This window comes from Anaerotaenia torta, assembly GCF_050433395.1.
Taxonomy (GTDB): Bacteria; Bacillota; Clostridia; order Lachnospirales; family Lachnospiraceae; genus Mobilitalea; species Mobilitalea torta.
The window spans coordinates 1-45,201 of the sequence record NZ_JBNPXH010000020.1 but is presented as its reverse complement, the minus strand read 5'-3'; the positions used below and the strand labels follow the sequence as shown (position 1 = coordinate 45,201).

Sequence of the window (45,201 nt, the reverse complement as noted above, 5' to 3'; positions counted from 1 at the left end):
CAGCCATTTATACCCCGGAAAATATGAAGTTTTCAACGTTTTTTAAAGGGCGGTGGAATTTAGTCCTGCGCTGGAATTTACTTTTTCAAGTCAGCTTAAGATAAAGAAATCAAGGGATAATAAAATCAAATATTTTTCGTAATGTTTGTCGAATGATAAGAAAAAATATGGACTGTAATAATTTGACAAGCCTTGAGAGCCATGCTAATATGTAAGCATAAAAGCATACATAATAAGAAAAAGGTGGATTAAATACATGATGGATCATTTTTTACCAAGCGAATGTTACGGATCGTTTGGAGAATATGTAAAAGCACGCAGAGAGGCGCTGGGTAAGTCGATACGTGGGCTTGCTCAGGAACTGGATATGACCCCGGCATATCTGAGCGATATTGAAAAGGGAAATCGCTATGCACCGGAAAAATATCTGAGCAGAATGATTGAGATGTTGTGTATTACAGGAGAGGATATCAATCTCTTCTATGAGCTTGCAGGAATAAGCAGAAATGGTGATTTTCCAGACTTAGCAGAGTATATAGAAAAAATGGAGATAGTTCGCATTGCGCTACGCAGAGCTCGTGACCTAAATATCTCCAAGGCACAGTGGCAGGATTTCATCGATGAAATTAGTGGTACAAATAAAATAAAGGAATAGGACACCAATGATCTAACAACTTATGACGGTATTATATCAACTAAATTTCATACAGAGAAAAGGGGTGAGCGTCTTAGCAGGTAATCGTTCATTTACAGACTATGTTGCAGATAGATTTGAAAATGACTTATTCAATGCCATTCAAAGCTATGTTGAAGAAGAATATAATAATTTAGATTTAAGGCTTTATAGAGTCCGAAATATCGGTAGCATAGAGCTATCAGATTTAGAGGTCAAGTCGGTATCTATTAATGACTTGCCGGGTATGAGAATAGAGTGTGATGTTGTTGTAGCAACAGAATTAGAAGTCCGTGAATCAGATTACCATTATGATGAGACTGAAAATTGTACTCAATGGTTTATACTGAAGTGCTCTGGAGATTTGGATTCCAATTTGGATGATTTCTCGATCTCTAGTGTAGCTGAATATATTAGTAAAAATAAGCAATCAAAACCTCTGTCGGATTCACTTGTTCCTATCATTACTAAGGATGAACTTGAAACCGTTGCTACAGACTTCCTGCGGAGGTATTACCCTGAGGCACTGAAAACCCCTATAGCAGTGGAACCACATATTTTAGCAGAAAAAATGGGGCTTTCTATAATTGTGAGAGACATTACGAAAGACTTCTCAGTATTTGGACAAATATACTTTCATGGATGTGATGCAGAGTTTTATGATAAAAGTAATGATAAAATGGTACAAGCCCAGGTAGAAGCACGTACTATCTTAGTTGATCCGAAGGCATATTTCCTTCGCAATCTTGGTTCCGTTAATAACACCATAGTACATGAATGCGTACATTGGGATTTACATAGAAAAGCATTTGAACTAGAACGGTTATATAATAGCAGTGCTACACAGATTAAATGCCAGGTAGTTGGTGGCATAAAAGACAATGATAGAGATGCAACCGGATGGATGGAATGGCAGGCAAATTCACTAGCCCCAAGAATTCAAATGCCACTTGCTCCATTTAAAATGAAGGTACATGAATTAATTCGTAAACATCGAGATGAAATAGGAAATATTCACTTGATTGATATGATGGAATGCATCATTGATGAGATAGCGCTGTTTTATGGTGTATCACGATGTGCGGCAAAAATAAGAATGGTTGATGTGGGTTATGATGAAGCAATTGGCGTTTTTACCTATGTTGACGGCCGTTATGTCAGACCCCATTGTTTTAAGAACGGTTTTATTCGAAAAGATCAGACATTTTCCATCAGTATAAAAGATGCATTAATTGAAAGTGCATTTAATCCAGAACTAAAGAAGAAGATAGAAAGTGGGAATTATTTATTTGTGGATTCTCATTTTTGCTTTAATCATCCTAAATACATTACTGTAAATGAACAAGGAGAAACTGTATTAACTGACTATGCTAGATTCCATATGGATGAATGTTGCCTAGTCTTTGATTTGAGGATTAAGTCGCTCAACAAATATGGAGAGGAGTTTTTTACAGAATGCGTTCTCTATAGGGATGCAGCTTCAAATATAGTTTTTGAAGCCCATTACTCATCAGACAATAAGGATAATCCAAACCAAGCAAACATGATAAAACAATATAATACAGAGTTACTGAATGTTGCTAGAATGTTACCAGCAACGTTTTCGGGAACACTGAATGCTTTAATCGATTGGTCTGGGATGACAGAAGAGAAGTTGGCGGAGGCAGCAAGCATTAGTGAGAAAACGATTCAAAGATTAAGAAATGACGAGCCAGATAATGTTACAATAGAAACAGTGGTTCAGTTATCAATTGGTATGCAATTACCACCCGTATTAAGCAGTTGTTTATTAAAGGCCTCAGGAAAATCTTTTATGATGACGGAGCAGCACATCATGTATCAGTTCCTGTTGAATGCCTGTTATACAAAATCTATTCATGAGTGCAATGTTATGCTGGAAGAACAGAAATTAAAGATGCTTGGTAGACAGAACAGAACTTCATCATAATTTTATTTATTCTAGTTGGGACATGCCATGTCCGTCTATATTCATTATTCAAGAACAAAATAAATCTTATAAATATATAAAGGGTCATGAAAATAAGCAAAAATACTTGTTTTCAGGGCTCTTTTTTTATTGCTGCGACAGCAAAAATAGGACATCCCATGTCCGAGTAATTTTGGCTGTCAAACTTTAAAATTAGAGCGTAAATAAAAAATTCATATAGACCTGACAGAGCGCTGGGAAGGTGGATATGACCATATTGCTTTGAAGTAGCTGTCATTATGACAGTTATGGAAAAGCAGATGGAAGTACCCTAAATTTCCTGCGCTCTTTCTCTTATGCCTGGTCCTGGGATGCTTCTGTCCGTGGTCAAATTGTACCAGCCTTACTCGGTCTTTCGGTCGGAAAGAGAGACAATCTATGAAAAATGAAACACAGGAAATCAGAGTAAATGAGGAAAAGGTATTAATCCCAATGATTATCGACAGGGCTTCTATCGAAGAGTATGGGATGATTGCGGGTGTTAAGAGATCTCAGATCAGAAAATGGAGAATCGGTAACAGATTAGTGGATGTGGTGTTGGTTCCAGGAACTAAGGTACAGTACGATGCCGTGATGAGCTCCTATTCAGCGGAGTTTAAATCAGAGGACCGTGACAAACGCTGCGAGATAAGCAATGGAAAAGGGAAACTGATCCGTTGCCCGGAAAGTAAAAAATGCAGTCAGTGTTCATATGCCAATTCATTGGACAAGAAAAAATTTGGTACATTAACCTTCAGTTGCCTGGCAGCAGAAAATGATGAGGAAGAAGAGACAGATTTCGAAGCGGCAGCACCAGCTACCTATGGCTCGGCAGATATCTATCTGAGAATGCTGAATGAACTAATCAATCGTGTACAGGAAATTGATCCGAATTATGGTCGAATTCTTCAGATGTTATCGGATGGATTCAGCCATAGGGAAATTGCAGATCAAATTGGCGTTGGAAAGAGTACGGTTACGGATAAAGTAGCAAAGATGAAAGCAATCATAATGGATTACTGGATAATATGATTTCATAGAGAAATAACTGGGGTTAAAACTCTGTAAATAACTTTCAATGATTATATTAAAGGACTGATGTTCTGCATTAGAACAATTTATCCTAGCGAACAATATAACAGAAAATTGATGGTATGTCCAAAGGCTTGGAAAATATGACTTTCTGAGGTGTCATTATGATTTATTGATTTACAGCCGTAACCTTTAATATTCTTTTTAAATAATGATTTTTAATATTAAGAGAATTCAATTATTTCAAGTCAACTTCATATAATAGTCTTAAGAGCAAAGAAATAAGGAATTATTATGAAAATACATGTTGTACAAGAAGGTGAAACTATTCAATCAATAGCTGCTTTATATGGCGTATCGGTTGATTTAATAATTTTAGTTAATGGAACAGTAGCAACAGGAAACTTAGTTCCAGGGCAGGCTATTGTTATAACATTTCCAGAGAAAACCTACATTGTTCAAAATGGTGATACATTGCTGGATATTGCGGATAGCAACGGTGTCACGGTATTAGAATTGCTGAGAAATAATCCTTTTCTTGCAGACAGACAATATATTTATCCTGGTGAAACACTAATTATAAGTTACGGTAAAAAAATCCGTAATGTCACGACAAACGGCTATGCTAGTGCATATATAAACAGGGATACTCTTAGAAAAACATTACCATATCTAACCTATCTCTCCGTGCTCGGATACAATGTAACAGGCAATGGAGAAGTTACTGATGTTGATGATACGGATATACTGCAATTAACAAAAGCTTATGATGTAACACCGTTATTGATTATTAATACTTTATCAACTCTGGGTCAGACAAATGTAGAGAATGCATTCAAAATACTAAATAATGAAGCTAATATGGATAGACTGATTGATAATATGGTAGCTATTCTTAAAAAGAAAGGTTATTTCGGAATAAACATAACATACGAATTATTATCAAATTTGACACTGTCTGCATATGAAAATTTTAATACAAAAGCTTACAGTCGTTTTAAAAAAGAAGGGTTGTATTATTTAGTTACAATATCGCCTAATATTATTTTTACTGCCACCGAGATTACATTTGAAAAGATCAATTATGCAAATATTGCATCACAATCAGATGGATTAGTTGTATTAAATTATCTTTGGGGTTCCTTTCTGGGACCGCCTGCTCCAGTTGTATCAATTACAAAGATTAATGAATTCCTTGATTATTTGTCTACCATGGTGCTTCCGGGAAGATTAGCGTTAGGTTTGCCTTTGATAGGCTATGATTGGGAACTCCCTTATACGGTCGGGCTGTCAAAAACATCTTCATTATCTTTAGATTCTGCCATAACTCTTGCCAAACAATACAATGTGAATATTCAATATGACATAATGTCCCAAACACCGTTCTATATTTATAATACACAATCAAACGAAATACCGGTAGAACATATTGTATGGTTTGTTGACGCCAGAAGTATGGATGAGAGCATGAAAATCGTAACAGAAAGAGGCTTAAGTGGAAGTGGTTTATGGAATATTATGCAATTCGTTCCGCAGCTTTGGACAGTTATTAACACCCAATATGAAATTGAACATATACCAATAAGTTAATTATTTACTGTTATCGCTCATAAGGAGGAAGTCATATTCCTCCTTATGGATCTTTATTGTGTAATCCTTCTTATCTTTGCTTCCATTTTTTATTAATCTTTTCTATAAAACATCGTCTCATAACCATCGGCTCTTAACAGCAGACCTTTTATCCATGGAGGTGTTCTTCCCATCTGCTCACAGATATTATCCAATGATTCGTTCATTGGACATTCTATGATTAATTCGTCATGGACATGACCACAGATATGTCGCTTGCTAAGTGTTTGCATAGCATAACTAAGGATATCCCTTGAGATGGCCTGCACTACATTTTCCACAAACTTGGCACCAAACGATTCGATGCGTTCCCATTTTTTTGCTGTACCGACACCTTCGTAGGTTACAGCTTCTCCTCCGAACCGATTTGTGCCAATCTTGGGTTTTACATAAGTCAGTTTTCTGCCAGATGGAAGTTTGATGAAGAGCATACCGCTTTGATAAATAAAATAAATACCATGAGTTTCTGTAATCGTTTTTTGTACAATAGCAGTTTTGACTGCAGTATCGACATCCCACCAAAGCTTAACAATATTGGGGTTTGAATATCTCCATGCATCAACCAGGGGTTGTAATTCCTCTTCAGTAATTCCCATATCTAAGGCTCCCATGGATTTAAGAGCACCACACGCACCACCATACCCTAATGCAAGTTCAGCTATCTTGCCTTTCTGGCGAAGATGACTGTTCTGACCATGCTTTTCAACCGGGACACCAAACATCGCAGATGCACTGGCACAATAAATATCCTCATTCTTAGCAAAGACTTTATTTCTCCAGGACTCCTGTGCCAGGTGTGAGAGAACCCTTGCCTCGATGGCGCTAAAGTCTACTACAACAAGCTTATATCCGGGTCTGGGCACAAAAGCGGTACGGATAAGTTCCGACAAAACTTCCGGTACAGAATCATAAAGCATTTCTAAAGCTTCAAAGTTGCCGCTTTTAACGAGACCTCGGGCTTGCTCCAAATCAGGTATATGGTTTTGTGGTAGGTTTTGTAATTGAATAATACGACCTGCCCATCGGCCACTACGATTTGCTCCGTAGAACTGGAACATTCCTCTTGCCCGACTGTCAGCGCATACGGCATTTTGCATCGCCTGATATTTCTTAATACTTGACTTGGCAAGCTGCTGACGGAGTGTGAGAACATCGGCTAATTCCTGTGGAGCATCCTTTAACATATCCGCTACAGCCTTTTTGCCAAGAGTGTCCATTTCCATTCCATTGTCCGATAACCATTGTTTCATCTGCAACACAGAATTAGGATTATCAAGATTTGTGAGTTTCTTCATTTTTTCCGAGAGTTCTTCTTTTGACCGTTGATCCATCTTTATTGCCTGTTCAACAATATCGGTATCGATGAAAATTCCACGGTCATTGATTTTCTGGTCAAGATGATATTCCACCCATATAAAATCCGGTACAGGGTACTTTGCCAGCTTATTCTGTATCGACAGTTCAACTTCAACATCCCTTCGATTATACGAGAGAAAGGTATTCCATTTAGTCAGATCATGCATAGGAAGATTTCGAGTGCGGGCACCATTGGATTTCGTGGGTTTGCATGGAACACAAAAATAGCGAATGAGGTCTTTTCCTTCTTTCATTTTCTGTTCTTCCAATCCAAGCACTGCTCCCACACCTTCAAGAGATAATGGTAATCCAAGATATGCCGACCATACCATAGAGCATCTCCACGAGGATGGATCTAAATAGTTACCGACCGTGTCATCACTGGTACTGTAGCTACTGAAATATTCAGGATAATTTCTTCTAAGCCATTCAGACAAACAGATACGTTCAAAAGCAGCATTATATGCCCACTTTATAACTTCTTTGTCTGATAGAGCAATGATTACCTCTGTAGGAACTTTCTCATTATTTGCTAGATCGATAACGACAACCTCGCCACCATTGATGGAGTACGCAAAGAGAAGGATTTCGAAGTTGGGCGATTCTGCATATTTGTACATACCGCATTTCTTTAGATCCACATCAGAATATGTTTCGATATCGCAACTCATATATTTTATTTCAGCCATCCAAAACTCCTCCCTAATTTGATGCGAGATATTGTTGATGAAGAAACACCATACATACTAGCAAGCTCAACTCCTGTAATTCCACAGGATAAGCCAAAACGAATATTTTCAACATCGTCAGTCGATAATTTTCTCCATCGCCCCCCATCTTTATATACATCAAGAATATTTTCTGTACGTGTACCATATCGGAGATTGCAGACACGATTATCGGTAGGAATACCATTTTCGTGGAGAACTTCACAACCGTTAGGACAAGGACCTAAGAAGGTTAATGCAATTAATTGATGTACTGGTTTCCCAATGCCACCACGTCCTAATACTACAGAAACATGACCACTTTTACAGAATCGTCCTGGCTTTAAGATTCTGCCGTGAATCATTTTGTAAAAATCATGTCCTGTGAAATGACATTTACCCCTAACTAACCGATCTAGACTTTTAATACGTCCCATTGTGCTTGCCTGATATTTTCCTTCAAACCCAGGTATGTCTTTCCATATTTCTTCTATCATATTCACCATCCTTAATGTAAAAGGGCGGCAGCATAGCCACCGCCCCAGTCAGAGATTAACGGGATACATCTATGAAAGAAAATCATCATCGTCATCTGTAGAAAAATCATCCTCTGCACGAGACTTACCACCCAAAGGTTCTCCGTCTGAAATTTTCTGTAGATTATTTAAACCACACGCAATTCCACGATTTCCATTTGAATTGAAGGCGTATAAGTTGATGGAGGCTCTGCCATATACTCCTGAATAAACTTCAGAACGGTCAAGGATTGGATTGCAATTTGCATCAACAATACCCGGTGCAGTAGCACTATTGGCATTGATGAAATATGCATTTGCATAAGTAGGGTCATCTGGTCTTTCTACATCGCCATCACGAAGAGGAGTTTTAAGAACGGAAAGAGCAGGTACTGTTTTACCATTACCCTTTAACTTTGACTCACCTTCCTTATACGCTGCTTCAATGGCTGTCTTTATTAGCGCAACTGTCTTGGTATCAGACTTTGGAATTATAAGGCTAACGCTATACTTCGGTGTACCTCCATTGATTGACTTTGGATCCCATGCATTGCAGTAGCTCCATCTTGTCTGCGGGCCTGTAATTACTTTCGTTGGATTTGCTAATTTTGACATAGTATTGTCCTCCTTATTTAAAATCAATTTGTGCTGTATTAAATTCCGGACGCTTATCATTCTCTGGAACGAGAGTTGGTTTACCTGGCGCCTTCATTACAAGGCTTCCTAGAACTTCTTCGAATCTCTTTTTACCAAGTATGGAAGTCATGGCAGTAATACCTAAGAGCTTATTTTCATATGGATCAAAACCTGCTGATGTGACTGCATCTGCAACTGCCTGTTCATCGGTGTATTTTCTGGTGGAACGTCCCTCAACAACTTTAAAGCCATCATACTTTGTGCCACTAAGTGCTTGTTGTAATGCATATTCCTTTATGTCATTGACCCAGGAGACAAGGTTATCTACCTTGGTGAGAATAACACTTATTTCTGTGTCATCTAAATTGGGAGGCATCTCAAAGTCGTACTTTGCTAGTTCAAGGTTGTACTCGGCACGCTTACGACAGGTAGCCTTAATCTTACAGAACTGGCAGTGGTCACCGGCCTTAAATTCACCCTCACCCGCATAGGCCAGTTTTGCGATAGGAGAGAGTACCTCATTACCCCAAGTTATTAGTTCTTCCTTTGACAAGGTGTAGGTGCTGATATTGTCCCTTCGTGGTTGGAAGATTGTCATCTTAACGGTATCGATATCGTAGATACCATCGAAGAGTTCTATAGCTCCAAGAGCATAACACATCATCTGTGGGTTCTCTTCAGCTGACACCAGTATTCCAAGTCCGTGTTTGTAATCGATGACTTGAAGAATACCATCAGCAACGATTACACTGTCACCGGTACCGAACCCGCCCTCTACATATCTAGAGAAATCTAGACGCTGTTCAATTAATACCACAGGGTCAGAGCAATTGTGCTTTGCCTCTTCTAGTTGCTCCATGACAAAAGTAGCATATTCTTCAGCACAGTTTTCCATCTCCCCATTGTAGTAATCCAAATTCTCCGTAGGGTCTTTTGTGTTTATGCCAAGGGCCTGTTCTAATTTAAACTGACAGAGGCTATGTGCATCCGTACCTTCTTGTGCGTAAGGACTGGATTTGTTATCCTCTTCAGCACATAACTTTGCTGAAGGTGGGCATTGAAGCCATCGGTGACTGGATGAAGCGGAGAGTAATGCATGCTTAGGCATTTCCAAACACCTCCGCATCTGCGAGTAAAGCTTCATAATCAGTCGGATTAATGTCGGACAGTTTATCAGCTCCATACTTTAAAAGTAGTGCTTTGACATCGGCTGTGTATCCACTGCGGGACTTCTCCGCAAGGATTGCTCGGACATCCGTAAGAGAGATTGATTTCTTTGCAGGTGCTGGTGGTACTTTTGTCGTAGCCTTCTGATTCTTAGGCTTACTTGTAGCTTTTTCTTCTACATCCGTAGAAAAAAGTTCTCTTAGAGTATCTGAAATTCCAATTAAGATTTCACCACATCTTTTTAACTCATCAAGTTCCGCGGATAGTTCGTTCATCTTACTCATGTTTGTTTTCTCCTTCCTTGTTTGCTTGTTTTTGCTCGGTTAATTTCCTTGCAAGTCGCCTTGAAATAACACTGATTGCGATTAGTACATCAGCAAGCTCTTCATCTAAACCGATGTCTTGTCTGCTATCAGCACCTGCAGTGGTTTCAGACTGCATAAGTAGCACCGCCTTTCCGAGGGTCTATTAACTCTCTAATCTCCTAAGGACAGAAGTCTGAGCTTTGGACGGATTTTCTTAGAACTTTTTGAAAATCTTTTCTGACTCATAGCCCTCTTACTTCCTAAGGACAGAAAAAGTAAGGTTGGACGGAAATTTATCTAAAAAAATATAAAAATATCCGTCCAAAAGCAAGGGTTCTGTCCTTAGGAAGTTAGGGGGATATTTTGTCCTCGAATATTTTTGAAGGAGGTGAGACCTTGGGTATTAGCTTGTATAACGCAGAAGGCTACAAAGACCCTGTTCCTTTTGAAGCGATCAATGGCATAGAGCGTGAAGAAAGAAGGAGGAATTACAGACCACTTGTTTATATTTGCTCTCCATATGCCGGAAATGAAGAATGGAACACCATGAAAGCTAGAGAGTATAGCAGATTTGCAGTAAACAAGGGAGTAATACCAATTGCCCCACATCTGTTGTTTCCGCAATTTATGGATGAAGCCACCGAGAGGGAATTAGCCATGTTCATGAACATGGTACTGCTGGGAAGATGTGCAGAGTTGTGGGTGTTTGGAGGAAGGATATCGGAAGGTATGGCAGCTGAAATTCTAAGAGCCAAACGAAAACGCATGAGAATCCGTTATTTTACGGAGGACTTTAAGGAGGTAGCGAAATGACTGATTTAAAAGTAATACAGACATATTATAACGGTTATTTATTTCGTTCGAGGTTAGAAGCTCGCTGGGCAGTATTCTTTGATGCCTGTGGAGTGGAATATGAATATGAACCAGAAGGATATGACCTTGGAAATGGAATGATGTATCTTCCTGATTTTCTGCTTCATGGTGTTGATGGTAGAAGTAGCGGAGACCTCTATGTTGAAGTTAAGGGTCGGATGAATGATAACGATGCAAGGAAGATAAATCGTTTTGCAGAGTTGGGAATGGAGAGCGAATATTGTGAAAAATCAAAAACAGCAATCCTAGTAGTAGGTAAAATACCGGATGGGGATTGCATCAGAGATATCATATATTACATTGAGGATAGAGCATACAGTGACCATAAACATTGGCCAAATGAGTTTAACTTCCGTACGATTGATGGGGATTATTTCGCTGCACATCCAGGTATCAATCATAATGGAAAGTTTGAATTGTTTGGTGATGATTCCAGTTACCTTGCGGCAATGGATCCTATCAGAACTGAGAAGGCTTATCGCCTGGCTCGTTGTACAAGGTTTGAACGTGGGGAAAAACCACATTTGACAGGGGGAATCTAATTGCGAAATTTAGCGATTGCATATGGAAACAGTCGACAGACAAAGAAATGGGTAAATAAAACAATTACATTTGATGAGTTGAAGGAGAGACTGAAGGTTACAATTCGAACAATGGAATCAGTAGAAGAATATACACTCTTTAGTAAGGCTCAAAAGGATAGTGTAAAAGACCATGGTGGTTTCGTCGCTGGAGCGTTAAAAGATGGCCAAAGAAGAATTGATACTGTGGAATTGCGATCAATGATTACTTTGGATGGTGACAGGATAGATAGAGATTTTCTTGATAGCTATGAGTCTATGGCTCCATATTCCTCTATTCTTTATTCCACCCATAGTAGTACTGAGGATAATCCGAGAGTGCGACTTATCTATCCACTGAAAAGGGATGTGACACCAGAAGAATTTGTGGCAGTATCGAGGTACTTAGCACAAATGCTTGGTATTGATTATTTTGACGAATGCTCCTATAAACCGAATCAGCTGATGTACTGGCCAAGTACACCTTCAAATGGTGTGTTTGTCTATAAAGAAGTAAATAAGAATTGGTTGGACCCCGAAGATATTCTAAAAGCTCATCCGGAATGGAAAGATCCTACGAGATTACCGACATCCTCAAGGGAAAGTAAGGCGAATACAGTTCATATTCAAAAAGTGCAAGATCCACTTGAAAAAGAGGGTATAGTAGGTCTGTTCAACCGTGTGTACTATCCAATCGACCTTGCCATTAACGAATTTTTGCAAGATATATATGAGCCTACGGATAAAGAAGACAGATACCACTTTATTGAGTCAAGCAGTATGGCAGGTGTTGAGATTAAGGAAGATGGTAAATTTGTGTATAGCCATCATGCCAAAGACCCGGCATATCTGAAACTTTGCAACGCTTTTGATATTGTCCGCATCCATAGATTTGGGGATGATGATGAGAAAAAATCCTACCAACAGATGTGTGAGTTTGTCATGTCTTTGGAAAAGGTAAAGCTGTTTGATCTTGAAGAAAAAAGAAAACAGGTGGGAGAAGATTTTGTGAACGATATAGACTGGCGGACACTACTTCGTTATCAACCAAGAAGTAAGGTGCTGGAAAACAGCGTATGGAATGCAATGCTGATACTTAACAACGATGAGGACTTCGCTAATTTCGCCTTCAATGAGATGGCAAATCGTATCCAGATTACTGGTCCTGTACCATGGGAGCGTCCAAGTGGCAACGAATTCTGGAGAGATGCGGATACAGCACAGTTAAAAGCTTTGACTGATGTAAGATACGTTCCATTTTCAAGCAGAAATCATGATGTCAGTTTTATGAAAGTTGCGGATGATAGGCATTTTCACCCGATTCGAGATTATCTTAATCAGCTTCCAGAGTGGGACGGAATCAAGAGGCTGGAAAATCTACTAATCAAGTATTTCAATGCGGATGATACACCATATGTTCATGCTGTTACTAGAAAGACTTTTGTAGGAGCGGTAGCAAGAATCTATAAACCTGGAACTAAATTTGATAGTGTTTTGGTGCTAGACGGAGAGCAAGGTATTGGAAAGAGTACCTTTTTCAAAGATTTAGTTGGAGATCAATATTACTCCGATACACTTTCTCTTACTGATATGAATGATAAATCTGGAGCTGAAAAGTTACAGGGCTTTTGGTTTGTTGAGATTGCAGAACTTGCTGGAATGAAGAAAGCGGACATTGAGAAGGTAAAAGCCTTTGTATCCACCACCGATGATAAGTACAGACCAAGCTACGGTAAGACTGTGGAAAGCCATCCAAGGCAGTGTATTATCATTGCCTCTGTTAATGGTGAGAGGGGATATCTTCGTGATATTACAGGTAACCGCCGTTTTTGGGTTGTGAAATGCCATCGACGGGAACAGATAAAGACCTGGAATTTCTCTGAACAAGATCGTGCACAGATATGGGCAGAAGCAAAGTATTATTATGAAGCAAATGAAAAATTGTATCTGGAAGGTGACATGCTTCATGCAGCAGAGGCTGCACAGCGAGAGGCAATGGAAGTGGATGAGCGGCAGGGCATGGTTGAAGAATATCTTGATATTCTTTTACCAGAGAACTGGGATGAGATGGACATTTATGAAAGGCGAAATTACATTACGGAGAGAAATGCACCGACTACTGTAAAAGGTACCGTAGAACGTAAGATTGTAAGTAACGCTGAAATCTGGTGCGAATGTTTCGGTCGAAGCCTATCTGATTTAAAACCATCAGACTCTTATGCGATAGCTGCACTAATGACCAAAATTGACGGTTGGGAACGAACGACAAAAGTGAGAAAGCGTTCTGCCTATGGTAAGCAACGACTTTATATGAGAAGTTGTTGCCAGACAGAAAACACAGATAACTAAAGGCTTTAGGGGCTATAAGCAACAACTGTAACAACTAATACTTATATATACAAAATGGTTTTTAACTAAAGGGAATAGAGCCTTAACGCCCGCGTAGTAATTATAGGAAATACTGTTGCCAGTTGTTGCTTGTTTCCCGATTGGAGGAAAAATGAGAGAAAAAACGATAGAACAGAAGCTGGTAAAAGCAGTAAAACATATGGGAGGCATTGCACCAAAACTTGTAAGTCCAGGTTTTGATGGTATGCCAGACCGTATTGTACTTCTACCTTATGGAAAACTCGGTTTTGTAGAGGTAAAAGCAGTGGGAGGTAAACCAAGACCACTGCAGCTTGCTAGACACAGAATATTAAGGGAGTTAGGTTTTAGAGTGTATGTACTTGATGAGGAAAAGCAAATCGAGTCGATATTACGAAAGATTGGAGGTGATGCCTTATGAAGTTCATACCACACAATTATCAGAAATATGCCATTGATTATGTAAAAGAGCATGATGTTTCAGCATTGTTATTGGATATGGGCCTCGGTTGACAAAACAGTGATAACATTAACTGCTGCAAATGATTTGTTATTTGACAGTTTTGATGTACACAAGATCCTTGTTATCGCACCATTAAGAGTAGCACGTTTTTCTTGGAGTAGCGAAATAAATAAATGGTCGCATTTAAGTCATCTGATTTATAGCGTAGTAGTGGGTACAGAATCTGAACGATTGTCATCACTGAAAGCAAAGGCAGACATTTATATCATTAACCGTGAAAACGTACCGTGGCTTGTTGAATCAAGCGGTGTGCCCTTCGATTTTGATATGGTGGTTGTAGACGAGTTATCTTCTTTTAAGAACCATCAGACAAAACGCTTTAGAGCTTTAATGAAGGTAAGACCAAAGGTCAAAAGAATTGTGGGACTGACCGGAACACCAAGTACGAATGGATACATGGATTTATTTGCAGAGTTTCGTCTCCTTGATATGGGAGAGAGACTTGGTCGTTTTATAGGTCAGTATCGTAATGCATACTTTAAGCCAGATAAGATGAATGGACCGATTGTTTATAGCTATAAATTACTTCCAGGAGCAGAAGAACAGATTTATAAGAAAATATCCGATATCACGATTTCTATGAAATCTAAGGATTATTTGAAAATGCCCGAGCTTGTAAGTAGTAATTATGAAGTGTATTTGGATGAGAAGGAGAAGGCGAGATATGAAGAGCTAAAAAAGGATTTAGTGTTACAACTAGGTGATGGAGAGGTCACTGCTGCAAATGCAGCTGCTCTTTCAGGAAAGCTGTGTCAAATGGCAAATGGTGCGATTTATACGGATGATGGCACAGTCCTTGAAATTCATGATAAGAAACTGGATGCATTAGAGGATATTGTTGAAGCTACCAATGGCAAACCGATATTACTAATTTACTGGTTCCGACATGACCTGGATAGAGTAACAAAGAAGCTAGTAGATCTTAAGGTTCTATTTGCAAAACTGGATACCGATGCAAGTATTCGGAAATGGAATAATGGAGAATTACCCGTCGCATTACTTCATCCAATGAGTGGAGGACATGGCCTTAACCTCCAAAATGGTGGTTCTACGATTATATGGTTTGGTATGACGTGGTCCTTGGAACTGTATCAACAAACGATAGCAAGGTTATGGAGACAGGGGCAGACTGAAAATACCGTAGTGGTGCAGCACATAGTAGCCAAAGGAACGATTGATGAGAGAATTTTAAAAGCATTGTCAGAAAAGAACAATACACAATCCGCATTAATCGATGCTGTAAAGGCTAATCTGCAAATCTGAGACAATCTGAGTAAATCCGAGTGGAATAAAAAATTCTAAAATCGGAGGTACTATTTATGTACAAAAATAGGCAAGTTAAACCTTTTATAGTTGAAGATGGATTTTCCAATCTAGCAAATGCCATTATCATACAGGCAGTTAAGGACTACCGAGAAGCAATCCATTTCCTAAAACACCATCCACATACTCCTGATCTAGATACTGAGGAAGCGAAAAAGGATATTCGAAAGGTTACTCTGCTAAATAATATCATTAAAAATGAAGGAGAGCGGGATGATGTAGAACGCTTTTTCCGTTCCGGTTGGTTTGGGGAGCTCACTGCTCTGGATGGTGATGTGCTATTAAAGCAGATTCGTGAAATGGAGGTGGGCTGATATGACTACATTAGATTTCCTTAGCCAAGCCTACCGACTTGACCTTCGCATTGACAGTAAGCTTGAACAGCTTGCTTCCTTAAATGAACTAGCAACAAAATGCACCTCTACCATCAGTGGTATGCCTCGCAATCCCAACCATAGCATTTCTTCTATGGCAAATGTCGTTACAAAGATTGTGGACCTTCAAAGAGAAATTGATCGTGACATACATCAGTTAATGGACATTAAGCGGCAGATTGCTGCTAGTATCAAAGCAGTAGAAAATAAGGAATACCAGACTTTGCTTGAGCTTCGTTTTCTTTGTGGCTGTACATGGGAGGAAGTTGCTATCAAGATGGGCTATAGCATTCAGCATACTTATCGAATGCGTGATAGAGCATTGAAGAAGGTTGTTGTTAATGCAAGTGGAGAGTAAAGGAGAGTTGATGTTATTACAGAATATAGTATAATGGTATTATAGAAAGTAATGACACAGGCCACCGCAGGAGAGATCTTTGGTGGCTTTTGTTATGCCCAAAAGTGAGGTGAAGCAGATGCCAATGAAGCCTAAGCGACCCTGTTCATATCCTAGTTGCCCTGAGTTAACAGACGGACGGTTCTGTGAGCACCATCAGAAAAAGGAGAACCAACGATACGAGAAGTACGACAGAGACCCTGCTGTACGCCGTAGGTACGGAAGAGCTTGGAAGCGCATTCGAGATAGTTATATTGCAGCACAGCCCCTTTGCGAGGAATGTAAGAAGCAAGGAAGGTTGACACCAGCAAATGAGGTGCATCATATCTTACCACTTTCAAAAGGTGGAACTCACGATAAAAGAAACCTGATGGCTCTTTGTACACCTTGTCATTCGGCCATCACTGCCAGAGATGGAGATCGTTGGGGAACCAGGTAGGGGGATATGAATCTCTACAACTTAACATTTGTGCAACGGGCGTGGGGCATCACGCAAAAAAAGTCCAGTTCAAACGGGGGATTAACCCCTGCAAGTCAAGAAAGGAGCAAAAATGTGGCGAAAGACGGAACGAATAGAGGAGGTAGACGAGTTCGTGCAGGTGATAAGCCACTACCACTTTCTGATAAAATAGCAAGCGGCAAAGCAGCAAAGATATTAGAGGTACCAGACCTACAGCCTGAAACCGTATTTAAGATTGATGAACCAGAGGGAGTCGTAGAATTGTACGGAGAAGATATGCCCGCTCCGAGTGATTACCTTAGTGTAAAGCAAAGGGATGGTAAACCGTTAGGGGCAGATTTATTATACACCGAAACTTGGAAATGGCTGAAAGAACGTGGGTGTGAGAAGTTTGTTAACCCTCGATTGATTGAAGCTTATGCGCAAGCATTTACCCGTTATATCCAATGCGAGGAGGCGATTAGTACATACGGACTTTTAGGAAAACATCCAACAACAGGTGGTGCTATAACAAGTCCATTTGTACAGATGAGCCAATCGTTTCAAAAGCAAGCAAATCTTATTTGGTATGAGATTTTTGATATCGTAAAGCAGAATTGCACGACATCATTTATTGGAAATCCTCAGGATGATATTATGGAGGCTCTTTTATCAGGAAGAAAGAGGTAGGTAGCATATGACTCTAATTATATTCTTAAAGCATTTAAAAAAGCAAAGAGTAAGGTTAACCACGCAACAGTATAAAACAATACGTGGGCAAGCATTAGCTGGCGATGTTGTTGGTGCAAATAAAGGACTGTATAAACTTTTGGAGAGGAGATGCGAATAATGCAGATAGAAAAAAAGAAAACAGCAGAATTGCTCCCTGCAGAATATAACCCTCGTAAGGACCTAAAGCCGGGGGATCCAGAGTATGAGAAATTAAAACGCTCTTTAGAAGAGTTTGGATATGTTGAACCCATTATATGGAACAAAAATACAGGTAGAATTGTTGGTGGTCATCAGCGTTTGAAAGTGCTGATAAATATGGGGATTACCGAAGTAGAATGCGTAATCATTGAAATGGATGAAGAAAAGGAAAAGGCTCTTAATATTGCACTTAATAAAATAAGTGGAGATTGGGATAAAGATAAACTAGCTCTTCTAATCACAGATCTGCAAGGTGCAGACTTTGATGTATCGCTTACAGGTTTTGACATAGGAGAGTTAGATGATCTGTTTAGTGGTATTAATAAGAGTGAAGCTGTTGAGGATAACTTTGATTTAACAAAGGCTCTTGAGGAAGCAGCGTTCGTTGAAAAAGGTGATGTATGGACTGTTGGCAGACACAGGCTTGTGTGTGGTGATGCAACTGAAGCCGAGACAGTAAAAAATCTGATGAATGATAGAAAAGCAAATCTTATTCTTACTGATCCCCCGTATGCCGTGTCCTTTAAGAGTTCAAGTGGGCTAACTATCATGAACGACAGTATGAAGTCGGAGGAGTTTTACAATTTTCTGCTGATGTCCTTTACCAATATGGCAAATAGCCTTGAAGACGGAGGCTCTGCATATATATTCCATGCTGACACCGAGGGTTTGAATTTCAGAAAAGCATTTGTTGATGCGGGGTTTCACCTAAGTGGTGTATGTATTTGGGCGAAAAATAGCTTTGTTATGGGCAGAAGTCCATATCAGTGGAAACATGAACCTATTCTCTATGGCTGGCTGAAAAGCGGTAAACACCGCTGGTATGCCGGACGTTCAGAAAGTACGATATGGTCCTTTGATAAGCCGAAGAAAAATGAGAACCATCCAACTTCAAAACCAATTGATTTATTGTCTTACCCCATCAAAAATTCATGCCAGGTAAACGGTTTGGTTCTTGATTTATTTGGTGGGTCGGGAAGTACACTGATTGCTTGCGAACAAACAGATAGAATTTGCTACATGATGGAGCTTGACGAAAAGTATGCATCTGTCATACTTAGACGCTATGTTGAGTTTAAGAAGAATAGTGATGATGTAACGGTTGAGCGCAATGGTAAGGTTCTGTGTTATGCAGATGTAGCAAAGGATATTAAAGGAAAGGATAGGGATTAGGGTGGGAGCAAAAACAAATCGCTATTGGTTTTCTTCTGATGGAAAGACAGGTTTCGGTATTGTAAGCACAGGTGAAATATTTATTTTTGATACTGAGGATTTTAATATAATCAAAGATATTCCTTGGTATCGTTGTAATAAGAGCGGTGATTCAATAAACTATATTGGAAATAAGCAAGGAATATGCATACACAGATTTATTTTAAATTCTCCAAAGGGATATGAAATTGACCATATCAATCATAATCCACTTGATAACCGTAAAAGCAATTTGCGAATTTGTACTCATCAGCAAAACCAATTTAACCAAGGGCTACAGAAGAATAATACATCTGGGGTGTCTGGAGTCAGCTATTATTCACCAAGAAATAAATATCGTGCAAGGATTAAATACTGTCAAACGGATATTCATCTTGGCTATTATAAGACTTTTATGGAAGCTGTACAGGCGAGAAATGAAGGAATAAAAATCTTATTTGAGGAATACGGCATTTACAACGATGTTCCAGAGGCACCGCCAAGAATTAAAGAGTTAGTGAAAGATAAATGCAGTCGCTTTGTTGATAAAGCGGCTGTTTTTATTTGAGGTGAATGCAGAATGAATAAACTAACCCTCGGCTCACTCTTTGATGGTAGTGGGGGATTTCCCTTGGGAGGTATTCTATGTGGTATTAAACCTTTATGGGCATCTGAAATTGAACCATTTCCAATCAGGGTTACAACCAAACGTATCCCACAGATGAAACATTATGGAGATATCAGCAAACTAAACGGCGGGGAGCTTCCGCCTGTAGATATAATTACTTTCGGTTCTCCTTGCACGGATATGAGTGTAGCAGGGAAAAGAGCAGGTCTGGACGGAGAACAATCCGTCCTTTTTTATGAAGCAATCCGAATTGTTAAGGAAATGAGGTGCAAAACGAATGGGCAATATCCAAGATTTATCGTGTGGGAAAATGTCCCCGGAGCATTCTCTTCAAACAAAGGAGAGGATTTTAGGGCAGTCCTCGAAAGCATCACAGGGATTAAAGATGAAACCATATCTATTCCTAAGCCTAACAAATGGCTTAGTGCAGGAGAAATCGTGGGAGAAGATTACTCCATCGCCTGGAGAACAATTGATGCGCAATACTGGGGAGTACCCCAAAGAAGAAAACGTATCTACCTTGTCGCAGATTTTACAGGTAGGAGTGCCGGAAAAATATTATTTGAGTCCGAAGGCTTGTCAAGGTATTCTTCGCAGAGCATCAAGCCTTGGAAAGGAATTACCACCTATGTTAAAGATGGCACTGGAGAAACAGGCACAATCTGCTTAAATGACCAGGGTGGGAATCGTATGGATGTGACGGAGGATATGACTTGCACCCTTCGAGCTAAATCAAACCACCCTCCACTGGTATTTGAAAATCACTCCCAGGACAGTCGCTATGTGGGACCGCTTAAAACAGTACAGACAGTTCTTGCCACGTTTGGTACGGGTGGTAATAACCAACCTTTTGTGATGGAAACACCAAAGACATTAAAAATACGGTGTGGCTGTGAAGGTGGAGGTAAAGGAGCCTTAATACAAGATAATAAATCTGCTACGATTTCTTGTAATAACGATCAAACCTTATTTGTTCCTACTGCTTATGGAATTTGTTCTAAGGATAGCAACTCAATGAAATCTGATAATCCTCACAGTGGTATCTATAAGGCAGAGACTTCACGTACGGTGGATTGCAACGGTGGAAATCCATCCTGTAATCAAGGTGGTATTGCTGTGGTTGCTTTGCAAGGATCGATGATTGGGAGAAAAGATTGTAATGGACCACGTGGGGAAGGTATGAGCGAGGACATTTCTTTCACATTAAATACCGTGGATAAGCATGCTGTAGTCTATGCCATTGATAGAGAAACCTTTAATTGTGGTCAGAACTTTGCAAGAAACTTAGGTATAAACAATGAAGGAATCGCTTCAACACTAAATGCGCAGGGACCGAGTGCAATAGCAACTCCAACCTATTCATCCAGTAAGGCATCCTTCTTTACCAGTGTAGAAACAGAGCTTGCAAATACACTTGTGGCTACAGATTATAAGGACCCACCTTTGATTAATGTTGTAAAGACAGCATCTGGAAAAGAAGTGTTTGGAACACTTGCTGCCAGTATGAGTTCCAAGCAGTGGCTTGGTAATCAGGAAGCCTTTAGTGGTGATTATCATATTGTAGAGCCTGAGTATATTGTAAGAAGGCTGACACCTACAGAATGTGCGAGACTTCAAGGATTCCCTGATTGGTGGTGTAGTGATCTTGAAACAAAAGACCCTACGGAAGAAGAAATTGCTTTCTGGATGGATGTCTTTGAAACACATAGAAGAATAATAGGGAAAGCTAAGAAACCAAAAAGTAGAAAGCAAATTATCAAATGGTTGCAACGTCCTCACTCGGATTCAGCGGAATATAAAATGTGGGGCAATGGTGTTGCTCTTCCTAATGTAGTATTTGTGCTTTCAGGTATTGATTATTACACACAAAATAATAATGACTAATTCCACATTATTAACTTGCAATTATGTGCCTTTAGAGTGATATATGTAAGTGCAAAAAACAAGGAGGATTACATGATGGAAGTTAAATACAACGCCATAGGTAAAGAAAGAAAATCATTAGTCACGGCTATTTGTGATATCACAGGATTAAAATCAAAATACAAAGGAATGCCAACCTACGCATATGAAATTGATTATTTCACAGTAGACAAGGAAGGTACACTTATTTTTGATGATAGGGCAGATAGTAATGAGATTGAAATATTGCTTGAGAAACTTGGTGAAAAAGGCTTTGTGGCGGAAATAACCGAAGAATCAAACAATGCTACCAATACTACAGAAGAAGCGCCACAAAGCGAAACTGTGGGGCTTACAGTGGCAATGCCTGCAACCTACTTTGATGAAGGCACCATGGAAAACCTACAGCACATCATCGAGGCAAAAGGAAACCTTATCAAAAAGGCACTTGGAATAGATAGCATTCCGATTCACAAGGATGATGAGAAGGTTTCTTTCCCTTGGTTCTCATTCATGCCTAATGATAGTGATATGGTTGCAGCCTACACACACTTCATTTACAGCATTTGTGAAATGGCAAGAACCCAAAAACGCATCAGTGCAAAAGGGAAGGCGGTAGACAATGAGAAATATGCATTCCGCTGTTTCCTGCTTCGCTTAGGCTTTATTGGTGACGAATACAAAAAAGAACGCAAAATTCTACTACAGAACCTTTCGGGTTCATCCGCTTTCAAAGGAGGTGTCAAGAATGAGATTTCCAAGTAGAGAAGAAGTTGAAAGAATTCGAAAACAGTATCCTATCGGTATTATGGTAGAGCTAGTGCAGATGGATGATCCACAAGCACCTCCAATCGGAACAAAAGGGATTGTTCATGCGGTTGATGATATTGGAAACTTAATTATGAAATGGGAGAATGGATCAAGACTGAATGTAATAATAGGTGAGGATATTGTGACAATTATTCCTGCCGTAACAACTATCTGTTATGGCAGAAAGGACACTTGGAAGACAAGAACCGAGGCAGAAGAGTTCTTCCTTAAAGCTATGATGCTGAGCGAAGGCAGTGAACGGGAACGATACACCAAGATTTATACAGAATTGAAAATGGGAATGATAATCTGCACCGACGAGGAGGAGTCATGATGGAAAAGACAATAAAAAAGCAAATTCTAGCTATAAGGGATACAGGTGAAACCAATATGTTTGACATTCCTGTTGTTATCGATATTGCAGAACGTGATGGGTACTATGAATTGATTGATTACCTATCTGAACGTAGGGATGACTATATTCGCTTTATTCTTACTGGTGAAGTCAGAGAATAACAAATGACATGAATGGGAAGGAACTCTGCACAAGGGTTCCTTTTTCAATATTGAGGGAGGTGGTGGCAATACGAAAACTCAAAACATACAAGCCAACCATCTTCAAGGCAGATGGTTCAGTATATAACAAGGATACTGCCAATAAAGCGGTGTCCTTTATTAATTGCTTAAAGCATACGAAGGGTGAATGGTATGGTCAGGCTTTTGAATTAATTGATTGGCAGGAACAAATCATTAGAGATGTCTTTGGTATTATGAAGCCGAATGGTTACCGTCAATTCAATACCGCTTATATTGAAATTGCTAAAAAGCAAGGTAAGTCTGAACTTGCAGCGGCAGTAGCACTACTCCTTACATGTGGTGATTTTGAGCATGGAGGAGAGGTGTATGGCTGTGCTTCTGACCGTCAGCAAGCCTCTATAGTTTTTGATGTGGCGGTTGAGATGGTAGAGCAATGTCCAGCCCTAAAAGCCAGAATAAAGCCAGTTCTTTCTCAGAAGAGGCTAGTATATAAACCGCTTGGTAGCTTCTACCAGGTTCTTTCTGCTGAAGCATATACAAAGCATGGTTTAAATGTACATGGAGTTGTATTTGATGAGCTACATGCACAGCCAAATCGCCAACTTTTTGATGTTATGACTCACGGTTCTGGGGATGCAAGAAAGCAACCACTGTACTTTCTGATTACGACTGCAGGAAATGACACGCATTCAATATGCTATGAGGTACACCAGAAGGCTAAGGACATCCTAGAAGGGCGAAAGGTTGACCCTACTTTTTACCCAGTCATTTATGGTGCAGATGAAGATGATGATTGGACAGATCCCAAGGTATGGGCGAAAGCCAACCCCTCGATGGGCATTACTGTTGATATTGAAAAAATACAAATCGCTTGTGAGAGTGCAAAGCAAAACCCTGCAGAAGAAAACTTGTTTAGGCAACTACGACTAAACCAATGGGTGAAACAATCTGTACGATGGATGCCTATGGAAAAGTGGGATAAATGCTCATTTGTAACAGACCCTAAAAGCCTTGTAGGTAGACAATGCTATGGTGGATTGGACTTATCATCTACTACGGATATAACAGCGTTTGTTCTTGTCTTTCCACCAGAGTATGATGATGACAAGTATATTATTTTACCTTACTTTTGGATACCGGAAGATAATCTTGACCTAAGGGTGAGAAGGGACCATGTTCCCTATGATATCTGGGAGAAGCAAGGGTTCTTACACACCACCGAAGGGAACGTGGTTCACTACGGATTCATTGAAAACTTCATTGAAGAATTAGGATTACAGTATAACATTAGAGAGATTGCCTTTGACCGTTGGGGAGCAGTTCAAATGACACAGAACCTTGGGAATCTTGGTTTCACGGTGGTTCCTTTTGGTCAAGGCTTTAAAGATATGAGTCCTCCTACAAAAGAGTTAATGAAGCTTACCTTGGAGGAAAAACTGGCACATGGTGGGCATCCGGTACTTCGTTGGATGATGGATAACATTTTTATTCGAACCGACCCAGCAGGAAATATTAAGCCGGACAAGGAGAAATCAACGGAGAAAATAGATGGTGCAGTAGCAACCATTATGGCACTTGACCGAGCAATTCGAGGTGGTGGAACAAGTAATTCAGTTTATGATGGAAGAGGTTTATTAATTCTTTAATATCCATGGGCTCTGTGGTATAATTTGCTTATTATCTATAAGCACTACTAAACGTAGAACAAAGTACAGCTAATTCATGGAGGTAACCTATGTATAAAGAAAGAATTATTGAAGAAATGAAAGAGGTTTTTAAAGTTATCCCTTTCGGAATAGAGCATACACTTAAAGTATTAAAAAATGCAGAAGACATAATGAAAGGCGAAAATATCGATGATGAAGAAAAAGAATTAATTTCTATAGTTGCTATATTGCATGATATCGGTGCAGTAGAAGCACAAAACAAGTACGGCTCTATAGAAGGGCATTATCAAGAAAAAGAAGGACCCGCAGTAGCTCGGGAGATATTAGAAAAACTTGGTTACAACAAGCATATTGATAGGATTTGTTTTATAATTGGTAACCATCATACGCCATTTAAAATTGATGGAATAGATTTTCAGATACAATGGGAAGCAGATTTATTAGAAAACTTATCGGTTATGGATATTAAAAAAGAACAGCAAGAAATAAAGAAATGCATTCAGCAAAATTTTAAAACTGAGACAGGTAAAAGAATAGCATATGAGCGTTATGTTTTAGAGTAATTTATTATCTTGTATGTGACTCAACAACTATATAAATAATTGTTTTTGGAGCATCTGGCAATCAGCAGGTGCTTTTTTTCATACCTATTTTTAAGGAGAGTGATGCAGATGGGATTATTGACAAGTATATTTAAGGCTCGTGACAAGCCACAAGATCGAACCTATGGAAGTAACTATAGCTTCCTTTTTGGAGGTACAACAAGTGGAAAACCTGTTAATGAACATACAGCCATGCAAATGACTGCGGTCTATTCTTGTGTAAGAATACTAGCAGAGGCAGTGGCAGGACTTCCGTTGCACCTATATAAATACACGGATAGCGGCGGTAAGGAGAAAGCACTATCTCACTCGCTGTATTTTTTGCTTCATGATGAACCAAACCCTGAGATGAGCTCATTCGTTTTCCGCGAGACGATGATGACTCATCTTTTATTATGGGGAAATGCTTACTCACAGATTATACGAAATGGAAAAGGTGAGATTATTGCTCTGTATCCGCTTATGCCTAACCGTATGAGTGTTGACCGTGATTCCAATGGTTTTCTTTATTATACCTATACTAGATATTCCGATGAAGCACCTACGATGAATGGTATGACAGTCACACTAAGAGCAAGTGATGTGTTCCATATTCCAGGACTAGGATTTGATGGGCTAGTAGGATATTCTCCGATTGCTATGGCCAAAAATGCCATTGGAATGGCGATTGCCTGTGAAGAATATGGAGCCAAATTCTTTGCAAATGGCGCTGCACCCGGCGGAGTTCTTGAACATCCGGGAACAATAAAAGACCCTCAAAAAGTAAGGGATAGCTGGAATGCAGCTTATCAAGGTAGTCGCAATTCCCATCGTGTTGCTGTACTTGAGGAGGGTATGAAGTACCAACCGATTGGTATTTCACCAGAGCAGGCACAGTTTTTAGAAACAAGAAAATTTCAAATTAATGAAATCGCTCGAATTTTTCGTGTACCTCCACATATGGTTGGTGACTTGGAAAAATCGAGCTTTTCTAATATTGAGCAACAATCCTTGGAGTTTGTAAAATACACTCTTGATCCATGGGTAATAAGGTGGGAACAGGCGATTAGTCGAGCTCTATTAAATTCGGAAGAAAAGAAACTCTATTTTTCCAAGTTCAATGTGGATGGATTGCTTCGTGGTGATTATGTATCGAGAATGAATGGTTATGCAACCGCTAGACAAAATGGATGGATGAGTGCAAATGATATCAGAGAACTTGAAAATCTTGACCGTATCCCTACTGAACTAGGTGGTGATTTATATCTAATCAATGGCAATATGACCAAACTTGCGGATGCGGGAGTATTTGCAAAAAAGAATGGAATGGAGGGAAAAGCGAATGAAGAAGTTTTGGAATTGGGTACGTGATGCAGATACACGAACCCTCTACCTAAACGGTGCAATCGCAGAGGAGAGTTGGTTTGAAGATGAAGTTACTCCCGCCGCTTTTCGAGCAGAGCTAATGAGTGATGAGGGTGACATTATTATTTGGATCAATTCGCCTGGTGGGGATTGCATCGCAGCATCACAGATTTACAACATGCTGATGGATTACAAAGGAAATGTAACAGTAAAGATTGATGGCATTGCAGCATCGGCAGCATCCGTTATTGCGATGGCAGGAACAGAAGTATTCATGGCACCAACTTCACTCATGATGATTCATAATCCTTTTACCATAGCCATTGGAGACAGTGAGGAGATGCAAAAGGCCATGTCAATGCTCGATGAAGTGAAGGAAAGCATCATCAATGCTTACGAAATCAAAACTGGACTATCCAGAACAAAACTGTCCCATTTGATGGATGCAGAAACTTGGCTTAATGCTCATAAGGCCATCGAGCTTGGATTTGCAGATGATATTTTATTCAAAGCAGAGGCGAGTCCGTTACAAGACAGCTTTGTATTTAGCAGAAGAGCAGTGACCAATTCACTTATGAACAAACTTAAGAAACCAATTGCAACACAGTCAGTCGAGCCGCTTTACGAGCGGCTTAATTTATTGAAATATTAGGGAGGAAACGATTATGAGTAAAATTCTTGAACTGCGTGAAAAGCGCGCAAAAGCATGGGAAGCAGCAAAGGCATTTCTGGATTCAAAACGTGGAAATGATGGACTCGTATACGCAGAGGATGCCGCCACCTATGACAAAATGGAAGAAGATATTGTAAACCTTGGCAAGGAAATCGCAAGACTAGAACGCCAAGAGGCTCTAGAAGCAGAGTTAAATAAACCTGTGAATCTGCCTCTTACAGGAAAACCAGCACTTCCAGGGATGGATACAAAGACGGGAAAAGCTAGTGATGAGTACAAAAAGGCATTCTGGAATGTAATGCGTAGTAAAAATCCTCGTCATGATGTGCTAAATGCACTTTCTATTGGTACGGATTCGGAAGGAGGATATTTAGTACCGGACGAATTTGAACGTACCTTGGTTCAAACGCTTGAGGAAGAGAATGTATTTCGTAAACTTGCAAAGATTATCCAGACTTCAAGTGGTGACCGTAAGATCCCTGTAGTTGTGACGAAAGGAACTGCGGCATGGCTTGATGAAGGAGAAGAGTTTGATGAAAGCGATTCTGTATTCGGGCAGACATCAATTGGTGCCTATAAGCTTGGTACTATGATTAAAGTTTCGGATGAGCTTCTCAACGACAGCGTATTTAATCTAGAGAGCTATATCTCTACAGAGTTTGCCCGTAGGATTGGTGCAAAGGAAGAAGAGGCATTTTTGATTGGAGATGCGGATGGAAAACCGACAGGTATTTTTAACAATACAGGCGGTGCACAGGTTGGAATTACTGCTGCTGGAGCAACCGCAATTACAGCCGATGAAATCATTGACCTGGTGTATTCACTAAAAGCACCATATCGCAAAAATGCGGTGTTCTTAATGAATGATGCAACTGTTAAAGCAATCCGTAAGCTAAAGGATGGTCAGGGACAATATTTATGGCAGCCATCGTTAACAGCGGGTACCCCTGACACCCTGTTAAATCGTCCCGTTTATACTTCTGCCTATGCACCGATCATGGAAGCAGGAGCTAAGACAATTGCATTTGGTGATTTTGGATACTATTGGATTGCTGACCGACAAGGTCGTTCCTTTAAGCGTTTAAATGAGCTCTTTGCAACCACGGGTCAAGTTGGTTTTCTTGCAAGCCAGCGTGTGGATGGAAAGTTGATTCTTCCGGAAGCGATTAAAGTGTTGCAACAGAAGGCTTAATAGGAGGTGCTATCTATGAGTTATAACACAAAGAACTACACCGAGCAGGGCGGTGAAAAGACCGTTATCGGAGGTATTCTAGAAATCAAGGAGGGGGCCACAGTTACTGGCCTCTCTGCCTCCCCTCTTTTGGCAGCAAGCGATTCTACTTTAGGTGGGGTTATGGCAGAAGCAAAATCAGAATCCGATACCGTATCCGTAAAAATCGGAGAGGATAATAAGTTATATGTTCCAACGTATCCTACGGAACCTGAAATTCCAGTGGCGGAGCATCAAGCAGATAGTAGTGCAGAGACTTTAGAAGACTTAGTAACGGATTTTAATGCTCTGCTTAGTAAGCTAAGAACCGCAGGAATTATGACGGAAGATACACCTTAAAAGGATGGTGGTGGAGATGACACTATTTGAAAAGGTGAAAGCAAATCTCATCCTTCAGCATGACCGCGATGACGAGCTTCTTCAGATATACATCACCACTGCCATCGCATATGCTGAGAGTTATCAGCACTTAAGTGAAGGGTACTATAACGAGAATACAATGCCACCGACTACCGAGCAAGCCATTATAATGCTGTCATCTCACTTCTATGAAAGTAGAGATGGCAGCACGGGTGGCTTTTTTTCAGATAATGTACAGGCTGGAGCGCAGGTTTGGAATACCGTAAATTTGTTACTTCGGCTTGATAGAGATTGGAAGGTGTAGGGATGAGCTTTGGCAAAATGAATACTCTAATTCATCTTATATCAGTGGAAACAATAAAAGATAGTGAGGGCTTTGGTACGGTTAGTGATACGATTATCGCATCTATACAAGCGTATAAGGAAGAACAGCATGGGAATGAGAGATGGGCAAATAGGGCAGCGTTTTCTGAAGCGACCGCTCTTTTTCAATTTCGCAAAATACCTAACGTTGAAGTCTCTACCAAAATGGTAATAAGCTGTGGGGATGAAAGATATGAGATTACAAGTGTAGAGGATGTAAAAGGAAGAGGTATGTATATCGAAGTCTTAGCGAAGAAGGTGGTGGCGAGTATTGGCTAAAGTGGACATAAAAATGCCAGAGGATTTTCTACAAAAGCTATCTAATCTTGGTAATAAGACAGATGAGATTATTCCAAGGGTACTTGAAGTAGGAGGAGAAATTGTAGCATCAAAGGTAAAATCAAATCTCCAAGCGGTTATAGGAAGTGGCACCAAAGAAGTAAGCCGATCCACTGGTGAGCTTGTTTCCTCTTTGGGGGTCTCCCCTGCCAAACAAGACCGGGATGGTAATTTTAATGTGAAGGTAGGCTTTCAAGAACCACGAAGAAATGGAGAAAGCAATGCTATGATAGCAAATGTCATTGAGTATGGTAAATCTGGTCAGCCACCAAAACCTTTTTTAAAGCCAGCAAGATCCGCCTCTAGGAAACCCTGTATAGAAGCAATGAAACAGAAATTTGAACAGGAGGTGGAAAATATATGAGTATGTTAAGTGAGCTTAAGCAAATAGGAGAATTGTGCGGTATTCCTATAGAAACAGGTGTGTTTTCTGGTGTTCCTCCGGATTCCTATCTTGTACTTACACCTTTGATTGATTTGTTTGAGGTTCATGCAGATAACACACCAGGCTATGAAGTTTTGGAAGCTCGTCTTTCCTTATTTGTGAAAGGTAGTTATACAGATATAAAAAACACGATTATCCGCACTCTTTTGGGTGCGGATTTTACGATAACAGATCGCCGGTATATTGGCCATGAAGATGAGACTGGCTATCATCATTATGCCATTGATGTGGCAAAACCATATCAATATGAATTAGAAATGGAGGAATAACCTATGGCAACAATCGGTCTTGATAGACTGTATTATTCAAAAATAACGGAGGACACGAATGGTGAGGAGACCTACGCTGTCCCTTCCGTACTAGCAAAAGCCATCACTGCTGAATTATCCGTGGAGTTGGTAGAAGCGATTTTGTATGCGGATGATGGTGCTGCTGAGATTGTGAAAGATTTTAACAGCGGTACACTCACTCTTGGTGTGGATGACATCGGACCAACCGTTGCAGCGGATTTAACGGGTGCATCTACCGATGATAACGGAGTATTAATCTCTGCTAGTGAGAATGTTGGTACACCTGTCGCAGTGGGATTTCGTGCACAGAAAGCAAACGGAACCTACCGTTATTTCTGGCTCTATCGTGTAAAGTTTGCCCTACCCGCTACAAATCTCCAGACAAAGGCGGATTCCATTACCTTTTCGACACCTACCATTGAAGGAACGGTTATGCGAAGAAATAAGCTGGATGGGCAAGGAAAGCACCCTTGGAAAGCTGAAGTTACAGAGGGAGATGCGGGTGTATCGGCAGCTACTATTACAGGTTGGTTTACCGAGGTTTATGAGCCGGTATTTACACCAGAACCAGAGGAGGGGTAATCATGGACCAGGAGAGAAATGCGCTTATTACCATTGATGGGAAAGATTATGAACTCATTCTCACAACAAGAGCTACAAAAGCGATTGCCAATCGTTATGGTGGACTAGAAAACCTTGGAGAAAAGCTTTTAAAAACTGAAAATTTTGAGATGGCGCTGGATGAAATTGTATGGCTTATTACCTTACTTGCAAATCAGTCTATTCTAATTCACAACTTAAAAAATAAGGAAAAGCCACTGGAGTTGCTTTCAGAAGAAGAGGTGGAACTTCTTACCACACCACTTCATTTAGCAGCATATAAGAATGCAATTACGGAGGCAATGTTTAAAGGAACAAAACGCAATGTAGAAAGTGAGGAAGAAAGCATCGCAAGAGGTGCTACATCAAAAAACGTGGAAGTCGGGTAACGGACGCTGAAGTCTTTACCCGGCTTCTTTACTATGGAACCGTTCAAATGGGTATGAGTGCAGAGGAATTTTGGCTTATGCCCATTGGTTTGTTCTTTGATTTATGGGCTTGCCATAAGCAGTGGCATGGTATTGAAAAACCAAAGAAAACACGAACGATTGATGACATTATTCCACTAGGCATATAGGAGGAGGTGAAGGCATGGCAGACAATTTCGGATTGAAAATCGGAATCGAAGGCGAGCGTGAATTTAAGAAAGCGCTTACGGATATCAATCGAGCATTCAAAGTCCTAGGTAGCGAAATGACGCTTATTACCAGTCAGTTTGATAAAAATGATAAATCGATACAGGCACTCACGGCTCGTAATACCGTCTTAAATAAGGAAATCGATGCACAAAAGGATAAAATAGCAACCTTAAGAGCTGCTCTTGATAATGCCGCCTCCTCCTTTGGTGAAAGCGATCGCCGCACCCAGAATTGGCAAATCCAGCTTAATAAAGCACAAGCCGAGCTAAATGGTATGGAGCGTGAATTAGCGGATAACAATAAAGCCTTAAGCAGCCATGCAGACAGCACAGATGATAGTACTCAGAACATGGAAGATGCCGCTAGTGCTGCACAACAACTAGCAGATCATGTGGATGATCTAAGCGGTGAGATGGACGATGCGGGTAAAAAGACATCGGTATTTGGTGATATGCTTAAAGCAAATCTTTTGTCAGAAGCAATCATCGGTGGTATTACTGCATTAGGTAGCGCCATTGCGGGAATTGGAAAAGCGTTTGTTGGTGCTATGAAAGATGGTGTTGAATACAATGCTCAAATGGAAAGCTATACAGCATCCTTTACAACAATGCTTGGTGATGAGGCAAAAGCGCATAAGCTGGTAAATGATTTGAAGAAGGAAGCGGCAGCAACACCTTTTGGTATGCAGGATTTAGCAAGTGCCGCACAGACACTGATGAGCTTTGGAATGACAGCAGAAGAAGCTCAAAAACACATGAAAGAACTAGGTGATATTTCTCAGGGTAATGCGCAGAACTTTGAATCTTTGACCCTAGCATTTGCTCAAATGTCCAGTACAGGAAAACTTACTGGCCAGGACTTGATGCAGATGATCAATGCAGGATTTAACCCTTTGGAGGAAATTTCTCGTAAAACAGGTAAATCCATTGGTGAGTTAAAGGACGAAATGTCTAAGGGAGCCATCAGTGCAGATATGGTAGCTGATGCATTTGCTTCTGCGACCTCAGAAGGTGGCCGTTTTTATGGTGCAATGGAAACGCAGTCAAAAACCTTTTCTGGGCAGATGGCCACTTTGGAAGATGGGGTGGCATCGCTAAAAGGTCAGTTAGCGGAAGGCCTAACTGGTATGCTCTCTGGAACCGTACTTCCTATGGTAAATGATTGGGTTGATGAGTTATCAAGGGCATTTGAAAAGGATGGAGTAGAAGGGCTAATTGATGCTTTCAGTGGTATATTGCAAGAAGCGATTGCTTTTATTTCAGAACAGCTTCCAATGATAGTAGACATTGCATCCACAGTAGTTCTTGCATTGGTACAGGGAATCACGGAGGCGTTGCCTCAAATCACAGAAGCGGCAGTCCTTCTCTTAATGACACTGGTTCATGGCATTTTAGAAACCTTACCTTCCTTAATTACTGCTGCAGCACAGATGATTGCTACATTGGTACAAGGAATAGCGGAAGCATTACCACAGGTAATACCGGCTGCGGTGCAGACAGTGATTGAACTAGTTAAGGGACTAATTGATAGCTTACCTTTGATATTAGATGCAGCATTACAGTTAATCCTAGGTTTGGCGCAGGGTATCCTAGATGCAATACCACAGCTGATTGATGAACTACCAGCCATCATAGAAGCAATTGTAAACTTTTTGATTGAGGCGATTCCACAAATCATTGATGCCGGAATCGAGCTCTTGGTATCTTTGGTTACGGCTTTGCCTGAAATTATCTCAAGTATTGTGAAAGTATTACCACAGATTATCAATGCCATTATTAAGGCAATTATTCAGTCCATACCACTTTTGATACAAGCGGGTATTGACCTTTTGGTATCTCTAATTAAAGCATTGCCACAGATTATAAAGGAAATAGTAACAGCCATTCCAAAGATTATTGATTCTCTTATCAATACCATGATTGATAACTTACCTCTCATTATACAAGCCGGAGTGGATTTGTTCCTAGCCCTAATAGAGGCCTTACCAACGATTATTATAGAATTGGTAAAAGCAGTACCTATCATTATTTCTTCCATCATTGGTGCATTTTTAGAAAACCTTGGACAGATGAGTGATCTTGGTAAGGAGTTAATACAAGGCTTATGGAAGGGTATCTCTGATGTGTCTGGCTGGCTTTGGGATAAGGTATCGGGGTTCTTTCGTTCCTTAACAGACCGAATTAAAAATTTCTTTGGTATTAGCTCTCCTTCGAAACTATTTGCAGGACTAGGCTTTAACATGGGTGAGGGTATCGGTGTCGGATTTGAGGATGCCATGACATCGATTGCTCGTGATATGCAAAATGCCATCCCTACGGAATTTGACCTAGATACCGATTTGGCAATCACCGGTATACAAGGTAGGCGTTCAAGCTATGGACTTACGGAATCAGGAGGCACTACGATTAATCAAACCATATCGGTAGTAACACCGAAAGCATTATCTGAAAAAGAACTAGCGAGAGAGTTTAAGAACTTATCTCAAAAACTAGCAATGGAGTATTAAGGAGGGACTATGGAACTAACCTATATTAATTCGGATGGAGAAAGCCTAACCCTAAGACATAGGAAGCCATATTTTTTAGAGAAATTAGATGGTACTGGGAGCATTCGTAATACCGTTACAACCTTTAAAGCACCGGAACAAGATGGCGCTTTTTATGTTTCTTCCACACTTGATATGAGAAACATCACCATTGAGGGGACTATTTTGGCGGCAACAGCAGAGGAAGCCTATGAACTGCGTCAGAATTTCCTAAGGTTCTTTAGTCCGAAAAAGTCGGGATTGCTAACATTGAAAGAGAAACAGATTCCCTGTGTTTTAGAGGATGTTACTTTGCGCGTGTCTTTAAGAGAACGGATACCTAAATTCTTTTTAAGTTTACTTTGTCCCTCTCCATTTTTTGAAACCTTAAATGAAGTTCGAGAGGAGCTTGCTAACTGGAATGCATTACTTGAATTTCCTTTAGAGATACCAGAGGAAGGTATTGAGTTTGGCTTAAGACAGCCTAGTCAGATTATTACGGTTAAAAATGTGGGTGATGTACCATGTGGATGTGAAATTATCTTTAAAGCTACGGGTCCTGTGACAAATCCAGAGCTTTTGCACATGGATACAGGTGAATTCATTCGAATTCTCACCTCAATGAGCCAGGGAGATGAGTTTCGTATCTATACACATTTTGCAGGGAAAAGGGTAATAAGCAAGATTAATAATGTAGAGAGTAATGCCTTTTATCTATTAGATACGGATTCAAATTTCTTTCAACTCACACCGGGAAAAAACAACCTTCGTTATGATGCAGAGGTCAATTTAGAACTGTTGGATGTTTATATCTATTACCGTCCACAATTTCTGGGGGTATAGCGTATGGAACTATATGTCTTTAATCAAAACCGTGCTTTAATTGGCATCGTTGAGTCCTTTGAATATCTAAGGTGGACTAGGAGGTATTCTCAGTGTGGTGCTTTCGAATTAAAAGCGATCGCTTCTCCTGAGAATACAACATTACTCCAAGTAGGGAATTACATCTGGAAGAATAACGATGAAGAAGCTGGATTAATTGAATATTTACAGTTATCTCAGATCGATAAGGAGATGATTACGGTTAGTGGAAGGTTTGCTACTGTTTTACTTGGCAGGAGAATCATATGGAGTACAGAAAAATTAGATGCTGATTTTTCCATCTGTATTGGTCAGCTGATTAACAATCATGTGATATCACCGCTTGATCCAGACCGCCAAATCAGTAATATAAACTTTTCCTCACCGTTTCTAAACATCCCTGTGAAACAACAAATATCCTATAGCAATCTGCTAGATAAAATACAGGAGCTATGTGATGCGGCTTCTGTCGGTATTAAGACCGTGTTTCAACCAAAGACAGGGAATCTCACTGTAACACTATATATTGGAGCACCATCTCAAGCGGTATTTTCAAAGGAGTATGAGAATCTTTTAGACCAGACCTTCACCAAAAATACAGCCAACTATGTCAATACAGTTAAGATTGGTGGAGAAGGAGAGGGTGAGGATGGGCGCTACTTTGTCTATATTACAAATGAGGAAGGTGAAAACCGTAGAGAAGCCTTTGTGGACGCTAAGGATCTTCGCATGGAAGATTTTCCAGTAGATTATGAGGAAGCCTTACTGTTTCGAGGGCAGACGAGATTGGCTGAACTAGCTATGTCAAATTACTTTGATGTGACCATTAATAACCACAGCAATTTAGTCTATAAAGAGGATTATGACCTTGGTCAAGTAGTTCAAGTCATCTCAAAAAAATGGGGTGTATCCATGATGGCACGAATCGTAGAAATAGAAGAAAGCTATGATGCGGATGGACAGAGTATTCGTGTTACTTTTGGCAAAGCCGAGTTGACCATCGCACAAAAAATAAAAGCGGATTTTAGTCATGTTCAAACAACACTTGGTGCTTCAACTGGAATTCAGGAGCTGATGGAAAAATCAAATAATTGGAATAACCTACAACGATTTGCTGGTGGAGTCATGATAAGTTCGGCTAAACTTGCGGCAAATACATCAACAGCAGGAGGTAATGATCCTACGCAGCCAAAATACTGTCATGTGGCAAGGGTAGTAATCAACGGAGCCTTTAATCGTATCTCATTTAAGTTTGATTACTTTGGTACTGGCACCACTCCCAAAATAGGAACCATCGAAGGATATGTTTATTCAACATCATCCTTTTCTACCTTTTCCATTCAGTCCTTTGTTCAGGCTTATGTAAAGGATAAAAGTCCATTTTTACCAACGGATCTAAAGATTGTGAAGTCTACTAGTCCAACACGAGCCATATGGGATATTTATGTTTGGCTTTCTGATTATGGAACGGTGTATATCAATGGCTTATATTCTCTTACGGAATCCGGTGATTTAATCGTAGATCCAAGGGATGGAGCATTGCTACCTTTGGTTAATCTTCCAACCGTATCAAGCACCTTTTTATATAACAGTGAGACATTTACGGTTTCTGCTGTTGATAATGGAATCGTTCGCACCTCTCCATTTAGTGAGACGGGAGAATTGAATGCGATTATATTACCCAACCGTGATATTAGCCTTACGTCAGAGAATAATCCATTACAGATTGGTGCATCAAGTGGAGTCAATATGGTTTTTGATGGTAACGAGATAATGACCAGGAACAATGGCTCACCATCACCGTTATATCTGAATTTAGATGGAGGACCCGTGTGCGTAAATGGTACTGCAGCAACTGGTATTGTTTATGGTGGCGATACTGGATGGCAATTTGTTCAGGATGGGGATTTTCAAAATGGTTTTAGTGTTTACACGAGTGGTACCGCACAGCGTCCTCGATATCGAAGAGTTGGTCTTACGGTTAACTTATTTGGTGCATGTTCCCCACCTGCTGGGGCAACCATCAATTCCGCTTCTGCGACTACCATGTTTACATTACCAGAAGGCTTTCGACCACCCTATGATTTTCGAACCTTATGTCAGGGTTCGAGTACAAATAAATGGCTGTTTGTAATAAATGCAAATGGACAATGTACCGCAGCTCGTTATGGTACGGATACCTACCCACCAAGCATTACAGGAAATGAATGGCTTCCGTTTAGTGTTTGCTTTTTAGTGGACCCAGTGTAACCAACATTGATAAAGGAGTGGATTTGAAATGGAGAAGAGTGGATTTTTTAATTCCTCGGGAGGAGACCGCGTGTATGATGCGACTGACTTTGCTACCTATTTTGGAAGCCTGGTCTCTAACGGGATTTTTTATACAGATACTTCAAACTTAATGGTAGCACCTGTTTCGGGGATGACAGTTAGTATAGCAACGGGAAGTGCTTGGATTAACGGATATCGATATGAAAATACAGATGCCCTTAATAAGACGTTAACAACTGCAAACGGGTCGTTTCCAAGAATTGACCGAATTGTTGTCCGGTGGAGTTTGCTTGAGCGTAGTATCATAGTAGCAGTACTAACTGGAACAGCAGCTGCTACACCAACTGCTCCAACACTAACCAGAAATAGTGATGTGTACGAACTTTGCCTTGCTGAGATCTTGGTTCCACAGGCGGCTACATCCATCGTAGTAGGAAACATAACAGATACAAGGTTAAATTCTGCTCTTTGCGGGACAGTAAATTCCTTGGTAACCGCCGTGTATGAGTGAGGTGAAGATGTATGGCAACTTATCAAGCTACGAATGCCTGTACTTGGCGTGATGGAAGCTATATTCCTTCCACCACAGATAACATTCGTCAAGGGGTGTATGAATCCTATGGTCAGTGTGTAGGAGTTATGATTTTTAATCTAAATACAATAAGAAACCAATACAAAGACTACTATCCAACAAGTGCTACTCTTGAGCTTACACGTTTAGCGGGTGGTTCTTGGGGCAGTGACCGAACAATGACATTGTATGCAGGAAATCAGTCGGGTATCCCTTCTGTAAACTCATCAACGAATGTCGTGGCTCCACGTCCTAGTAAAGTGACCTCTGGATACAACTATATGGTATCAGCGGGACTGGGAGATAAAGAGTTTCACATTGCAACGGCTTTAATTGATTCCATTGGAAGTGGTGCGAGTAATTGCCTCTTTATGGATGGTGGTTCTAGTACGGTAAACTATATATCCTTTACAGGAAGAAACGATCTTACCAAGGTTGTTCTTAACGTTACTTGGGAAAGCCGAACAACAGGCGCTGGAGCACCAACTTCTTGTTTGGTAAACCAAACCATTGCAGAAGGCAATGTAACGCTATCCTGGAGTGGAGCAAAGGCGGGTACGAATAATGCTATCACATCCTATGAAATACAATATAGTGAATCGACAAACAATAGCACTTGGAGTAGTTGGACAGCATTAACCACGATAACCTCATCAGCGACCAGTGGGAGTTTATCGGTTGCTCCCCCAACAACAAGAGGAAATTTCCGTAGGTTTCGTGTTCGGACACGGGGAGCTGCTGGTAGCTCCTATTATTCTACTTGGAAGGTTTCTACTAACTCGGTACGAAAGAATACCCTACCATCCGCTCCTAGTGCAGCAGTAGCCACTCCGGAAGTCTATAGCAATGAAATCATAACACTTATATGGTCTGGAGCAACAGGAGGTAGCAGTTCTATTAAAGGATATCGAATATTAAGCCGGACTTCTACCGATAACAGCACTTGGAGTACTTGGGAAGAACTTACTACATTAAACTTGAATGCTAGTAGTGGTAGTTACCAGCCAATGGTTTCTCATATTTCAGGAGTTTATACACAGTTTGCTATTGTCACCATGGATACCTTAAATGCTACTTCTACGATGAAGTTAAGTAACGTTATTTATTGCAATAACACAGCCTGTGTTGAACCGTCCGTATTTGCATTAAATACAACAGTAGCAGAAAACACGGTGGTGCTTTCATGGAGTGGGGCGGCTGGAGGAGCTGGTAATACTCTTATAGGTTTTGAGATTCAGTACAGCGATTCCACGGATAATAGTAACTGGGGAGAGTGGATGAACCTAGCTACCTTTTCCTATTTAACATCAAGTGGATCGATAAGCACCAATCCAGCTAACACACGTGGTGATTATCGAAGGTTTCGAATTCGAACGCTTGGAGCTGCAGGAGAGTTATATTACTCACCTTGGAAGGTTTCTTCCAATACCGTAAGAAAGAATATATTAGCAACACCACCCACAAGTCTTGCCGTTTCCCCTACTTTATATGAGACACCAATCGTTACCCTAGCTTGGAGCGGAACAATCGCTGGAACCAGTCCGATTAAAAACTATATAATCCAGCGTAGTACCTCCTATATGGAAAACCCGCTATGGTCATCGTTTGAAACCGTTGCAACCATTAATTCTAGTGATACTGGCGGGAGTTATACATTAGAAGCTGCAAATAGCCCCGGGACGGCTTCCAGGTATCGTATTGGTGTAACAGATACCTTGGATGCAATTTCTTCCTATGTGGTCAGTAATACGATACGAAAGAATAGTAGACCAGAGGCACCTACCGTTGTTTGTCCGATGCCGGGAAGTTCTACTTATCATACCACACCGAACTTTTTAATTACTACAGGGATAGAACCGGATGGCCAAACGCAGATAGTAGAAGTAAAGATAGATAATGGAGCGTGGTATAATACGGTGGATCATCCAGAAAAATTTTCTACCAATGGTTATCTTGGAAATCGAGTGAACACTATTTTCCAAACAGATGCTTTAGCAGTGGGGAGCCACAATGTTACATTTCGAAGCCTAGATAGTGATTTGATGTCATCAAGTCCAGAGGCAACGCTCACATTTTCTGTTCTTCCATCGCCATTTGAAACAATCATGCCAAATGTAACACACGTGAAAGCATCCCATATCCAAGCTCTTAGAGTTGCAACGAATACGATTCGTCAGTTCCATCACATGACACCTATTACTTGGGGTGAGGGGATTATGGCTGGAAGGACAGCAATCAATCGGTGGCAAGTTCATATCGTGGAGATTCGAACAGCACTTGAACCTGTGATTGCTATGATCAATGACTTTGATGCTTCTACTACCTTTGATATTCCAACAATAGCATGGCTACCAATGGGGTCTGGACGTCCAAGAGCGGATGTCATGCAACAGTTACAAGATTTAATAATAATTCTATAGTAGCATTTTGCGTCCCACTTTACGGGTCGCTATTTTTATAATTTTGGAGAGGAGGTTTTGATGATGAAGGATATTTGGAATTGGGTGCAAGTTATATTCACAGCAATTGGTGGCTTTTGTGGTTGGTTCCTAGGTGGCTTTGATGGGTTTTTATACGCATTGGTTGTGCTGATGGTGGCAGATTATATCACAGGAGTTATGTGTGCGATTGTTGATAAGAAATTATCCAGTGAGATTGGGTTCAAAGGCATCTTTAAGAAGGTGCTCATTTTTATTATGGTCGGTATTGGCCATATCATTGATATTAATCTAATCGGAGAGGGTAGTACAATAAGGACAGCAGTTATTTTCTTCTATTGCTCCAATGAGGGCATCTCTATGTTAGAAAATGCTGGACACTTAGGTCTTCCGATACCACAGAAATTAAAAGATATCCTAGCGCAATTACATGACTAAGGGGAGGATAAAAAGTGAACCTACACAAACTGATTTTAACAAAGAATGCTTGTTATAAAGTAGGTAAAACCATTAATCCAAAAGGGATTATGGTACATTCAACTGGTGCAAGTAATCCATGGCTTATGAGATACATTGCTCCAGATGACGGACTGCTTGGTAAGGATCGATACAATAACCATTGGAATCAAGATAAACCAGGAGGAAAGCAAGTATGTGTTCATGCCTTCATTGGTAAATTAGCAGATGGATCGATAGCCACCTACCAAACATTACCGTGGAACCATCGTGGGTGGCATTGTAGTAGTGGGTGGAAAGGGTCTGGTAATGACACACATATCAGCTTTGAGATTTGTGAGGATAACTTAACCGATAGATCATACTTTCGTAAGGTGTTTAAGGAGGCAGTAGAGCTTTGCGTGTATCTTTGTAAGCTATATGGTCTGAATGAAAATAATATCATCTGTCACAGTGAAGGATATAAACTTGGTATAGCCAGTAACCATGCAGATGTGATGCACTGGTTTCCAAGACATGGTGAGACCATGGACTCTTTTAGAAATGCAGTAAAAGATGGGCTTATGGCAGAAGAGGAGAAGGAAGAAAAGAAATACTACCGGGTTCAGGTCGGTGCTTTTACTTCTAAATCTAATGCTGAAGTCTTGCTAGTCAAAGCTAAGAAGGCAGGATTTGTTGACGCTTATATAAAATATATTTGATTACATTAACACCCGAGGAGTTAATTAAAACACTTCGGGTTATTTTTATGCTCTTTAGGGAGACAATTGTAAAGCCTTACTAATTATCGACGGATTATTCAACATATAGTAGATTTTTTTTGTACAATAGCGTATCATTATGTGTTAAAATAATAGCAGTAATAATGGTATCTCGTAAATTTAAAATTTTGCTGTGGGGGTTAAATATGGATGAACATAAAATTATTAGTCTAATCAAAGCTTCGGGGCATTTGCCACAAATACCGAAAGACTTCGGTGAAATATTAAAAATGCTTTTAGAACCTGTTGAATATAATATAGACCAATGTGTTGAGAATTTCTCACGTTTTCCTCAATTAGAAGTTGTTCTGATACAGGTACTGAATTATAATTCTAAATTAAATCGTGAAATAAAGACGGTTAAAGATGCTATAAACTATTTGGGAGCTAAAAATGCAAAAATCATAGCAATATCTTATGTTACAAGATTGTTATTACCAGATAATAAGGGAAGATCAAAGCTCTTCAAAAATAACAAATATTGGAAACATTGTATTGGAACATCACTTGCTGCCTATTTGATCACAGATGAAACTAAATTATGTAATAAAGATAAAATGTTTACCTATGGATTAATTCATGATATTGGAATAACGGTATTGGATATTTGTTTGCCAGATTATTTAGATAAAATTTATGAGTTACAACTAAAAGGAATACATCAAATTGTAGCAGAAAAAATAGTTCTAAATGGATTAACGCACGCAGAGGTTGGTATGTGGATATGTAAAGAATGGGGCTTACCCGATGAAATAGTAGAAGTGGTTGGTTTTCATCATTCGCCATTGCTTGCAGAAAAATATGTAGATGAAGTTAAAATAATGCATTTGGCTGATTCTATCAGTACAAATTACTATGAAAAATTATTAGGTAATGATACTACTTTCATTTATGCTGAAAAAATAATGGAAGCATTAAATGTTGATAATGTATTTATTGATAATATTATAAAGAAACTGCCATCTGAAATTGGTAAATTGAGTAGAAGGATTATATTGTAATTCCTATTACAATAAATTCAATAAATTAGTGTTTCGCCACGTGGAGACCGTTTCTCTGCTAGAAGCACAGTAAAAGTGAGACTTCAGATATTCATATAGAAGAAGAGAAGCAAGAAAAGAAAGCCAACGCTGAAACAATACTTTCCAAGGTCAAGGCTGCTGGATTTGACGATGCAAGCATTAAAATAGAATAGTCTACTGTTAAAGCCGCTGGGTGATTTATTTCACTTGGCGGCTATTTCTTTTGTGAAAATTTCCGTCCAAATCAATAATTTCTGTCCTTAGGAAGTTAGAGGGATAATTCCTCAACGATTGGAGGTGCTATTTCAATGACGAAAGAACAGAAATTACAAATAGCAAAATTACGTGCTGATGGGTATGGATATATTAGGATTGCTCAAACACTTGGTATCTCAGTAAACACAATAAAGTCATTTTGCAGAAGAAACCAGTTAACAGGCAAGACAACAGTGGATATACCAAAAGTGCAAGAGCAAGTAGCTGAAGGTAAGCATTTTTGCAAGTGCTGTGGTGTTTCTATAGAACAGAACCAAGGAAGGAAAGAGAAAAAGTTCTGCTCAGACAAGTGCAGAATGGAGTGGTGGAACAACAATCTTGATAAGGTAAAGCGAAAAGCTGTGTATGAATTTACTTGTCCTCACTGTAAAACGCAATTCAAAGTCTATGGCAATTCCCGTAGGAAGTATTGTAGCCATGAATGCTATGTGGCTGACCGATTTGGAGGTGGCCGGGATGAGTGAAGATCAATTTAGAAATGAAAAGCTCTATCAGACCACAATGAGTGTTGCTAGATCAATGCTAGAAAACGGTATGATATCCGAGGAGGATTATCATGAATTTGATACAATTATGCTAAAGAAATATCGCCCAATTTTCGGCACATTATTCTCTGACATTCACTTGAATTAGTAGGCCTTTAGAGTGATATATAGTGTTGGAAAGGAGTCGATGCTATGCGAAAAATCAGCAAAATAGGAGCAGCTATACCGAAGCTAAAACCAAAGAAAAAGGTGGCTGCTTATGCCAGAGTATCCAAAGATACAGAAGTGCTTTTACATTCCTTTTCAGCACAGATTAGTTACTATAGCACTTTAATACAAAAAAATCCGGAATGGACTTATGTTGGTGTTTACGCTGATGAAGGAATTACTGGTACCAATACAGAAAAACGTGACGATTTCAAGCGTCTTGTTGCAGACTGCGACGCAGGAAAAATCGACATAGTGCTTACAAAGTCAATAAGCAGATTTGCAAGAAATACGGTAGACCTCTTGGAAACAGTTCGTCATCTGAGAGACATTGGAGTAGAGGTGCGATTTGAAAGAGAAAACATCAGCTCTATGAGTGGGGATGGCGAATTATTGCTGACCATTCTGGCATCCTTTGCACAAGAAGAAAGCAGAAGTATGTCTGAGAACATAAAATGGGCCATCAAAAAGGGGTTTGAAAAAGGAGAACCTCATTCAGCGAGCAGAGCCTTTGGTTATGAATGGGACGGTGACCAATACATAATTGTTCCCGATGAAGCTGAAGCAGTTAGGTTTATTTTTGAGCAATACCTTGCTGGCACTTCAACACTTCAGTTACCAAAGCTACTTAACAAAAAAGGGGTTGTGGGTATAAACGGAAATCCACTAACGAGGGCATCCATCAAAGATCTACTACAAAATGAGATTTACATTGGAAACCTAGTGTTGCAGAAAAGCTACTCACCCAAGATACGAAAGAAAACTCTGAATTATGGAGAACTACCGAAGTATCGTGTGGAGGAAGCACACGAACCAATTATCAGTAAAGAACTATTCGAGGAAGTGGAGAGAGCTCGTGTGGAGCGTGGCAAAACAGCACCAAATAAAAACAAGCAGATTACTTGCTTTACTGGTAAAGTCCAATGTGGCAAATGCAGATACAAATGTAGCCGCCGGAACATTACTCACAGTAAAACAACAGAAAGAAGTTCTTATAAGAGATGGACATGCAATGCTCGGGAAACCAAGGGAATCAAATTCTGTGATTTACATCCGGTCGATGAGGATTTGCTTCGGACAGCTTCAGCACATATATTAGGAAATAAGGAGTTGGATGAAGAACGATTTCAAAAGGAAATTGATAGGATCCTAGTTTTCGATGGTAGGATAGAATTCTACTTTAAGAATGGAAAGATTAAGAAATGGGAAAGGGATTATTCCTCAATGCCGAGGGGAAGAACATGCTTTACAGGAAAGATTAGATGTGGCAAATGCGGATCCAAATGTATTAGAAATCCGATTGCTCACAGCAAAACAACTATCCGGGAATATTACGAGAGGTGGACTTGTGACGGCCAGAGAAAGCATAAAATGGCTTATTGTGACCTGAAATCATTAAATGAGGATGAGCTAAGAATGGCTACGGTAGCCTTGCTAGGAGATAAGGCAAATTACGAAGTGAGGTTCATCCAAGAGGTGGAAGAAGTCATCCTTTTTGACGACAAAGCAAAATTTAATTTCAAAGATGGGAGGAAACTAGAATGGCAAAGAGAGTAACCACAATTCCGGCTACCATAAGCAGAGTTACTGCTCAGCCGATTGGTAACGCAAGGAAACGAAGAGTGGCGGGATATGCTAGAGTATCAACAGAACTTGAAGAGCAACAAACCAGTTATGAGGCTCAGATGGATTATTATTCGAACTACATCCAAAGCAGAGATGATTGGGTCTTTGTAGGAATGTATAGCGATGAAGGTATCTCAGCTACAAGCACTGCCCGTCGTGAAGGATTTAAACAGATGGTGGAAGATGCTTTAGAAGGAAAGATTGATCTTATCATAATGTTATTCGGCATTTTACCTGATCTAGATTTCTTCTATTTCATGCAAATAAAAAGAAGGTACTGAATAAAAGATTCTGTTGCATTTTGCGTCAGA

At 40.0% G+C, this 45,201-nt stretch carries 47 protein-coding genes and 2 pseudogenes; 43 read left to right on the top strand and 6 right to left on the bottom strand.

Features of this window, described 5'->3' with window-relative positions:
• Nucleotides 1-256: 256 nt before the first annotated feature.
• From HNQ56_RS23525 to HNQ56_RS23510, 4 genes are all read left to right on the top strand, one after another.
• Nucleotides 257-655 (top strand): helix-turn-helix domain-containing protein, encoded by a 399-nt coding sequence (locus tag HNQ56_RS23525; RefSeq protein WP_429150925.1) that lies wholly within the window; start codon nucleotides 257-259, stop codon nucleotides 653-655.
• Nucleotides 656-677: 22 nt separating this feature from the next.
• Nucleotides 678-2,621, top strand: a complete 1,944-nt coding sequence (locus HNQ56_RS23520; protein ID WP_429150923.1) for a helix-turn-helix domain-containing protein — start codon at nucleotides 678-680, stop codon at nucleotides 2,619-2,621.
• A 417-nt stretch (nucleotides 2,622-3,038) separates the two neighbouring features.
• Nucleotides 3,039-3,671 carry a helix-turn-helix domain-containing protein gene (locus HNQ56_RS23515; RefSeq protein WP_429150921.1) on the top strand — a complete coding sequence of 211 codons (633 nt, stop codon included), beginning with the start codon at nucleotides 3,039-3,041 and terminating at the stop codon, nucleotides 3,669-3,671.
• Between the two features lie 294 nt (nucleotides 3,672-3,965).
• Nucleotides 3,966-5,261 carry a LysM peptidoglycan-binding domain-containing protein gene (locus HNQ56_RS23510; protein ID WP_429150920.1) on the top strand — a complete coding sequence of 432 codons (1,296 nt, stop codon included), beginning with the start codon at nucleotides 3,966-3,968 and terminating at the stop codon, nucleotides 5,259-5,261.
• A gap of 92 nt (nucleotides 5,262-5,353) precedes the next feature.
• On the opposite strand, the gene HNQ56_RS23505 is transcribed toward HNQ56_RS23510, so the two are convergent.
• The 6 genes from HNQ56_RS23505 to HNQ56_RS23480 all read right to left on the bottom strand — a co-directional run bounded on the left by HNQ56_RS23505 (nucleotide 5,354) and on the right by HNQ56_RS23480 (nucleotide 10,122).
• Nucleotides 5,354-7,336 (bottom strand): DNA polymerase, encoded by a 1,983-nt coding sequence (locus HNQ56_RS23505; protein WP_429150932.1) that lies wholly within the window; start codon nucleotides 7,334-7,336, stop codon nucleotides 5,354-5,356.
• Complete coding sequence (locus HNQ56_RS23500) at nucleotides 7,333-7,860, bottom strand: NUMOD4 domain-containing protein (protein ID WP_429150918.1); 528 nt, start codon at nucleotides 7,858-7,860, stop codon at nucleotides 7,333-7,335. The genes HNQ56_RS23505 and HNQ56_RS23500 overlap by 4 nt, the downstream gene beginning before the upstream one ends.
• Before the next feature lie 69 nt (nucleotides 7,861-7,929).
• Nucleotides 7,930-8,493 (bottom strand): DUF2815 family protein, encoded by a 564-nt coding sequence (locus HNQ56_RS23495; RefSeq protein ID WP_429150916.1) that lies wholly within the window; start codon nucleotides 8,491-8,493, stop codon nucleotides 7,930-7,932.
• Nucleotides 8,494-8,506: 13 nt separating this feature from the next.
• Entirely contained in the window at nucleotides 8,507-9,622 is a 1,116-nt protein-coding gene (locus HNQ56_RS23490; RefSeq protein ID WP_429150914.1) for a DUF2800 domain-containing protein, read from the bottom strand.
• Complete coding sequence (locus HNQ56_RS23485; protein ID WP_429150913.1) at nucleotides 9,615-9,965, bottom strand: hypothetical protein; 351 nt, start codon at nucleotides 9,963-9,965, stop codon at nucleotides 9,615-9,617. The genes HNQ56_RS23490 and HNQ56_RS23485 overlap by 8 nt, the downstream gene beginning before the upstream one ends.
• Complete coding sequence (locus HNQ56_RS23480) at nucleotides 9,958-10,122, bottom strand: hypothetical protein (RefSeq protein WP_429150911.1); 165 nt, start codon at nucleotides 10,120-10,122, stop codon at nucleotides 9,958-9,960. The genes HNQ56_RS23485 and HNQ56_RS23480 overlap by 8 nt, the downstream gene beginning before the upstream one ends.
• Nucleotides 10,123-10,382: 260 nt before the next feature.
• Here HNQ56_RS23480 and HNQ56_RS23475 point away from each other — a divergent pair, with 260 nt between their 5' ends.
• The 39 genes and pseudogenes from HNQ56_RS23475 to HNQ56_RS23285 form a co-directional block, all read left to right on the top strand.
• Nucleotides 10,383-10,799, top strand: a complete 417-nt coding sequence (locus tag HNQ56_RS23475; protein WP_429150909.1) for a DUF7768 domain-containing protein — start codon at nucleotides 10,383-10,385, stop codon at nucleotides 10,797-10,799.
• Nucleotides 10,796-11,401 (top strand): PDDEXK family nuclease, encoded by a 606-nt coding sequence (locus HNQ56_RS23470; RefSeq protein ID WP_429150907.1) that lies wholly within the window; start codon nucleotides 10,796-10,798, stop codon nucleotides 11,399-11,401. The genes HNQ56_RS23475 and HNQ56_RS23470 overlap by 4 nt, the downstream gene beginning before the upstream one ends.
• Nucleotides 11,402-13,768: a virulence-associated E family protein gene (locus HNQ56_RS23465; protein WP_429150905.1), complete on the top strand. Its 2,367-nt coding sequence runs from the start codon at nucleotides 11,402-11,404 to the stop codon at nucleotides 13,766-13,768.
• Between the two features lie 151 nt (nucleotides 13,769-13,919).
• Nucleotides 13,920-14,207, top strand: a complete 288-nt coding sequence (locus HNQ56_RS23460; RefSeq protein ID WP_429150903.1) for a VRR-NUC domain-containing protein — start codon at nucleotides 13,920-13,922, stop codon at nucleotides 14,205-14,207.
• Nucleotides 14,204-15,572: pseudogene (locus HNQ56_RS23455) on the top strand (SNF2-related protein). Before HNQ56_RS23460 ends, HNQ56_RS23455 begins: the two are co-directional and overlap by 4 nt.
• 56 nt (nucleotides 15,573-15,628) lie before the next feature.
• Nucleotides 15,629-15,946, top strand: a complete 318-nt coding sequence (locus HNQ56_RS23450; protein ID WP_429150901.1) for a hypothetical protein — start codon at nucleotides 15,629-15,631, stop codon at nucleotides 15,944-15,946.
• A 1-nt stretch (nucleotide 15,947) separates the two neighbouring features.
• Nucleotides 15,948-16,364: a DUF722 domain-containing protein gene (locus HNQ56_RS23445; protein ID WP_161840266.1), complete on the top strand. Its 417-nt coding sequence runs from the start codon at nucleotides 15,948-15,950 to the stop codon at nucleotides 16,362-16,364.
• 118 nt (nucleotides 16,365-16,482) lie between these two features.
• Nucleotides 16,483-16,842, top strand: coding sequence for an HNH endonuclease (locus HNQ56_RS23440; protein WP_429150931.1), 360 nt, complete (start codon nucleotides 16,483-16,485; stop codon nucleotides 16,840-16,842).
• Between the two features lie 114 nt (nucleotides 16,843-16,956).
• Nucleotides 16,957-17,532 (top strand): P27 family phage terminase small subunit, encoded by a 576-nt coding sequence (locus tag HNQ56_RS23435; RefSeq protein ID WP_429150930.1) that lies wholly within the window; start codon nucleotides 16,957-16,959, stop codon nucleotides 17,530-17,532.
• Nucleotides 17,533-17,691: 159 nt separating this feature from the next.
• The gene (locus HNQ56_RS23430) at nucleotides 17,692-18,945 is read left to right on the top strand and encodes a site-specific DNA-methyltransferase (protein WP_429150899.1); all 1,254 of its coding nucleotides are present in this window, start codon (nucleotides 17,692-17,694) and stop codon (nucleotides 18,943-18,945) included.
• A gap of 1 nt (nucleotide 18,946) precedes the next feature.
• Nucleotides 18,947-19,531: an HNH endonuclease gene (locus HNQ56_RS23425; protein WP_429150897.1), complete on the top strand. Its 585-nt coding sequence runs from the start codon at nucleotides 18,947-18,949 to the stop codon at nucleotides 19,529-19,531.
• A gap of 12 nt (nucleotides 19,532-19,543) precedes the next feature.
• Nucleotides 19,544-21,475 carry a DNA cytosine methyltransferase gene (locus tag HNQ56_RS23420; protein WP_429150895.1) on the top strand — a complete coding sequence of 644 codons (1,932 nt, stop codon included), beginning with the start codon at nucleotides 19,544-19,546 and terminating at the stop codon, nucleotides 21,473-21,475.
• Nucleotides 21,476-21,547: 72 nt separating this feature from the next.
• A complete protein-coding gene (locus HNQ56_RS23415; RefSeq protein WP_429150893.1) occupies nucleotides 21,548-22,258 on the top strand; it encodes a virulence protein in 711 nt (236 codons plus the stop codon).
• Nucleotides 22,242-22,637 (top strand): DUF4314 domain-containing protein, encoded by a 396-nt coding sequence (locus HNQ56_RS23410; protein ID WP_429150891.1) that lies wholly within the window; start codon nucleotides 22,242-22,244, stop codon nucleotides 22,635-22,637. The genes HNQ56_RS23415 and HNQ56_RS23410 overlap by 17 nt, the downstream gene beginning before the upstream one ends.
• The gene (locus tag HNQ56_RS23405; protein ID WP_429150889.1) at nucleotides 22,637-22,819 is read left to right on the top strand and encodes a DUF5049 domain-containing protein; all 183 of its coding nucleotides are present in this window, start codon (nucleotides 22,637-22,639) and stop codon (nucleotides 22,817-22,819) included. The genes HNQ56_RS23410 and HNQ56_RS23405 overlap by 1 nt, the downstream gene beginning before the upstream one ends.
• Before the next feature lie 62 nt (nucleotides 22,820-22,881).
• Nucleotides 22,882-24,486 carry a terminase large subunit gene (locus HNQ56_RS23400; protein WP_429150887.1) on the top strand — a complete coding sequence of 535 codons (1,605 nt, stop codon included), beginning with the start codon at nucleotides 22,882-22,884 and terminating at the stop codon, nucleotides 24,484-24,486.
• Between the two features lie 89 nt (nucleotides 24,487-24,575).
• On the top strand, nucleotides 24,576-25,070 hold the full coding sequence (locus HNQ56_RS23395; RefSeq protein ID WP_429150885.1) for an HD domain-containing protein: 495 nt from the start codon (nucleotides 24,576-24,578) through the stop codon (nucleotides 25,068-25,070).
• A gap of 108 nt (nucleotides 25,071-25,178) precedes the next feature.
• Nucleotides 25,179-26,459, top strand: coding sequence for a phage portal protein (locus HNQ56_RS23390; RefSeq protein ID WP_429150883.1), 1,281 nt, complete (start codon nucleotides 25,179-25,181; stop codon nucleotides 26,457-26,459).
• Nucleotides 26,431-27,105 carry a head maturation protease, ClpP-related gene (locus tag HNQ56_RS23385; protein WP_429150881.1) on the top strand — a complete coding sequence of 225 codons (675 nt, stop codon included), beginning with the start codon at nucleotides 26,431-26,433 and terminating at the stop codon, nucleotides 27,103-27,105. Before HNQ56_RS23390 ends, HNQ56_RS23385 begins: the two co-directional genes overlap by 29 nt.
• A gap of 13 nt (nucleotides 27,106-27,118) precedes the next feature.
• A complete protein-coding gene (locus HNQ56_RS23380) occupies nucleotides 27,119-28,318 on the top strand; it encodes a phage major capsid protein (RefSeq protein ID WP_429150879.1) in 1,200 nt (399 codons plus the stop codon).
• Nucleotides 28,319-28,333: 15 nt separating this feature from the next.
• On the top strand, nucleotides 28,334-28,696 hold the full coding sequence (locus HNQ56_RS23375; RefSeq protein WP_429150877.1) for a hypothetical protein: 363 nt from the start codon (nucleotides 28,334-28,336) through the stop codon (nucleotides 28,694-28,696).
• Between the two features lie 4 nt (nucleotides 28,697-28,700).
• Nucleotides 28,701-29,021 carry a head-tail connector protein gene (locus HNQ56_RS23370; RefSeq protein WP_429150875.1) on the top strand — a complete coding sequence of 107 codons (321 nt, stop codon included), beginning with the start codon at nucleotides 28,701-28,703 and terminating at the stop codon, nucleotides 29,019-29,021.
• A gap of 2 nt (nucleotides 29,022-29,023) precedes the next feature.
• Nucleotides 29,024-29,359, top strand: a complete 336-nt coding sequence (locus tag HNQ56_RS23365) for a phage head closure protein (RefSeq protein WP_429150874.1) — start codon at nucleotides 29,024-29,026, stop codon at nucleotides 29,357-29,359.
• 1 nt (nucleotide 29,360) lies between these two features.
• A complete protein-coding gene (locus tag HNQ56_RS23360; protein WP_429150928.1) occupies nucleotides 29,361-29,783 on the top strand; it encodes an HK97-gp10 family putative phage morphogenesis protein in 423 nt (140 codons plus the stop codon).
• Nucleotides 29,780-30,133 (top strand): hypothetical protein, encoded by a 354-nt coding sequence (locus HNQ56_RS23355; RefSeq protein ID WP_429150873.1) that lies wholly within the window; start codon nucleotides 29,780-29,782, stop codon nucleotides 30,131-30,133. The genes HNQ56_RS23360 and HNQ56_RS23355 overlap by 4 nt, the downstream gene beginning before the upstream one ends.
• Before the next feature lie 3 nt (nucleotides 30,134-30,136).
• Complete coding sequence (locus HNQ56_RS23350) at nucleotides 30,137-30,736, top strand: major tail protein (RefSeq protein WP_429150871.1); 600 nt, start codon at nucleotides 30,137-30,139, stop codon at nucleotides 30,734-30,736.
• Nucleotides 30,737-30,738: 2 nt separating this feature from the next.
• Entirely contained in the window at nucleotides 30,739-31,143 is a 405-nt protein-coding gene (locus HNQ56_RS23345; protein WP_429150869.1) for a hypothetical protein, read from the top strand.
• A gap of 202 nt (nucleotides 31,144-31,345) precedes the next feature.
• Complete coding sequence (locus HNQ56_RS23340) at nucleotides 31,346-33,898, top strand: phage tail protein (RefSeq protein WP_429150868.1); 2,553 nt, start codon at nucleotides 31,346-31,348, stop codon at nucleotides 33,896-33,898.
• Nucleotides 33,899-33,907: 9 nt separating this feature from the next.
• Nucleotides 33,908-34,759 (top strand): phage tail family protein, encoded by an 852-nt coding sequence (locus HNQ56_RS23335; protein WP_429150866.1) that lies wholly within the window; start codon nucleotides 33,908-33,910, stop codon nucleotides 34,757-34,759.
• A gap of 3 nt (nucleotides 34,760-34,762) precedes the next feature.
• Nucleotides 34,763-37,027, top strand: a complete 2,265-nt coding sequence (locus HNQ56_RS23330; protein ID WP_429150864.1) for a siphovirus ReqiPepy6 Gp37-like family protein — start codon at nucleotides 34,763-34,765, stop codon at nucleotides 37,025-37,027.
• 28 nt (nucleotides 37,028-37,055) lie between these two features.
• Nucleotides 37,056-37,559, top strand: coding sequence for a hypothetical protein (locus HNQ56_RS23325; protein ID WP_429150862.1), 504 nt, complete (start codon nucleotides 37,056-37,058; stop codon nucleotides 37,557-37,559).
• A gap of 11 nt (nucleotides 37,560-37,570) precedes the next feature.
• Nucleotides 37,571-40,039 (top strand): hypothetical protein, encoded by a 2,469-nt coding sequence (locus HNQ56_RS23320; protein ID WP_429150861.1) that lies wholly within the window; start codon nucleotides 37,571-37,573, stop codon nucleotides 40,037-40,039.
• 63 nt (nucleotides 40,040-40,102) lie between these two features.
• Complete coding sequence (locus tag HNQ56_RS23315; protein WP_429150926.1) at nucleotides 40,103-40,495, top strand: phage holin family protein; 393 nt, start codon at nucleotides 40,103-40,105, stop codon at nucleotides 40,493-40,495.
• Nucleotides 40,496-40,509: 14 nt separating this feature from the next.
• Complete coding sequence (locus tag HNQ56_RS23310) at nucleotides 40,510-41,214, top strand: N-acetylmuramoyl-L-alanine amidase (protein ID WP_429150859.1); 705 nt, start codon at nucleotides 40,510-40,512, stop codon at nucleotides 41,212-41,214.
• 206 nt (nucleotides 41,215-41,420) lie between these two features.
• Complete coding sequence (locus HNQ56_RS23305) at nucleotides 41,421-42,275, top strand: HDOD domain-containing protein (RefSeq protein ID WP_429150857.1); 855 nt, start codon at nucleotides 41,421-41,423, stop codon at nucleotides 42,273-42,275.
• Nucleotides 42,276-42,604: 329 nt separating this feature from the next.
• On the top strand, nucleotides 42,605-43,036 hold the full coding sequence (locus HNQ56_RS23300; protein ID WP_429150855.1) for a helix-turn-helix domain-containing protein: 432 nt from the start codon (nucleotides 42,605-42,607) through the stop codon (nucleotides 43,034-43,036).
• Nucleotides 43,029-43,205 (top strand): SHOCT domain-containing protein, encoded by a 177-nt coding sequence (locus tag HNQ56_RS23295; protein ID WP_429150854.1) that lies wholly within the window; start codon nucleotides 43,029-43,031, stop codon nucleotides 43,203-43,205. Before HNQ56_RS23300 ends, HNQ56_RS23295 begins: the two co-directional genes overlap by 8 nt.
• A 44-nt stretch (nucleotides 43,206-43,249) precedes the next feature.
• On the top strand, nucleotides 43,250-44,821 hold the full coding sequence (locus HNQ56_RS23290) for a recombinase family protein (protein WP_429150852.1): 1,572 nt from the start codon (nucleotides 43,250-43,252) through the stop codon (nucleotides 44,819-44,821).
• Nucleotides 44,806-45,105, top strand: a pseudogene (locus HNQ56_RS23285) (recombinase family protein); the annotation flags it as partial. The gene HNQ56_RS23290 and the pseudogene HNQ56_RS23285, both read left to right, overlap by 16 nt.
• Nucleotides 45,106-45,201: the final 96 nt, after the last annotated feature.

Coding starts and splice junctions, on each gene's coding strand:
- HNQ56_RS23500 (WP_429150918.1), bottom strand. CDS start 7,860: ATGATAGAAGAAATATGGAAAGACATACCTGGGTTTGAAGGAAAATAT.
- HNQ56_RS23320 (WP_429150861.1), top strand. CDS start 37,571: ATGGCAACTTATCAAGCTACGAATGCCTGTACTTGGCGTGATGGAAGC.
- HNQ56_RS23525 (WP_429150925.1), top strand. CDS start 257: ATGATGGATCATTTTTTACCAAGCGAATGTTACGGATCGTTTGGAGAA.
- HNQ56_RS23430 (WP_429150899.1), top strand. CDS start 17,692: ATGCAGATAGAAAAAAAGAAAACAGCAGAATTGCTCCCTGCAGAATAT.
- HNQ56_RS23450 (WP_429150901.1), top strand. CDS start 15,629: ATGTACAAAAATAGGCAAGTTAAACCTTTTATAGTTGAAGATGGATTT.
- HNQ56_RS23390 (WP_429150883.1), top strand. CDS start 25,179: ATGGGATTATTGACAAGTATATTTAAGGCTCGTGACAAGCCACAAGAT.
- HNQ56_RS23335 (WP_429150866.1), top strand. CDS start 33,908: ATGGAACTAACCTATATTAATTCGGATGGAGAAAGCCTAACCCTAAGA.
- HNQ56_RS23380 (WP_429150879.1), top strand. CDS start 27,119: ATGAGTAAAATTCTTGAACTGCGTGAAAAGCGCGCAAAAGCATGGGAA.
- HNQ56_RS23480 (WP_429150911.1), bottom strand. CDS start 10,122: ATGCAGTCTGAAACCACTGCAGGTGCTGATAGCAGACAAGACATCGGT.
- HNQ56_RS23460 (WP_429150903.1), top strand. CDS start 13,920: ATGAGAGAAAAAACGATAGAACAGAAGCTGGTAAAAGCAGTAAAACAT.
- HNQ56_RS23395 (WP_429150885.1), top strand. CDS start 24,576: ATGTATAAAGAAAGAATTATTGAAGAAATGAAAGAGGTTTTTAAAGTT.
- HNQ56_RS23365 (WP_429150874.1), top strand. CDS start 29,024: ATGAGCTTTGGCAAAATGAATACTCTAATTCATCTTATATCAGTGGAA.
- HNQ56_RS23305 (WP_429150857.1), top strand. CDS start 41,421: ATGGATGAACATAAAATTATTAGTCTAATCAAAGCTTCGGGGCATTTG.
- HNQ56_RS23485 (WP_429150913.1), bottom strand. CDS start 9,965: ATGAGTAAGATGAACGAACTATCCGCGGAACTTGATGAGTTAAAAAGA.
- HNQ56_RS23340 (WP_429150868.1), top strand. CDS start 31,346: ATGGCAGACAATTTCGGATTGAAAATCGGAATCGAAGGCGAGCGTGAA.
- HNQ56_RS23330 (WP_429150864.1), top strand. CDS start 34,763: ATGGAACTATATGTCTTTAATCAAAACCGTGCTTTAATTGGCATCGTT.
- HNQ56_RS23350 (WP_429150871.1), top strand. CDS start 30,137: ATGGCAACAATCGGTCTTGATAGACTGTATTATTCAAAAATAACGGAG.
- HNQ56_RS23315 (WP_429150926.1), top strand. CDS start 40,103: ATGAAGGATATTTGGAATTGGGTGCAAGTTATATTCACAGCAATTGGT.
- HNQ56_RS23300 (WP_429150855.1), top strand. CDS start 42,605: ATGACGAAAGAACAGAAATTACAAATAGCAAAATTACGTGCTGATGGG.
- HNQ56_RS23520 (WP_429150923.1), top strand. CDS start 678: ATGACGGTATTATATCAACTAAATTTCATACAGAGAAAAGGGGTGAGC.
- HNQ56_RS23495 (WP_429150916.1), bottom strand. CDS start 8,493: ATGTCAAAATTAGCAAATCCAACGAAAGTAATTACAGGCCCGCAGACA.
- HNQ56_RS23355 (WP_429150873.1), top strand. CDS start 29,780: ATGAGTATGTTAAGTGAGCTTAAGCAAATAGGAGAATTGTGCGGTATT.
- HNQ56_RS23325 (WP_429150862.1), top strand. CDS start 37,056: ATGGAGAAGAGTGGATTTTTTAATTCCTCGGGAGGAGACCGCGTGTAT.
- HNQ56_RS23375 (WP_429150877.1), top strand. CDS start 28,334: ATGAGTTATAACACAAAGAACTACACCGAGCAGGGCGGTGAAAAGACC.
- HNQ56_RS23510 (WP_429150920.1), top strand. CDS start 3,966: ATGAAAATACATGTTGTACAAGAAGGTGAAACTATTCAATCAATAGCT.
- HNQ56_RS23490 (WP_429150914.1), bottom strand. CDS start 9,622: ATGCCTAAGCATGCATTACTCTCCGCTTCATCCAGTCACCGATGGCTT.
- HNQ56_RS23420 (WP_429150895.1), top strand. CDS start 19,544: ATGAATAAACTAACCCTCGGCTCACTCTTTGATGGTAGTGGGGGATTT.
- HNQ56_RS23295 (WP_429150854.1), top strand. CDS start 43,029: ATGAGTGAAGATCAATTTAGAAATGAAAAGCTCTATCAGACCACAATG.
- HNQ56_RS23515 (WP_429150921.1), top strand. CDS start 3,039: ATGAAAAATGAAACACAGGAAATCAGAGTAAATGAGGAAAAGGTATTA.
- HNQ56_RS23440 (WP_429150931.1), top strand. CDS start 16,483: ATGCCAATGAAGCCTAAGCGACCCTGTTCATATCCTAGTTGCCCTGAG.
- HNQ56_RS23345 (WP_429150869.1), top strand. CDS start 30,739: ATGGACCAGGAGAGAAATGCGCTTATTACCATTGATGGGAAAGATTAT.
- HNQ56_RS23385 (WP_429150881.1), top strand. CDS start 26,431: ATGAAGAAGTTTTGGAATTGGGTACGTGATGCAGATACACGAACCCTC.
- HNQ56_RS23470 (WP_429150907.1), top strand. CDS start 10,796: ATGACTGATTTAAAAGTAATACAGACATATTATAACGGTTATTTATTT.
- HNQ56_RS23405 (WP_429150889.1), top strand. CDS start 22,637: ATGGAAAAGACAATAAAAAAGCAAATTCTAGCTATAAGGGATACAGGT.
- HNQ56_RS23445 (WP_161840266.1), top strand. CDS start 15,948: ATGACTACATTAGATTTCCTTAGCCAAGCCTACCGACTTGACCTTCGC.
- HNQ56_RS23370 (WP_429150875.1), top strand. CDS start 28,701: ATGGTGGTGGAGATGACACTATTTGAAAAGGTGAAAGCAAATCTCATC.
- HNQ56_RS23415 (WP_429150893.1), top strand. CDS start 21,548: ATGATGGAAGTTAAATACAACGCCATAGGTAAAGAAAGAAAATCATTA.
- HNQ56_RS23290 (WP_429150852.1), top strand. CDS start 43,250: ATGCGAAAAATCAGCAAAATAGGAGCAGCTATACCGAAGCTAAAACCA.
- HNQ56_RS23410 (WP_429150891.1), top strand. CDS start 22,242: ATGAGATTTCCAAGTAGAGAAGAAGTTGAAAGAATTCGAAAACAGTAT.